Origin of the sequence: Pseudomonas sp. MWU12-2345 (assembly GCF_023242385.1) — a bacterium.
GTDB lineage: Bacteria > Pseudomonadota > Gammaproteobacteria > Pseudomonadales > Pseudomonadaceae > Aquipseudomonas > Aquipseudomonas gingeri_D.
Map to the genome: position 1 here is coordinate 1 of NZ_JALLJA010000027.1, position 52,009 is coordinate 52,009.

At 61.7% G+C, this 52,009-nt stretch carries 51 protein-coding genes and 1 pseudogene; 28 read left to right on the forward strand and 24 right to left on the reverse strand.

From position 1 onward, the window contains the following. The 3 genes and pseudogenes from M5C71_RS31575 to M5C71_RS31585 form a co-directional block, all read left to right on the forward strand. Nucleotides 1-136, forward strand: a pseudogene (locus M5C71_RS31575) (ribonucleotide-diphosphate reductase subunit beta); the annotation flags it as partial. Nucleotides 137-452: 316 nt separating this feature from the next. Further along, nucleotides 453-752 carry a DUF1778 domain-containing protein gene (locus M5C71_RS31580; RefSeq protein ID WP_247263498.1) on the forward strand — a complete coding sequence of 100 codons (300 nt, stop codon included), beginning with the start codon at nucleotides 453-455 and terminating at the stop codon, nucleotides 750-752. Beyond that, nucleotides 710-1,231 carry a GNAT family N-acetyltransferase gene (locus M5C71_RS31585; protein ID WP_247263497.1) on the forward strand — a complete coding sequence of 174 codons (522 nt, stop codon included), beginning with the start codon at nucleotides 710-712 and terminating at the stop codon, nucleotides 1,229-1,231. Before M5C71_RS31580 ends, M5C71_RS31585 begins: the two co-directional genes overlap by 43 nt. A gap of 193 nt (nucleotides 1,232-1,424) precedes the next feature. Here M5C71_RS31585 and M5C71_RS31590 read toward each other — a convergent pair whose 3' ends face one another. Further along, nucleotides 1,425-1,589 carry a metallothionein gene (locus M5C71_RS31590; protein WP_100943706.1) on the reverse strand — a complete coding sequence of 55 codons (165 nt, stop codon included), beginning with the start codon at nucleotides 1,587-1,589 and terminating at the stop codon, nucleotides 1,425-1,427. Between the two features lie 472 nt (nucleotides 1,590-2,061). Here M5C71_RS31590 and M5C71_RS31595 point away from each other — a divergent pair, with 472 nt between their 5' ends. Beyond that, a complete protein-coding gene (locus tag M5C71_RS31595; RefSeq protein WP_103499288.1) occupies nucleotides 2,062-3,462 on the forward strand; it encodes an alkaline phosphatase family protein in 1,401 nt (466 codons plus the stop codon). 44 nt (nucleotides 3,463-3,506) lie between these two features. Here M5C71_RS31595 and M5C71_RS31600 read toward each other — a convergent pair whose 3' ends face one another. Beyond that, entirely contained in the window at nucleotides 3,507-4,391 is an 885-nt protein-coding gene (locus M5C71_RS31600; protein WP_103499286.1) for an SDR family NAD(P)-dependent oxidoreductase, read from the reverse strand. A gap of 2 nt (nucleotides 4,392-4,393) precedes the next feature. After that, nucleotides 4,394-5,092 carry a pirin family protein gene (locus tag M5C71_RS31605; protein WP_103499285.1) on the reverse strand — a complete coding sequence of 233 codons (699 nt, stop codon included), beginning with the start codon at nucleotides 5,090-5,092 and terminating at the stop codon, nucleotides 4,394-4,396. A 128-nt stretch (nucleotides 5,093-5,220) separates the two neighbouring features. Between M5C71_RS31605 and M5C71_RS31610 the strand changes: the two genes are divergently transcribed. Beyond that, nucleotides 5,221-6,117, forward strand: coding sequence for a LysR family transcriptional regulator (locus M5C71_RS31610; protein WP_248769549.1), 897 nt, complete (start codon nucleotides 5,221-5,223; stop codon nucleotides 6,115-6,117). A 3-nt stretch (nucleotides 6,118-6,120) separates the two neighbouring features. On the opposite strand, the gene M5C71_RS31615 is transcribed toward M5C71_RS31610, so the two are convergent. From M5C71_RS31615 to M5C71_RS31635, 5 genes are all read right to left on the reverse strand, one after another. Further along, the gene (locus M5C71_RS31615; protein WP_248747976.1) at nucleotides 6,121-6,906 is read right to left on the reverse strand and encodes a sulfite exporter TauE/SafE family protein; all 786 of its coding nucleotides are present in this window, start codon (nucleotides 6,904-6,906) and stop codon (nucleotides 6,121-6,123) included. Nucleotides 6,907-7,065: 159 nt separating this feature from the next. Next, complete coding sequence (locus M5C71_RS31620) at nucleotides 7,066-7,461, reverse strand: GFA family protein (RefSeq protein ID WP_248747975.1); 396 nt, start codon at nucleotides 7,459-7,461, stop codon at nucleotides 7,066-7,068. A 71-nt stretch (nucleotides 7,462-7,532) separates the two neighbouring features. Further along, the gene (locus tag M5C71_RS31625) at nucleotides 7,533-8,303 is read right to left on the reverse strand and encodes a class I SAM-dependent methyltransferase (protein WP_248769550.1); all 771 of its coding nucleotides are present in this window, start codon (nucleotides 8,301-8,303) and stop codon (nucleotides 7,533-7,535) included. A gap of 45 nt (nucleotides 8,304-8,348) precedes the next feature. Continuing rightward, complete coding sequence (locus tag M5C71_RS31630; RefSeq protein ID WP_248769551.1) at nucleotides 8,349-8,909, reverse strand: DUF4174 domain-containing protein; 561 nt, start codon at nucleotides 8,907-8,909, stop codon at nucleotides 8,349-8,351. Between the two features lie 69 nt (nucleotides 8,910-8,978). After that, nucleotides 8,979-9,881 (reverse strand): LysR family transcriptional regulator, encoded by a 903-nt coding sequence (locus M5C71_RS31635; protein ID WP_103499280.1) that lies wholly within the window; start codon nucleotides 9,879-9,881, stop codon nucleotides 8,979-8,981. Between the two features lie 141 nt (nucleotides 9,882-10,022). Between M5C71_RS31635 and M5C71_RS31640 the strand changes: the two genes are divergently transcribed. From M5C71_RS31640 to M5C71_RS31655, 4 genes are all read left to right on the forward strand, one after another. Further along, a complete protein-coding gene (locus M5C71_RS31640; RefSeq protein WP_103499279.1) occupies nucleotides 10,023-10,721 on the forward strand; it encodes a CoA transferase subunit A in 699 nt (232 codons plus the stop codon). Nucleotides 10,722-10,758: 37 nt separating this feature from the next. After that, a complete protein-coding gene (locus tag M5C71_RS31645) occupies nucleotides 10,759-11,418 on the forward strand; it encodes a CoA transferase subunit B (protein ID WP_100943506.1) in 660 nt (219 codons plus the stop codon). A gap of 14 nt (nucleotides 11,419-11,432) precedes the next feature. Beyond that, entirely contained in the window at nucleotides 11,433-12,611 is a 1,179-nt protein-coding gene (locus M5C71_RS31650; protein ID WP_103499278.1) for an acetyl-CoA C-acetyltransferase, read from the forward strand. A 222-nt stretch (nucleotides 12,612-12,833) separates the two neighbouring features. Then, nucleotides 12,834-13,592 (forward strand): DJ-1/PfpI family protein, encoded by a 759-nt coding sequence (locus M5C71_RS31655; RefSeq protein ID WP_248769552.1) that lies wholly within the window; start codon nucleotides 12,834-12,836, stop codon nucleotides 13,590-13,592. A gap of 118 nt (nucleotides 13,593-13,710) precedes the next feature. Here M5C71_RS31655 and M5C71_RS31660 read toward each other — a convergent pair whose 3' ends face one another. Beyond that, nucleotides 13,711-14,109: a carboxymuconolactone decarboxylase family protein gene (locus M5C71_RS31660; RefSeq protein WP_103498462.1), complete on the reverse strand. Its 399-nt coding sequence runs from the start codon at nucleotides 14,107-14,109 to the stop codon at nucleotides 13,711-13,713. Between the two features lie 58 nt (nucleotides 14,110-14,167). Further along, complete coding sequence (locus tag M5C71_RS31665) at nucleotides 14,168-15,190, reverse strand: AraC family transcriptional regulator (protein WP_103498461.1); 1,023 nt, start codon at nucleotides 15,188-15,190, stop codon at nucleotides 14,168-14,170. A gap of 159 nt (nucleotides 15,191-15,349) precedes the next feature. Between M5C71_RS31665 and M5C71_RS31670 the strand changes: the two genes are divergently transcribed. Genes M5C71_RS31670 through M5C71_RS31680 form a run of 3 tightly spaced genes read left to right on the forward strand, consistent with a single transcriptional unit; the run spans nucleotide 15,350 to nucleotide 18,030 of the window. Then, nucleotides 15,350-16,531: an acetyl-CoA C-acyltransferase family protein gene (locus M5C71_RS31670; RefSeq protein WP_177103336.1), complete on the forward strand. Its 1,182-nt coding sequence runs from the start codon at nucleotides 15,350-15,352 to the stop codon at nucleotides 16,529-16,531. Between the two features lie 12 nt (nucleotides 16,532-16,543). Beyond that, entirely contained in the window at nucleotides 16,544-17,398 is an 855-nt protein-coding gene (locus tag M5C71_RS31675; RefSeq protein WP_103498459.1) for a 3-hydroxybutyryl-CoA dehydrogenase, read from the forward strand. Between the two features lie 5 nt (nucleotides 17,399-17,403). Further along, nucleotides 17,404-18,030 (forward strand): TetR/AcrR family transcriptional regulator, encoded by a 627-nt coding sequence (locus M5C71_RS31680; protein ID WP_103498465.1) that lies wholly within the window; start codon nucleotides 17,404-17,406, stop codon nucleotides 18,028-18,030. A gap of 10 nt (nucleotides 18,031-18,040) precedes the next feature. Here M5C71_RS31680 and M5C71_RS31685 read toward each other — a convergent pair whose 3' ends face one another. Continuing rightward, entirely contained in the window at nucleotides 18,041-18,391 is a 351-nt protein-coding gene (locus M5C71_RS31685) for a hypothetical protein (protein WP_178129766.1), read from the reverse strand. A gap of 194 nt (nucleotides 18,392-18,585) precedes the next feature. Here M5C71_RS31685 and M5C71_RS31690 point away from each other — a divergent pair, with 194 nt between their 5' ends. After that, nucleotides 18,586-19,926, forward strand: a complete 1,341-nt coding sequence (locus M5C71_RS31690) for a serine hydrolase (RefSeq protein WP_248769553.1) — start codon at nucleotides 18,586-18,588, stop codon at nucleotides 19,924-19,926. 187 nt (nucleotides 19,927-20,113) lie between these two features. Here the strand turns inward: M5C71_RS31690 and M5C71_RS31695 are convergent, their stop codons facing one another. The 5 genes from M5C71_RS31695 to M5C71_RS31715 all read right to left on the reverse strand — a co-directional run bounded on the left by M5C71_RS31695 (nucleotide 20,114) and on the right by M5C71_RS31715 (nucleotide 26,982). Then, nucleotides 20,114-21,724 carry a GMC family oxidoreductase N-terminal domain-containing protein gene (locus tag M5C71_RS31695; protein WP_100943524.1) on the reverse strand — a complete coding sequence of 537 codons (1,611 nt, stop codon included), beginning with the start codon at nucleotides 21,722-21,724 and terminating at the stop codon, nucleotides 20,114-20,116. A gap of 56 nt (nucleotides 21,725-21,780) precedes the next feature. After that, entirely contained in the window at nucleotides 21,781-22,998 is a 1,218-nt protein-coding gene (locus M5C71_RS31700) for a mandelate racemase/muconate lactonizing enzyme family protein (RefSeq protein WP_103498457.1), read from the reverse strand. Nucleotide 22,999: 1 nt separating this feature from the next. Continuing rightward, the gene (locus M5C71_RS31705; RefSeq protein WP_248769554.1) at nucleotides 23,000-24,298 is read right to left on the reverse strand and encodes an MFS transporter; all 1,299 of its coding nucleotides are present in this window, start codon (nucleotides 24,296-24,298) and stop codon (nucleotides 23,000-23,002) included. 89 nt (nucleotides 24,299-24,387) lie between these two features. Then, entirely contained in the window at nucleotides 24,388-25,812 is a 1,425-nt protein-coding gene (aldA, locus tag M5C71_RS31710; protein WP_248769555.1) for an aldehyde dehydrogenase, read from the reverse strand. A 222-nt stretch (nucleotides 25,813-26,034) separates the two neighbouring features. Continuing rightward, nucleotides 26,035-26,982: a LysR substrate-binding domain-containing protein gene (locus M5C71_RS31715; RefSeq protein WP_177103353.1), complete on the reverse strand. Its 948-nt coding sequence runs from the start codon at nucleotides 26,980-26,982 to the stop codon at nucleotides 26,035-26,037. A gap of 496 nt (nucleotides 26,983-27,478) precedes the next feature. On the opposite strand from M5C71_RS31715, the gene M5C71_RS31720 reads away from it, so the two are divergent. Both M5C71_RS31720 and M5C71_RS31725 read left to right on the forward strand, forming a co-directional pair. Continuing rightward, the gene (locus tag M5C71_RS31720) at nucleotides 27,479-28,414 is read left to right on the forward strand and encodes an MFS transporter (RefSeq protein ID WP_248769556.1); all 936 of its coding nucleotides are present in this window, start codon (nucleotides 27,479-27,481) and stop codon (nucleotides 28,412-28,414) included. Next, the gene (locus M5C71_RS31725; RefSeq protein WP_248769557.1) at nucleotides 28,405-28,713 is read left to right on the forward strand and encodes a hypothetical protein; all 309 of its coding nucleotides are present in this window, start codon (nucleotides 28,405-28,407) and stop codon (nucleotides 28,711-28,713) included. Before M5C71_RS31720 ends, M5C71_RS31725 begins: the two co-directional genes overlap by 10 nt. Here M5C71_RS31725 and M5C71_RS31730 read toward each other — a convergent pair. Then, nucleotides 28,654-29,565 carry a LysR substrate-binding domain-containing protein gene (locus M5C71_RS31730; protein WP_248769558.1) on the reverse strand — a complete coding sequence of 304 codons (912 nt, stop codon included), beginning with the start codon at nucleotides 29,563-29,565 and terminating at the stop codon, nucleotides 28,654-28,656. The two genes, M5C71_RS31725 and M5C71_RS31730, sit on opposite strands and share 60 nt — an antisense overlap. A gap of 139 nt (nucleotides 29,566-29,704) precedes the next feature. Between M5C71_RS31730 and M5C71_RS31735 the strand changes: the two genes are divergently transcribed. The 8 genes from M5C71_RS31735 to M5C71_RS31770 all read left to right on the forward strand — a co-directional run bounded on the left by M5C71_RS31735 (nucleotide 29,705) and on the right by M5C71_RS31770 (nucleotide 40,052). Further along, entirely contained in the window at nucleotides 29,705-30,586 is an 882-nt protein-coding gene (locus M5C71_RS31735; protein ID WP_152737542.1) for a hypothetical protein, read from the forward strand. Between the two features lie 171 nt (nucleotides 30,587-30,757). After that, nucleotides 30,758-31,984, forward strand: a complete 1,227-nt coding sequence (locus M5C71_RS31740; protein WP_103499364.1) for a Xaa-Pro peptidase family protein — start codon at nucleotides 30,758-30,760, stop codon at nucleotides 31,982-31,984. A 357-nt stretch (nucleotides 31,985-32,341) separates the two neighbouring features. After that, the gene (locus M5C71_RS31745) at nucleotides 32,342-33,976 is read left to right on the forward strand and encodes an ABC transporter substrate-binding protein (RefSeq protein WP_248769559.1); all 1,635 of its coding nucleotides are present in this window, start codon (nucleotides 32,342-32,344) and stop codon (nucleotides 33,974-33,976) included. A 74-nt stretch (nucleotides 33,977-34,050) separates the two neighbouring features. After that, nucleotides 34,051-35,004: an ABC transporter permease gene (locus M5C71_RS31750; protein WP_152737539.1), complete on the forward strand. Its 954-nt coding sequence runs from the start codon at nucleotides 34,051-34,053 to the stop codon at nucleotides 35,002-35,004. After that, a complete protein-coding gene (locus M5C71_RS31755; RefSeq protein ID WP_103499366.1) occupies nucleotides 35,001-35,837 on the forward strand; it encodes an ABC transporter permease in 837 nt (278 codons plus the stop codon). Before M5C71_RS31750 ends, M5C71_RS31755 begins: the two co-directional genes overlap by 4 nt. Nucleotides 35,838-35,839: 2 nt before the next feature. After that, nucleotides 35,840-37,480, forward strand: a complete 1,641-nt coding sequence (locus tag M5C71_RS31760) for an ABC transporter ATP-binding protein (protein ID WP_248769560.1) — start codon at nucleotides 35,840-35,842, stop codon at nucleotides 37,478-37,480. Between the two features lie 139 nt (nucleotides 37,481-37,619). Next, complete coding sequence (locus M5C71_RS31765; protein WP_152737536.1) at nucleotides 37,620-38,801, forward strand: hypothetical protein; 1,182 nt, start codon at nucleotides 37,620-37,622, stop codon at nucleotides 38,799-38,801. Between the two features lie 375 nt (nucleotides 38,802-39,176). Then, nucleotides 39,177-40,052 carry a LysR substrate-binding domain-containing protein gene (locus tag M5C71_RS31770; protein ID WP_248769561.1) on the forward strand — a complete coding sequence of 292 codons (876 nt, stop codon included), beginning with the start codon at nucleotides 39,177-39,179 and terminating at the stop codon, nucleotides 40,050-40,052. 213 nt (nucleotides 40,053-40,265) lie between these two features. Here the strand turns inward: M5C71_RS31770 and M5C71_RS31775 are convergent, their stop codons facing one another. The 4 genes from M5C71_RS31775 to M5C71_RS31790 form a co-directional block, all read right to left on the reverse strand. Next, complete coding sequence (locus M5C71_RS31775; protein ID WP_248769562.1) at nucleotides 40,266-41,699, reverse strand: NAD-dependent succinate-semialdehyde dehydrogenase; 1,434 nt, start codon at nucleotides 41,697-41,699, stop codon at nucleotides 40,266-40,268. Beyond that, on the reverse strand, nucleotides 41,696-42,730 hold the full coding sequence (locus M5C71_RS31780; RefSeq protein WP_100943542.1) for an aldo/keto reductase: 1,035 nt from the start codon (nucleotides 42,728-42,730) through the stop codon (nucleotides 41,696-41,698). The genes M5C71_RS31775 and M5C71_RS31780 overlap by 4 nt, the downstream gene beginning before the upstream one ends. A 10-nt stretch (nucleotides 42,731-42,740) precedes the next feature. Further along, nucleotides 42,741-43,253: a formaldehyde-activating enzyme gene (gene fae / locus M5C71_RS31785; RefSeq protein ID WP_100943543.1), complete on the reverse strand. Its 513-nt coding sequence runs from the start codon at nucleotides 43,251-43,253 to the stop codon at nucleotides 42,741-42,743. A 335-nt stretch (nucleotides 43,254-43,588) separates the two neighbouring features. After that, nucleotides 43,589-44,044: a hypothetical protein gene (locus M5C71_RS31790; protein ID WP_248747960.1), complete on the reverse strand. Its 456-nt coding sequence runs from the start codon at nucleotides 44,042-44,044 to the stop codon at nucleotides 43,589-43,591. Nucleotides 44,045-44,502: 458 nt separating this feature from the next. Between M5C71_RS31790 and M5C71_RS31795 the strand changes: the two genes are divergently transcribed. The 5 genes from M5C71_RS31795 (at nucleotide 44,503) to M5C71_RS31815 (ending at nucleotide 48,950) form a co-directional block, all read left to right on the forward strand. Beyond that, nucleotides 44,503-44,850 carry a hypothetical protein gene (locus tag M5C71_RS31795; RefSeq protein ID WP_040069550.1) on the forward strand — a complete coding sequence of 116 codons (348 nt, stop codon included), beginning with the start codon at nucleotides 44,503-44,505 and terminating at the stop codon, nucleotides 44,848-44,850. A 255-nt stretch (nucleotides 44,851-45,105) separates the two neighbouring features. After that, nucleotides 45,106-45,387, forward strand: a complete 282-nt coding sequence (locus M5C71_RS31800) for a DUF2790 domain-containing protein (protein WP_248769563.1) — start codon at nucleotides 45,106-45,108, stop codon at nucleotides 45,385-45,387. A gap of 284 nt (nucleotides 45,388-45,671) precedes the next feature. Beyond that, complete coding sequence (locus M5C71_RS31805; RefSeq protein WP_248769564.1) at nucleotides 45,672-46,205, forward strand: helix-turn-helix domain-containing protein; 534 nt, start codon at nucleotides 45,672-45,674, stop codon at nucleotides 46,203-46,205. A gap of 7 nt (nucleotides 46,206-46,212) precedes the next feature. Next, the gene (locus tag M5C71_RS31810; RefSeq protein WP_177103392.1) at nucleotides 46,213-47,361 is read left to right on the forward strand and encodes an HlyD family secretion protein; all 1,149 of its coding nucleotides are present in this window, start codon (nucleotides 46,213-46,215) and stop codon (nucleotides 47,359-47,361) included. Then, entirely contained in the window at nucleotides 47,358-48,950 is a 1,593-nt protein-coding gene (locus M5C71_RS31815) for a DHA2 family efflux MFS transporter permease subunit (protein ID WP_103499376.1), read from the forward strand. Before M5C71_RS31810 ends, M5C71_RS31815 begins: the two co-directional genes overlap by 4 nt. A gap of 72 nt (nucleotides 48,951-49,022) precedes the next feature. Here the strand turns inward: M5C71_RS31815 and M5C71_RS31820 are convergent, their stop codons facing one another. Genes M5C71_RS31820 through M5C71_RS31830 form a run of 3 tightly spaced genes read right to left on the reverse strand, consistent with a single transcriptional unit; the run spans nucleotide 49,023 to nucleotide 51,918 of the window. Continuing rightward, a complete protein-coding gene (locus M5C71_RS31820) occupies nucleotides 49,023-50,861 on the reverse strand; it encodes an amidohydrolase (protein WP_248769565.1) in 1,839 nt (612 codons plus the stop codon). A gap of 50 nt (nucleotides 50,862-50,911) precedes the next feature. Next, nucleotides 50,912-51,487: an antibiotic biosynthesis monooxygenase gene (locus M5C71_RS31825; protein ID WP_103498327.1), complete on the reverse strand. Its 576-nt coding sequence runs from the start codon at nucleotides 51,485-51,487 to the stop codon at nucleotides 50,912-50,914. Then, the gene (locus M5C71_RS31830) at nucleotides 51,484-51,918 is read right to left on the reverse strand and encodes a DoxX family protein (RefSeq protein ID WP_103498326.1); all 435 of its coding nucleotides are present in this window, start codon (nucleotides 51,916-51,918) and stop codon (nucleotides 51,484-51,486) included. Before M5C71_RS31830 ends, M5C71_RS31825 begins: the two co-directional genes overlap by 4 nt. Between the last annotated feature and the right edge of the window lie 91 nt (nucleotides 51,919-52,009).

Here is a 52,009-nt window from a genome sequence, read left to right on the forward strand (position 1 = left end):
TTTGAAGGAAGAGTACCCGGGGACCACCAACCCGTTCCCATGGATGAGCGAGATCATGGACTTGAAGAAAGAGAAGAACTTCTTCGAGACACGGGTGATCGAGTATCAGACTGGTGGGGCGTTGAGCTGGGATTGATGCGGCTGTTCACCTTGGGTGAATAGACTGAAACACCGGAAAGCCCTGAACCTGTTCAGGGCTTTTTTGTTTGTGTCTGATCACTGCGCAAAGCCTTTGTTTCAGCAGGTTTCGATGTGTGGACGCCCTCAAGCTCCGAGTGCAATCTAAGCACGCATCAACGCTTGGCTGGCATCAACGATCGAACACAATTCACCGCAGAGACCGTATATCAATGAGATACACAGCACTTACATCTGATACACAGGAATGCTACGATTGTGCCGCAGGTCTGCTCCACCTGCCGACGACAGAGAGCGCCCCCATAGAGGGTTTCATGATGCTGAAGACCAGCCAGCCAGAACCGACGAAAGAAAAGCCCGTACCTATCAATATGCGGGCAGACATCAAGAAACGAAATTTGATTGATATCGCTGCTGCCTTGTCAGGCCGTGACCGTACCAGCTTCATTCTGGAAGCAGCCTGCCAGAAAGCTGAAGAGGTCATCTTGGACAAGCGGTTGTTCGTACTCGATGAGGACGCGTTTGACTCATTCGAGAAAGCTTTGGAAGACAACCCGGTGCGAGGGAACCAGTGCCTGCAAAAACTCCTGGCAAGGCCAAAACGCTGGAGCTGAGCGCTCCCGCAAAGCTAAACGAGCAGCACGATCTGAACGATTTCGATTGTGGTGAAAGCTCGATCAATGAGTACCTCGTCAAAAAAGCACATAAAGCCCAGGCCGCTAAACACGCGGTGGTCTATGTGATTTGTCTCAAAGGTACCCAGAAGGTCATCGGCTACTACACCCTATCCAACGGGTCGGCCATGCGCGCGTCCGTGGTACCGAAGAGTCGGCAACGTAATTCGCCGGGACAGCATCCCGTTACCATCATCGGTCGGATCGGCATCAGTCTCGTCGCTCAGGGCAACGGTTATGCTATCGATCTACTACAGGATGCAATCGAACGCTGTATCAGCGCCTCCGAAACGGTGGGCTCAACAGCCGTTCTGGTCCATCCCCTGAATGACCGGCTCGCAGACTTTTATGCCCGGCACGCAGGCTTCATCCCCTGCCCCGGCGTCTCACCGATCACAATGATGCTGCCATTGCAGTAAATACCGAAAAGCCCTTTAAGTTGACCTTGGCCGAATACCGATCCCCTGCTCCTTGGCTATCCGCGCAGCTTCAGGGTGTGCCTGGCTATACCACCAAAAAAGCCGTGTCAGCGACGCAGTGAACAGGAGAATCTGGTCGCCGTACGTAGCAAAGAACTTGAGGCGTATTGCGCAACCAAGAAAGATGTAACTTTTACTTAGGTTTGTCTGCACAGTGGCATTTTGAAGCCGTGCAAGGTTCACCATTCGGGTGATGGTCGGCGCACGCCTGGCAGCAGTAGTGCTTACCATGACGCACGACTGCATGCTCACCAACCTTGCAGGTACAGTGCGGGCAGGCGCAGGTTTGTTCATTCATGATCGGACTCCGGTTGTCGGGTGGTCGCCAGGCATTGCGGTGCAACGCGTATGAACAGTTGAGTTATACGATCCATCATCGGCCTCCACTTACGTCTTGGCAATGCTCTTTTTTCATCGTGTCGGAGTCGAATAACAAGCCTAATCCATCAGCAGGGATGGTGCATTTTCGGCGTAGGATCATTTGCCAATAGGGGCTCAGGCAGCAACCAGACGATCCACGACCGGCTGCTCACGGTGCTCGGCTTGCCACAAGTCATAGTTCATAACGGTCAAAGGACCAAGATTGACCTTTTCAAAGCGTCGCACTCTAGATCATGGGGACGGGCCCTACTGCTTGCAGGAGTGCTATTGTTGGTCAATATCATAGGTGGCGCCCTGGCGGTGGCGTATGGAGCGGCCGCATACCGGGCCGTAGGAGGCGTGAGATAGCACTTCGCAAGACATACAATTGATCACTGACGGTGAAAGCCATGAATCAAATTGAACATGTCGTCGTTGTCATGCTGGAAAACCGCTCACTGGATACGATGCTTGGCTGGCTCTATCCAAATGACAGCCCACCGTCGCAGGTCTTGCCGGCGACCAGCGCCCCTCGATTTGACGGCCTGCAACCTGGCATGTCCAACCCCTGCTCGAACTCCACCCCTGCGCGTCATGTGGCAGTGACCCTGCAGGCCAGCGGTTTTCAGGTTCCAGACCCCGATCCGCAAGAAACCTTTGCCAACGTCACCTACCAGCTGTTCAGAGACGGTCCAGTCAGCCCCGACAATACGCCGCCCATGGGCTTTGTCGACAATTACACCACCACGAAAACCGCCAATCCCGATCAGATCATGCAATGCTACAGCCCGGCGCAGCTGCCGGTATTGGCCAAATTGGCCCGCGCCTATGCGGTTTCCGATGCCTGGTTCGCCTCCGTGCCCAGCCAGACCTGGCCTAACCGCGCCTTTGCTCACGCCGGGACGTCCAATGGCAATGTGGACAATGGCACGCCTCCCGATCCATTCGCCTGGGATGTCCCCACCATCTTCAACGTCCTGGGATCGATCGGATGCAGTTGGGGCGTCTACAGCAATACCATCCTCACCCCCTCGCTGACCCGGACGATGTTCCCGAAATTATGGGACCCCATGTTGAGTCCCCACTTCAGAGGTTTTTCCGCGTTTCTGGATGCATGCCAGACCAACTCGCTGCCACGCTATTCGTTTATCGAGCCCAGCTTTCTGGTCGACCCTAACGACCAGCATCCCCCTCATGATGTTCAAGCGGGCGAAGCCTTTCTGTATTCAATCTGGAACGCCGTCAGTACATCGAAGGGCTGGAACCAGACCTTGCTTGTCATCACCTACGACGAGCACGGTGGTTGTTTCGACCATGTCACCCCGCCATTCAATGCAACTCCACCTGACCAGGCCCGTCCGCTTGATGGTAACGGCTTCGACTTCACGCGTTTTGGCGTACGCGTGCCAACAGTGGTGGTCTCACCCTACATCCAGGCCGGTACGGTGTTCAGATCGGACACCCCGAATGCACCGTACGATCACACCAGTATTCTGGCCACCTTGCGCGACTGGATCGGCATCCCGGCGCAGGACATGCTCACCAGCAAGCGGATTGCGAATGCGCCGACGCTCAATCAGTTGCTCACCCTGAATACACCTCGTGTTGATTTACCCCCTATATCAGCGCCGGCTGCGACTACCTTCGCGCAGCCATCGCCGACTGCGGCGCTCAACGATCTTCAAAAAAGCCTGGTCACAGGTTCCGCAAAACGCTTCGGACTCGACCCGGCAGCGACACTGCAGGCGGTAGGTACTCGGCAACATGCCGTTGATTTCTTCACCAGACGGATCACTCACGCACACTCTTAGAACAACTAATGGCTGCAAACATCAAGCGGTTACGTTCGCAAATTTCACATGACAAGTGCAGGCGCCGGGCTGTCCATCCCCACCAACACTGCACTGTCATTCCACAGTTGCTGCGCCACATCATCACGACGAGCCAATTCGGACGGCTGCGGCCAAGTCAGCTCACCTCTCACCAGGGACGCATACAACCGCCCTCTCGGCGGGACAATCCGCCCCAACGCCAGATCGGCCAGGAACTCCCCGGCTTGTATGCGCATGACATCGGCAAAATAGGGACTCAATGCCATGGCCGGCGCAGGCAACGCCCCAACAGGCAAGTTACGCCCCAGCCCTGTGCCGGGGATATAACCCGGGTTGTAAGCGATAACCCGCAAACGGCGTGCCTTGACCTCGGCTGAAGCCGCGAAGGCACGGGCCGTCAGCAGATTGCACAACTTCGAGGTGGCGTAGGCGCGAAACCCGGGCTCGAACGCCACACCACCCTGCGCGCCTTTCCCAAGGTCCAACTGCGCCAGCTGTTGCGCATCGACAAAGGGAAACGGCGCAACCGGACTGAACATCGGGTCATGGGTGTTACTGGTGGTGATCACCACAATGGCCTCTCGCGCCAACGCCGGCGCCAGCAGACGCAGCAGCAGATAGTGGCCCAGATGATTGACCGCAAAGGTGGTCTCGTAGCCGTCCACCGTGCGCGCCGCCTTGGGAAAGCTGAGTCCGGCATTGAGCACCAGGGCGTTGATCTTCGTCTTGCCCAGCGTCTCAAGCACCTGCCTGGCGAATTGCCTGACACGGCTCAAGCTCGCCAGCTCCAGCGGCAAACGGGTTTCTCGCCCGCCAAGGATCAACTGGGTGCCGGGGGTGGCGCTCAGTTGCGTTGCTGTCGCCTCCCCCAGACCGAAAGTCCCGCCGGTCATGATGATCGTCTTCATGCTCAAAACACCTCGACCAATACGACTTCGGTATCCTCGATAGCCTCGACAACAAGCATCGACTCCTCGCTCATGGCAATCCCGTCCCCCGCTTCGACCCTTTCGCCATTGACCTTCACCGCGCCGAGCACCGGCACCAGATAACCCTGGCGAGTAGTCGAACAACATTGGCTCAGGCTCTGGCCGGCCTTAAGAGTCGCCCCCAGCACACGAGCGTTGGCGCGGATCGGCAGAGCGCTTTCATCGTCAGGCATTCCACTGGCCAACACGACCCATTGGCCGGCCCGATCAGACTTGGGAAAAGGCCGCATACCCCAGTTGGGCAGTCCACCGTTTTCCCGCGGCCGCAACCAGATCTGGAACAGTCTTAACGGAACGTCACCCTCATTGCGCTCTTGATGTCGAATGCCGGTCCCGGCACTCATCACCTGCACGTCACCGGCCTCGGTACGGCCTTGTCCGCCGACACTGTCTTGATGGCTCACCGCACCTTCCAGCACGTAGGAAACGATCTCCATGCTTTCGTGGCCATGCATCGGGAAACCGGTGCCTGGCGCAATCTCGTCGTCATTCCAGACCACCAGAGCCCCCAGCGGACGGTGCGCGGGATTGCCATCAGCCGTTACGTTGAAATGATGGCGGGCCTTGAGCCAGCCATAGTCGCCGCCGCCGAGGTCGGACTTGAATCGATGCTCTAACATTTCAGCTCCTGAAAAAGCGGCTGATTGCCGCGTTAAAGAGCATAAATTTGAAACCAACCAAGAAGAACTGCTGTAAAAGCAACGCTACCTTGTAGAAAATAGAACGATAAACCAGCACGAGACCGGCAATGGACCCTCTGACGGATTTGAACAATATGTACCTGTTCGCCAAGGTGGTGGATCACGGCGGGTTTACAGCGGCGGCGAAGGCGATGGGACTGCAAACCTCGAAGCTCAGCCGCCGTGTCAGTGCACTCGAAACGGAATTGGGCGTACGCCTGCTCAATCGCAATTCGCGACGGGTCTCCCTGACCGACGCCGGCCGCCTGTTTCACCAGCACTGCGTGGCCCTGGTGGAGGAAGCCCGGGCGGCAAAGACAGCCATCGATCAAACCCGCGCTTCGCCACGGGGCGTGGTCCGAATCAGTTGCCCATTGGGGGTCTTGCAGATGGGAGCCAGGGCCATTCTGGCGCAATACCTGGTGGACAATCCGGCGGTGCGGATCATGCTCGATGCAACCAACCGGCGTGTCGATGTCATCGAGGAGGGCCTGGATATCGCCCTGCGCGTACGCCTGCTGCCATTGGATGACTCCGAGTTGACGCTGCTGCCGCTGCTGACCTCCCAGCGCATTCTGGTCGCGAGTCCGGCCTTGTTGGCACAGCATGCACCGCTCACTCAACTGGACCACCTGGCGCGTATGCCAACCCTGGCCATGGCCAACACCAACGATAAATATCAATGGCATTTCCAGGCGCCACACCCCGTTGTGTTGACCCACCAGCCAAGGTTGGCCACCGATGACCTGGAGACACTGCTGCAAGCAACCTTGAGGGGAATCGGTATAGCGCAACTGCCGACAAGCCTGGTTAAGAACGATCTGATGCAGGGCCGTCTGGTGCAGATACTGCCCGACTGCCCATCGCCCAGCGGCAGCCTGCACGCGATCTACCCTTCCCGGCGGGGCATGGTGCCCGCCGTGCGCAGTCTGCTGGACGCCTTGCTGTCCGGATTCAACCGATAGCGATCAGAACACCAGCTTGTAACCGATGGAAAACAGCATGACCGCCAGGAACGGCCGCAAGAGGTTATCCGACACCCGTCCCGCCAGATGGCTGCCGATGTAGATCCCCGGCAGCGAGCCCATCAGCAGGAAGCCCAGCAGTTCCCAGTTCATATTGCCCATGCTCGCGTGCCCCAGGCCTGCAACCAGGGTCAACGGCACCGCGTGGGCGATTTCCGTGCCCACCAGACGCCGGGTCGGCAGGAACGGATAGAGGATAAACAAGGCCACCGTACCCAGGGCACCGGCACCGATGGAGGTCAAGGCGACCATGGTGCCGAGGATCAGGCCGGTCAATACCGTCAGCCCGTTCAACTTCGAGTCACTGATCTTCGAGTGATCGACACCACGCCGATGGGCAAACGCCAGCAACTTGTTCTTGAACAGCACCGCCAGTGCCGTCAGTAACAGCACAAAACCCAGCGACTGCTTGATGATGCTGTTCAAGGCTTCCGGCGCGGTGTGCAGGCTGCTCAGAAACCACAAGGTCAACAACACCGCCGGTACGCTGCCCAGGGTCAGCCAGCCGGTAATTTTCCAGTCGATATTGTCATTTTTCCGGTGAACCAGAACGCCACCGGACTTGGTGATCGCGGCGTAGAGCAGGTCCGTGCCCACCGCGGTGGCCGGGTTGATGCCGAACCACAGCAGGATCGGCGTCATCAATGAGCCGCCACCGACGCCGGTCATCCCGACAATGAAACCGACCACCAAGCCTGCAACGACAAAACCGAAATTACCGACATCCATTAGCAAGCCCTGGAGAATCTAGCGAGACGACATAAAAATCTGACGGGCAGCATAGCGGCTAACGTTATGACTCTTTATATAAATATAATCTAACGTTATAACCATCGTGCCATGCGGACGGTGTGGATCACGCATGCAGATTAGCGCGCAGGCCTTCAGTCAGCGTCCCGGCTGCCACTCCGAATGCTCGACCACGCCTTCATAACGCAGCCATGGCACATCATGGGATACCCAGATGTGATGCTCGGCCAGCAGGCCCGGATCGTCATCCAGGGTCGCGACACGCACAATCACTACGGGCAGATGCGGCCTTTCGGCCATCAGATGCGAACCGCACCGCGAGCAGAAATAGCGTAGCTTGCCCGGCGAGGATTCATAGGCGGTCAGGGTTTCCTGACCCTTGAGCCAGCGAAAATGCTCACGTTTGACCCCGGCAGTGCTCACAAACGCCGCCGCGTGGGTCTTGCGACAGGTGTGGCAATGACAATGCCCGATCGGCATATCGATAGCGTCGATTTCATATTCGACGGCCCCGCAAGCACAGCTGCCCTTCATACCCGCTCCTTGACCATGAACCACGACAAGGCACGATCCTAACCAGCGGGCGTCAAGCTGACCAGCCGGTATCAGTCCAGGCGAATGCAGCGATACGCCTCGGTCCGATAAGGAAAGGCGATGGTCTCTTGGCCGCGCAAGGCCGGATGGGTTTGAATCAGGGTCTGAAGCTGCTCGGTGACCTGTGCCTTTTCCGCCGCGGGCAATGCCGCAATAAAACTGACCGACAGAAAGCGGTCGATGATGACTTCCTCGGGCGTCCCCACATGACTGTACCCAAAACAGCTCAGTTCCGGCGCCGAGAAGTAGCGGCCGTTGAACGGTTTACGCCAGGCCCCCGTGTGAAAACGCGGAGTATCGCCCTCGTAAGGCGTAATGATCCGGGTAATGGCCGCCACCCAGTCAACCGACTCGTCACGCACATTCCACACCAGTCCGAGTCGCCCGCCCGGCTTGAGTACCCGGTGAATCTCGGCAAGCGCCGTCTCATGGGCAAACCAGTGAAACGCCTGGGCACACAGCAGTGCGTCACCCAACGCGGATTCCAACGGTATCGCCTCGGCAGTCCCCGACAGCGCCCGGACCGCCGGCAGGCGCGCGACCAACTCGGCACGCATCGCCTCGACCGGCTCGATGGCCGTTATCGTGGCTCCGGTCGCCTCAAGCAAGCGAGTGAACTTGCCGGTGCCGGAACCGAGGTCGATCACCTGCCCGCCCGGCGCAATACCCAGGGTATCGCGCAGCCACGACAACATCTCGGCCGGATAGTCAGGGCGCCCGTGGGCATAGGTTTTGGCTTCAGCGCTGAAACCGAGTTGTGCTGCTTTGTGAACGCCCGACATGGCCATCGCCTCTTATGGACTAATCCCGATCAATGCTGCCCGACATCAGTCTTCCAGATCTTTGGGCGGTGTTGCCGCCTTACCGGCCTTCTCGGCCTTGGTACCTTTCGCCCCCTTGGCCGGCTTGGCTTCCGGCGGCGCCGCTGGCGCAGGCGCGACAGTGGCTTTCTCCGAGGCCGGCAACGCATCGACCGCACTGAGCACATCCTTGAATGCAATCGGCCCATCGTGTTCGAGGACCTTCTGCTCGCCGTCCTTGCCCACCAGGATCACCGTGGACTTGTCCTCCGGCGTGACCCCCAGCTTGAGCCCGCGAATCAGCGCCATGGTGGCCGGCTGCTCCATCCATTTGCCCGCACGCTTGCCGACGGTCTGGGCCACTTCGTAGAGCACCAGTTGACGATCGTCGATGTCCTTCTTGTTGGCCGGATCCTCGATCGCCTTCTTCAGACTGACCAATGTGGGATCCACCGTACTCGGCGCAATCACGATCAACGGACGGTTTTTTCCCAGATCCTGGGCCAGCGGAGACGGCTCATCGGCCGCCCAGACGGGACTTGTAGCAACGATGGACAGTACAGCGAGGGTCAAAGACCGGATGAACATACACACCTCCTTCGGATATTCATGGGGTAATGATTGCGCATCGCCGGAAAAGGTCCACACGCAAAGCAGTTATTTTTCGAAATTCAAGTAACTTAATTTTTCCTCCTGTAACACATCAAACAATGCCTGGGCCGCCGCCGACAGCTCATGACCAGGTTTGGTCAGCACGCCAATGGCCCGCTCGACCACCGGATCGCACAAGGTGATGCAACGCGCGCCCAGCTCGCGCATCTGCCCGACACACAACGCCGGCACCGCACTCACCCCCAGCCCACTGGCGACCATGCGCCCCACTGTCGCCAGTTGATGGCTCTCGAACTCCACCGGCAAGCTCATATCCCGCGCCCGCAGATGCTCCTCCAGCATCACCCGCACCGTGGACGGGCGCTGCAAGGTAATGAAGGGCTGCGTCAACAAGGTGGGCCAATCGATCTCAGCCTGGTCGACCCAGGGCGAATCCGCCGGCACCACCGCGACGAAACGGTCGATATACAGCGGCGTGAACGCCAGCGACGAGCCCTGCTGCGGTTCGAAGGCCACCCCCAGTTCCACCTGGCCATCACGGACCATTTCAAGGACCTGCTCGTTGATCACGTCGTTGACCGTGACATTGACCTGGGGATAGCGTGCACGGAAGGTCTTGAGGATCGGTGGTAGCAGGTTACCGGCGAATGACGGCATGGCGGCCAGGGTCACGCGACCGCGCTGCAAGGTGAAACGCTGGCGCAGTTCGTCCTCGGCATTGTCCCAGTCGGCGATCAGGCGCCGGGCCAGGGGCACCAGGACCTCGCCTTCCGGGGTCAGGGCGACATTGCGGGTATTGCGGCTGAACAGTCGCCCGCCCAGGCCTTCTTCGAGGGCCTTGATGGTCAGGCTCAGGGCCGATTGCGACAAATAGAGACGCTCGCCCGCCACGGCGAAACTCAGGCTCTGGGCAACGGCCAGAAAGGCCCTAAGCTGTTTAACGGTCATGAACGAGGTCTCTACTGGAGAAAAGGGCATTCTTGATCTTTATCAATCAATCGACCCTAAAAATCAACTTAACAAATATATCTTCCGGAGCAACACTCACCTCCAACGGCGAGTCCGACAAACAACAAGAGGATGGTGCATATGGCAGGTTTCGATAAACGCGTGTCTTCCTATGAAGAAGCCCTGGCCGGGCTCGAGGATGGCATGACGGTCCTGAGTGGCGGCTTCGGCCTGTGTGGCATTCCCGAGAACCTGATCGCCGAGATCAAGCGCAAGGGCACCCGCGACCTGACTGTGGTCTCCAACAACTGCGGCGTCGACGGCTTCGGCCTCGGCGTGCTGCTGGAAGACCGGCAGATCCGCAAGGTGGTCGCCTCCTATGTCGGCGAAAACGCCCTCTTCGAAAAACAGCTGCTCAGCGGTGAAATCGAAGTGGTGCTGACCCCCCAAGGCACCCTGGCCGAAAAAATGCGCGCCGGCGGTGCCGGTATCCCGGCTTTCTTCACCGCCACCGGTGTCGGCACCCCGGTCGCCGACGGCAAGGAAACCCGTGAGTTCAACGGCCGTCCGTACCTGATGGAAGAGTCCATCACCGGTGATTTCGCCATTGTCAAAGGCTGGAAAGCCGACCACTTCGGTAATGTCATCTACCGCCATACCGCCCAGAACTTCAACCCGCTGGCCGCGACCGCCGGCAAGATCACCGTGGTCGAAGTCGAGGAAATCGTCGAACCCGGCGAGCTGGAACCATCGCAGATCCACACCCCGGGCATCTATGTCGACCGGGTCATCTGCGGCACGTTCGAAAAGCGCATCGAACAACGCACCGTGCGCAAGTGAACCCCGGCCCTTCCCTCGACTAACGGAGAACAAGAACATGGCACTTTCCCGCGAACAAATGGCCCAGCGCGTCGCCCGTGAAATGCAGGACGGCTACTACGTGAACCTGGGCATCGGCATTCCGACCCTGGTCGCCAACTACATCCCCGCCGGCATGGAAGTCATGCTGCAATCGGAAAACGGCCTGCTCGGCATGGGCGCCTTTCCGACCGACGACGAAGTCGATGCCGACATGATCAACGCCGGCAAACAAACCGTCACCGCCCGTATCGGCGCGTCGATCTTTTCCTCCGCCGAGTCCTTCGCGATGATTCGCGGCGGCCATATCGACCTGACGGTGCTCGGCGCCTTTGAAGTCGACGTCGAGGGCAACATCGCCTCCTGGATGATCCCCGGCAAACTGGTCAAGGGCATGGGCGGTGCCATGGACCTGGTGGCCGGCGCGGACAACATCATCGTCACCATGACCCATGCGTCCAAGGACGGTGAGTCGAAACTGCTGTCGCGTTGCAGCCTGCCGCTGACTGGCGCGCGCTGCATCAAGCGCGTCTTGACCGACCTGGCCTACCTGGAAATCGAAAACGGCGCGTTCATTCTCAAGGAGCGCGCGCCTGGCGTCAGCGTCGAAGAGATTGTCAGCAAGACCGCGGGTAAACTGATCGTTCCCGACCACGTGCCTGAAATGCAGTTTTCCTGATGAGGAATGAAGCGATGCAAGATGTAGTGATTGTGGCCGCCACCCGCACCGCAGTGGGCAGTTTCCAGGGCTCGCTGGCGAATATCTCCGCCGTGGACCTGGGTGCCGCGGTGATCCGCCAGTTGCTGGCACAGACCGGACTGGACGGTGCACTGGTCGATGAAGTGATCATGGGCCAGGTGCTCACCGCCGGTGCCGGGCAGAACCCCGCGCGCCAGGCCGCGATCAAGGCCGGCCTGCCCCACGCGGTGCCGGCCATGACCCTGAACAAGGTCTGCGGCTCGGGCCTCAAGGCCCTGCACCTGGCGACCCAGGCGATTCGCTGCGGCGATGCCGAGGTGATCATCGCCGGTGGCCAGGAGAACATGAGCCTGTCCAACTACGTGATGCCCGGTGCCCGCACCGGCCTGCGCATGGGACACGCGCAGATCGTCGACACCATGATCAGCGACGGACTGTGGGATGCGTTCAACGATTACCACATGGGCATCACCGCCGAGAACCTGGTGGCCAAGTACGATATCAGTCGTGAAGCCCAGGATGAGTTTGCCGCCGCGTCCCAGCAGAAAGCCGTTGCCGCCATTGAAGCCGGGCGTTTCGTCGACGAAATCACCCCGATCCTGATTCCCCAGCGCAAGGGCGATCCGGTGGCCTTCGCCACCGACGAGCAACCGCGTGCAGGTACCACCGCCGAGTCGCTGGGCAAGCTCAAGCCGGCGTTCAAGAAAGACGGCACGGTCACCGCCGGTAACGCCTCGTCGCTGAACGACGGCGCCGCCGCCGTGATCCTGATGAGCGCCGCCAAGGCCAAGGCCCTGGGCCTGCCGGTGCTGGCGAAGATCGCGGCTTATGCCAACGCGGGCGTCGACCCGGCGATCATGGGCATCGGCCCGGTCAGTGCTACCCGTCGTTGCCTGGACAAGGCCGGCTGGTCCCTCGACCAGTTGGATCTGATCGAGGCTAACGAAGCGTTCGCCGCCCAGGCGTTGTCGGTGGGCAAGGAACTGGGTTGGGACGCGGCCAAGGTCAACGTCAATGGCGGTGCGATTGCCCTGGGTCACCCGATCGGCGCATCGGGCTGCCGGGTACTGGTGACGCTGTTGCATGAAATGCTCAAGCGCGATGCGAAAAAAGGTCTGGCGACCTTGTGTATCGGCGGCGGGCAAGGCGTGGCACTGGCGATCGAGCGCTAGTTCCCGACAATACCGATGATGGTGGTGAGTTTTACATCGCCATCGTCGGCAAGCCGGCCACAATCTCTGTGCCGAATCGAAGCGCTGCATACGACCGAACACCTGTGGAAGCACACCGTTATTGCGCCATCTCCTACAGGTTTCATAGCATTATCCGGCACGGCCAGGTAACGATCCTGCTGCTATCCTCGATCTCTACCCTGTAGAAATCGAGCCACCTGCATGATTCTTATCCTGCTCCCCCACTCCGACTACGACCCCACCGAAAGCAGCGTCCCCTGGCAGGCCATGCGCCGGGCCGGGATCGAGGTGCGCTTCGCTACCCCGCTGGGTGCCCCGGCCTACGCCGACCCGCGTCTGGTGGAGCACGGCTTCGGCCTGCTGAACCCCATGCTGATGACCCGCGACAGCGACCTGCAAAGCTACAACACGATGATCACCGACGAGCATTTTCGCCAACCGCTGGCCTACGCCGATGTCGACCCCACGCAGTTCGAAGGGCTGTTCGTGCCAGGCGGACATGCCGAGGGCATGCGCAGCCTGCTGGAGTCGGACGAAGCCAAGCGCATCGTCCTGCACTTCTTCAAAACCGGTAAACCGGTCGCCTCGGTGTGCCACGGCCCGTTGCTGCTGGCCCGCACTCTCGACCCCGACAGCGGGCGCTCGGTGCTCCATGGGCGCAAGGTCACCGCATTGCTGTCCACCACCATGGAACTGGCCGCCTGGCTGATCACCGCGCCGTGGCTCGGCCGCTACTACCGGACCTACCCACAAACCGTCGAGTCCGAGATCAAGGCCGCGCTGGCCACGCCAAAAGACTTTTCCCAGGGCCCGCCAGCGCTACTGCGCGATTCCGCGGCCAAACCGGGCCGTGGCTTCGTGGTCCGCGACGGCAACCTGCTGACCGCGCGCTGGCCAGGGGATTGCCATCGCCTGGCGGCCGAATGGATCAAAATGCTAAGACCCGCACAAGCCGCCTAGGAGCCGGGCTTGCCGGGATGCCGTTCAGTTGAGGAAGTGAGATATTGAAAACGCCGTAGCGCACTCGGAGTGATGAGCGGACCTATCGGTTTCTCGAGCGCGGCGTTGAAATATCGCTTCAGTCCAGCTTGAACGCCTCATCCAGCGGCACGCGATAACCGTTGGCCAGGCGATTGGTTTCGTTGGCCATGCCGACCACCGCCTGCAACTCGCCGAACATCTCGTCGCTCATCCCGGCCTTGCGCGCGGCGGCAGTGTGAGAAGCGATGCAATACGGACAGTTATTGGTGACGCTGACCGCGACGTAGATCAGTTCCTTGGTCAGCGGGTCCAGCGCGCCGGGGGCCATGATCTCCTTGAGGCTCTCCCAGGTCCGGCGCAAGGTCGGCGGGTGCGCGGCCAGGCACTTCCAGAAGTTATTGACCTGGTCGACCTTGCGGGTATGCATGATGTCGTCGTAGACGGCGCGAACTTCCGGATTGGCGTCTTCGTATTCGGTCAGATGCTGGGACGGCATGAACGGTTCCTCGGTGAGTGGACAGCGATGGATGAAACGAAGGTTATAGCTGAATCCGTCAGGGCTGTGCTGATCCTTGCGATCCGCGTAAACGAAAACTCCCGGGGCTCTCCCCCGTCCACTGCTTGAACGCGCGGTGGAAGGCACTGGGCTCGCGAAAACCCACTTCCTGGGCGATATCGGCAATGCTCATGGTGCTGCTGCGCAGCCGCTCGAAGGCGATGGCCCGGCGCACCTCGTCCTTGATTTCCTGATAGGAAAACCCTTCGCGCTGCAACGCCCGGCGCAGACTGGCCAGGTGGATATCGAACTCCACCGCCAGTTGCTCCAGAGTCGGCCAATGGTCATAACCACAGGCGCGCAAGCGCTGGTGGACCCGGGCGCTGAAACCCTCGCGATTGCGGAAACGGATAAACACCGACTGCGGCGCATCGCGCAAAAAAGTGTAGAGCGACTTGCGATCCTGCAGCACCGGCAAGCGCAGGTATTCGCGCTCGAATTCGATCTCGGTCACCGCCGCGTCAAACTCCACGTAGGCGCCCCACAGCAGATGTTCATCACCATGGGGCGGACGGGCATGGGCGAAGCGGGCACGGCTGATGGGAATGCGCCGTCCGGCCAGCCAGCACATCAGGCCGACGATCAGGATCAGGAAGGTTTCGGTGATCACCGCTTGCAGGTAAGGGTCCTGGGTCTCGGTGCGCATCACCACGACCACCCGCTTGCCACGGACCTGCACCTGGGCATCGATATCCCGCAGGAACAGGGCGAAATACTCCAGCGACAGACCCAGGGCCTTGCCCACGGTCGGCGCCTGGATCAGCCCCCGGCAGATCAGGGCAAAGCTGCCGATGGGCATGCCGTGGGAATCGAAGCCGAAGAACTCGTCGCCCAGTTCGCCGATCACCGTCAGCCAGAGTTGTGCCAGCAGCTTCGGTGCAACCCGCTCCCCCAGTTCGTCCAGGGAACGCTCGGCAAAGCCCGCGGCCTGCAGCAGCTCGGCAATGCGCTGCGGGCGGTCGAGAAAACGCACCAGCAGGGCTTTAATGAAGTAGGACGACACCGAATGTTTTTCTTTCATGAATCCCAAGCTGCGTATGGCAAAAAGTCACAGGTTTACTGAGCAGTTTCGGCATAGGCCGAGTGGACCGACGGTCCTAGACTGGCCGCACTGGATGAACTGCCTCCACTCCAACCAGGATCATGCAAGCTGATCCCCACAATAATCAGGACTGCCCCCATGTCAAAGCCCGAAGTGTATATCGTCAGCGCCGCCCGTACCGCCATAGGTACCTTCGGCGGCTCGCTGAAAGACGTTCCCTTGAGCGAACTGGCCACCACCGCCGTCAAGGCCGCCCTGCAACGCAGCGACGTCGATCCGGCGCGGGTCGGCCATGTGGTGATGGGCAACGTGATCCCCACCGACACCCTGGACGCCTACCTGTCCCGGGTCGCCGCGATCAACGCCGGCATTCCCAAGGAAACCCCGGCCTACAACGTCAACCGCCTCTGCGGCTCGGGCTTGCAGGCGATTGTCTCGGCGGCACAGACCCTGTTGCTCGGCGACGCCGATATCGCCATCGGTGCCGGCGCCGAATCCATGAGCCGCGGCCCTTACCTGCTGCCCTCGGCCCGTTGGGGCGCGCGCATGGGCAACGTCCAGGCCATCGACTACATGCTGGGCATTCTCCATGACCCGTTCCACGGCATCCATATGGGCATCACCGCCGAAAACATTGCCGAACGCAATGGCATTACCCGACAGATGCAGGACGACCTGGCCCTGGAAGAACAGCTGCGCGCCAGCCGTGCCATCGAAGAGGGTCGTTTCGCCTCGCAGATCGTCCCGGTGGAAGTGCGCAGCCGCAAGGGCACTCAATTGTTCAGTGTCGACGAGCACCCGCGAGCGACTTCGCTGGAACAGTTGGCACAGATGAAAACCGCCTTCAAGAAAGACGGCACCGTCACCGCCGGCAACGCCTCGGGCCTGAATGACGGCGCCGCCGCCCTGTTGCTGGCCACCGGCGCCGCGCTGCAGAGCGACGGCCTGAAACCCCTGGCCCGCCTGGTGGCCTACGCCCATGCCGGGCTCGAACCGGAGCTGATGGGCCTGGGCCCGATCCCGGCAACCCGCCTGGCCCTCAAGCGCGCCGGCCTGACGGTGGCCGACCTGGATGTGATCGAAGCCAACGTCGCTTTCGCCGCCCAGGCCTGCGCCGTCAGCCAGGAGCTGGACTTCGACCCGGCCAAGGTCAATCCCAACGGTTCCGGGATCGCCCTGGGCCATCCGGTGGGCGCCACCGGCGCGATCATCGCCACCAAACTGATTCATGAACTGCATCGCACCGGCGGCCGCTACGGCCTGGCCACCATGTGCATCGGCGGCGGCCAAGGTATCGCCGTTATCTTCGAACGGGTTTAAGGACAACAGAACATGAGTATTCAACGTATCGCCGTGATCGGCGCCGGCATCATGGGCAACGGGATTGCCCAGGTCTGCGCGGTGGCGGGTCTTGAAGTGTCGCTGATCGACGTCTCGCAGCAGGCCCTGGATAAAGGCCTGGCGACCCTGACCGGCAACCTCGACCGGCAAGTGCGCAAGGCCGTGATCACCCCCGAGGACAAGCAAGCCGCCCTCGGCCGCATCAGCCTGAGCAGCGACTACGCGGTGCTGGCCCGGGCCGAACTGGTGATCGAGGCGGCCACGGAAAACCTCGACCTGAAAAAACGCATTCTGCGGCAGGTGGCCGAAGTGGCCAGCGCCGAATGCATTATCGCCACCAACACCTCGTCGCTGTCGATCACCGAACTGGCGGCGGCCATCGACCAGCCCGGGCGTTTTATCGGCCTGCACTTCTTCAATCCGGTGCCGATGATGGGCCTGCTGGAAGTCATCCGTGGCCTGCAGACCAGCGATGCCACCCATGCCCAGGCCATGGCCCTGGCCAGCCAGATCGGCAAGACCGCGGTCACCGCCCGCAACCGCCCGGGCTTCGTGGTCAATCGCATCCTCTGTCCGATGATCAACGAAGCCATTTTCGTGCTCCAGGAAGACCTGGCCAGCGCCGAGGATATCGACGCCGGCATGCAGTTGGGCTGCAATCAACCGATCGGCCCGCTGGCCCTGGCGGACCTGATCGGCCTGGACACCCTGCTGGCGATCATGGAAAGCCTGCACTCGGGCTTCGACGAACCCAAGTACCGTCCGGCGCAGTTGCTCAAGGAAATGGTGGCCGCCGGTTATCTGGGCCGTAAAAGCGGTCGCGGCTTCTATAGCTACGAGTGCTGATCGTCATGCCCCGTGCAGCCCTCGCCGCCGTGCCTGAAGCCGAGCTTCAGGCACGGGCCTCGCGCCATCTGCAAACCCGCGAAAAAGCCGTGGCGCTGTTTGCCCGGCGCGGGTTCGCCCAAGTGGGCTTGCGTGAACTGGCCGGGCACCTGGGCATCCAGGCGGGCTCGATCTACAACCATATCGAGAGCAAGCAGGCCTTGCTCTTCGAACTGATCGAGAGTCTGCACCTGGAGCTGTTGGGGATTGTCACGCAACCGGTGCGCAGCGCGCGCTCGGCGGAAAAGCGTCTGAACGAGCTGATTGCCGCGCACCTGGACCTGCATCGCGCCAAGGGTGATTTCTTCCGGGTCGCCGAGCATGAGTTCCATTGCCTGGAAGCCGCGCACCAGGCAGCGATCCTGGTCTTGCGCAGGCGCTATGAGACTCATTTGATCAAGTTGCTGGGGCCGTTGGGCTTGTCGACCGACGCCACCCTGGCCCTGACCACCGTGCGGACCTTTCTCTGCCTGCTGAACAACCTGCCGGCCTGGACCGAGGAAGCCGGACTGGATGCGGCGACCTATCGGGCGTTGATGCACAATATCGCGCTGGGGGCGGTCAAGGGCGCGCTGAGCAAACCGCCCTTGTAGGAACCAGGTGTTACAGGCAGGTTGCTAGCGCGGCCAGCCTTCTCACACCAATCGGCTTGCTGACGGTCGCGTAGTAGTCGACCCGCGTGTCCGCGCCTTCGTGGCGTACGTCGGCAAAAAACTCCGAGCCCCGGGTATAAACGGTCGAGCCGCTCTTGTAGCCGGGTTGCAGATAAGCCGCCGCATCGACACCGAACACCGCCTCTTCCTGCCAGGCAAACTGAATGCACTGGGCCACGACATCCTCGGCCTTGCTCGACGTGAAGCTCTTGGTCGGCCCGGTGGTACGGGTCTGGTTCATCGCAGGCCCCATGCAGCCCGCCAACGCCACTGCCGCCAACGCCCCGATTAACATCCGCATGACCATTCCCTGCCGAAAAAAAGAAGCGACTTTAGCATTGTGGCGACTCAATACGAATCACTACCGCGCAAAAGGCCTCACGCTGTCAAAAGCCGCTCTCCCCGCCCCCGGTCCGCTCGCCTGCGACGTCGCAGCGGGTTGCACAAACGCGCCCGGTTGTCCAAGCTCTGCCCACTGATTCAAGGATGGCTCATATGTTCAAGACGTATTTCAACAGGGTACGACCGGGCCTGTGCCTGCTGTTCAGCGCACTGGCTTGCTCCACGGCCCTCGCCGAAACAGCGCCAGCCCCCTTCCCGGATGCCACCGCCAGCGACCCGACGAAACTCGGCTGGATGATCGGCGCCCCGCCGCCGGCCGATCGCATCCTGCGCTTCGAGGACGGCAGCTATTTCCGTTTCCCGGCCCTGCGCTGGAGCGTCTCGCACTTTCGCCAGTTGATGCCCACCACCAATGTGTCCCGGGGCCTTGAAGGGCCGGTTGCGTTGCCATCAGTCTTGCGCAATGACATTGATCGCCTGAGCTTCACCACCCTCGACACGAAAACGCCGATGACCTGGGAACAATCCCTGGCAGCGACCTACACCGACGGCATCGTGGTATTGCACCGTGGCAAGGTGGTGTACGAGCGCTACTTCGGCTCGCTCACTCCCCAGGGCCAGCACGCCGCGATGTCGGTGACCAAGTCGGTGATCGGTACCCTGGGCGCGACGCTGGTGGCCGAAGGGCTGATCGATGTGAACAAGGAGGTCAAGGACTATGTGCCGGAGCTGGCGAAGTCGGCCTTCGGCAGTGCCAGCGTGCGCCAGGTACTGGACATGACCACGGCGCTGGACTACAGCGAAGACTACAGCGACCCGAATGCCGGTGTCTGGGCCCACGCCCAGGCCGGCAACCCCTTGCCCAAGCCCGCCGACTACCAGGGTCCGCGCACCTACTACGAATTTCTCCAGACCGTGCAACCGCAAGGTGAGAACGGCAATGCCTTCTCCTACAAGACCGTCAACACTGACGTGCTCGGCTGGGTGATCGCCCGGGCCACCGGGCATAACGTGGCGCAGGTGCTGTCGGAACGGATCTGGAACCGCATGGGCGCCGAGCAGGATGCTTATTTCACCGTTGACTCGATTGGCACGCCGTTCGCCGGCGGTGGTCTGAATACAGGTCTGCGAGACCTGGCACGCTTCGGCGAAATGCTCCGTAGCGACGGCCGCGCCAACGGCCAGCAGATCGTACCGGCGACGGTGGTCGAGGATATTCGACGTGGGGCTGACAAGGCCGCATTCGCCAAAGCCGGATACTCGCTGCTCAAGGGCTGGAGCTATCGCGACATGTGGTGGGTGACCCATAACAACCACGGGGCCTATATGGCCCGGGGCGTCCATGGCCAGCGGATCTATATCGATCCCAAGGCCGAGATGGTGATCGTGCGTTATGCCTCCCACCCGGTGGCAAGCAATTCGGCGAACGACCCGGTGACCTTGCCGGCGTTCGAGGCATTGGGGAATTTCCTGCTGGAGCATCCGCAGAAGTAACCCGTTCCGGCGCCTGAATCCTTGAGCCTTTCGTCGCCTGAATCGACGCCTTCGCGGGCAAGCCCTGCTCCTACAGTGTCGTGTCGCTCGCCCATATTGTGTACGACACATCACTGTAGGAGCAGGGTTTGCCCGCGAAGAGGCCCCAGGGCCTTACGCCCTCCCCAAGAACGCCTCACTCGCCCGTTCAGGCATCCTCGAGAATCAGGTCCGCGCCCTTCTCCGCCACCATCAGCACCGCCGCATGGGTATTGCCCGACGTCACGTTGGGGAAAATCGACGCATCGACAATCCGCAGCCCCTTCATCCCATGCACCTTCAGGCGCTTGTCGACCACCGACACCTGCGGATCCGAACCCATCGCACACGAACCGCACAGGTGATAGATCGACCCACTGTTCTCGCGGAAATACTCCAACATCGCCGCGTCGTCATTCACCGCCTTGCCCGGCAACACCTCATCGACGGTAATCGCCCGCAACGCCGGCGCCTGCATGATCTTGCGAATCAGCCGGCTGCCCTGCAACACCTCGTCGATATCCTTCTCGGTGCTCAGGTAGTTCGGGTCGATCAGCGCCGCATCCGCCGGGTTCTTCGAGGCGATCCGCACGCTGCCGCGACTGGTCGGCCGGCACGGGTTGAAGCACAGCAGGAAGCCCGAATACGGCTCCGGCTTGAGGCTGGCCTTGTTGTTCTTCGGAATCTGGTACGACAAGGGGTTGAAGTACATCTGCAGGTTCGGATGCGCCTGCTCTTCATTGCCGCGGAAGAACCCGCCGGCCTGGTTGACGCTCATGGCCAGCGCGCCCTTGCGGGTCAGCAGGTATTGCAGGCCCAGCTTGAGCTGGCCGAACAGCGAGCTCAGCTCATCGTTCAAGGTCGGGATATTGGCCTTGTAGTAGTAGCTCACGCACAGGTGATCCTGCAGGTTCTGCCCCACCGCCGGCAGATGCTTGACCACCGGCACCCGGTGTTCGCTCAACAGTGTCTGGTCGCCGACCCCGGACAGTTGCAGGATCTTCGGCGTATCCACCGCCCCGGCACACAGGATCACTTCCTTGTTGGCCTTGAACGAGCGCGCCACGCCGTGCTGGCTGATGGAAATGCCGATGGCCCGCAGGTCGTTGTCGAACAACACCCGGTCCACCAATGCATGGTGTTCGACCGTGAGGTTCGGCCGGCTCAGGGCCGGGTGCAGGTGGGCGAAGCTGCTGGAGCTGCGCTGGCCATTGCGGGTGTTGACGTCATAGACCCCCGCCCCTTCGAACTTCGGTCCATTGAAGTCGTCGCTGCGCTGATAACCCAACTGCTGGCAGCCTTCGAGAAATACATCGCAGATCGGGTGCGTATGCCCCTGCATCGGCGTGATGCTGATCGGCCCGCTGCCGCCGTGATATTCGGTATCGCCCAACGGGTGATTTTCCAGTTTGCGGAAGTACGGCAGCACGTCCTTGAACGCCCAGCCGTCATTGCCGTTGGCCGCCCAATCATCGAAGTCATGGGCCTGGCCACGCACGTAGACCATGGCGTTGATCGAACCCGAACCGCCCTGGACCTTGCCCCGGGGCGCGTAGATTTCCCGGTTGTGCAGTTGCTTCTGCGGCTGGCTGTAGTACATCCAGTTGAAGGTCGGGTTGTAATACATCTTGGCGAAACCGACCGGGATCTTGAACCAGAACGAAGCGTCCTTGCCGCCCGCTTCCAGCAACAGGACCGAGTATTTCCCCGAAGCCGACAAGCGGTTGGCGAGGATGCAACCGGCGGCGCCCGCGCCGGCGATGATGTAGTCGTATGTCATGCAGGTTACCGCTGATTCGTTGAAAACGCCGCCCTGTCCCAGGGCGGCAGGATGGCTCAGCCCCTGGCCGGCGAGGTGTCTTTCACATCGGCGGGCGTCGGCGCCATTTGCAGGTGCAGCCGCTGGCCGGTGTAGGGCGTGTGCTTGCGCACCACGTCCATGTTCAACTCGACGCCAAGGCCCGGTTCGGTCGACGGGATGATGTAGCCGTCTTCCCATTGCAGCGGCTTGGTCAGCACTTCGGCGTGGAAACCGCCCCAGGTCATGATGCTTTCCTGGATCAGGAAGTTTGGCGTGCAGGTCGCCAGCTGGAAGCTGGCCGCGGCACCGATCGGACCGTTGTAGAGGTGCGGGGCGATCTGCGCGTAATAGGCCTCGGCCATGCTGGCGATCTTCTTGGCTTCCAGCAGGCCGCCGCAGCGCGCCACGTTCATCTGCAGGATCGACGCGCCGCCGGCCTGCAGCAGCTTGAAGAACTCATACTTGGTGGTCAGCCGCTCGCCGGTGGCAATCGGGATGGTGGTCTTGGCCGCCACTTGCGCCATGGCGTCTTCCTGGCCGGGCGGTACCGGTTCCTCGAACCACAGCGGGTCGTACTTCTCCAGGCGCTTGGCCAGGCGAATCGCCGACGACGGCACCATCTGCCCGTGGGTGCCGAACAGCAGGTCGCACTTGTCGCCCACCGCTTCGCGGATCTTGCGGCAGAAGGTTTCGCAGCGCTCCAGCACCTCCAGGGAAATCTGGTGACCGGAATAGGCGGTGTAAGGCCCGGCCGGGTCGAATTTCACGGCGGTGAAGCCCAGCTTCATATTCTCTATCGCGCATTCGGCGGCCAGGTCCGGGTCGTCGTAGTCGTACTCGCCACGGCTGTTGACCGGGTACAGGTAGGTGTAGGAGCGCAGGCGCTCGTTGACCTTGCCGCCCAGCAGTTCATAGACCGGCTTGTTCGCCGCCTTGCCGATGATGTCCCAGCAGGCCATCTCCAGGCCGCTGACCACACCCATCATGGTCAGGTCCGGACGCTGGGTGAAACCGCTGGAGTAGGCCTGGCGGAAGAAGCGCTCGATATGGTGCGGGTCCTGGTCCTGCAGGTAACGCTCGAACACGTCCTCGATGATCGGCACCATCGCCTTGGGACCGAAGGTGGCGGCGTAGATCTCGCCGACGCCTTCAATACCGCAGTCGGTCTTGAGCTTGACGAACAGCCAGTACATGCCACCGATGTGCGGCGGCGGTACGGCGACGATATGGGTTTCCAGGGAGACGATTTTCATATCAGGCACCTGCCTTTTTATTGACCAGCGCACGCAGCGCCAGGGCCGCCAGGGTTCCAAGCCCGCCGATAAAGGCGATGTAGCCGAAATAGAGCTTGTAACCGAGGGCGCCAGGGAAGTTTTCCGTGAGATAACCGTTGATCAACGGGATAAAGGTGTCCGGCAGGTAGCCGACCACCGAGACAATGCCGATGGCCAGGCCGGTGATCCGCAGCGGGATCTTGCAGGTGTCGAGGATCGCCCAGTACAGCCCGCGAATGGCGTAGGTCATCAGGCCGATAAAGATCACCGTGACCACCAGCACACCGATGCTGCCCAGTGCAGGGAAGACGATCAGCCCGAGGATGCCGAGGGTCGCCAGCAGCAGTGCAACGATCAGCACCGAGATATTCGAGAACTTGTCCCCCAGGTAGCCGCCGCCGAGACCGCCGATGGGGCGCATCCACAACTTGATGGTGGTGATGGTGCCGGCCATGACCGCGGTCATGCCGCTGCCTTGCAGGTAGTCGGAGAAGCTGTAGGTGGCCCAGAAGATGTGATAACCGCAGAACACGATGGCGGTCACCAGCCACAACTCGGGGATCTTCACCAGGAAGGCCAGGTCGCTGAGCAGAGTGTGCGAGGCCTTTTCTTCCTGGGTTTCAACGGCCGCCACGGACTTGGGGTCCTTGAGCGAGACCAGCACGCAACCGATGGCGATACAGGTAAAGGAGTACAGGTAGACCACATGTTTGAAGCCTTCGGCCGCCGACTCGCTGCGGGTCTCGGTGGCGTAGGCGAACAGCCCCAGGGCCACGGTCGCGAGCATGGCTTCCACCAGGCCACGACCGCCGTCGAGGATGCCGAAGAAGCGCCCCTGCTCGGAGGCCTCGGCGATCATCTTGACCCGCTTGAGCACCGAGGCCCAGAAGGTCAGGCCGGTGGTCAAACCCCAGCAACCGAAGATGATCATCAGGCCGGTCATCGACGGTGCGGTGGAATACCAGATCCCCAGCAGGCCGGTGGCGACCAGCGAGAAGAAGATCAGGAAGCGCGGTGCCAGGCGATCCGCCAGCCAGCCGCTGGGCAGGTAGCTGAGCAGGAAGAGGGTGCCGAGCATCGAGTACAGGTAACCCAGCTCGCTGTGATTGATATGGAACACTTCGAGCATGGTGGTCTGGTAGACCTGGCGCAGGTAGAGGATTGGGTAGATCGCCCCGGCGGCCAGCACCAGCAACATCAGTTGGAAATAACGGCTGCCCTTGTCGCTTTTGGCGGACGTGGCGGCGGCGTGAACCTGAACAGCAGCAGGCTTGGACATGTACTGGGACCTCGGGCGATCCGGCAGTGCACGGTCGCCCTTCTCTATCGATTGTTGTTATTGGAATAGCGTGTCGCGTAAAGCCTGTCTCAGTACTTCATGACCACCAGTCGGGTCTGGGTGAATTCGAGCATGCCGTGCTTGCCGTCATCGCCGCCCAGGCCGGAACGTTTCCAACCGGCGTGGAACCCTTGGTAAGGGTCAGCCGGGGTGCGGTTGACGTAGAGCTCGCCGGACTCGATGGCATTGGCCACTTTCATCGCCGTGCGGTAGTTCTCGGTATAGAGCACCGACGACAGGCCGAACTGGTGATCATTGGCCATGGCCAGCGCCTCGTCGATATCACGGTACTTGAGCACCGGCAGGACCGGGCCGAAGATTTCTTCCTGGACGATTTCCATATCCTGGCGGCAACCGCTGAGCAGGGTCGGCGGATAGAAATGCCCCGGGCCTTCGGGGATCCCACCACCGGTTTCCAACACCGCGCCGTCGGCCACGGCCCGCTCGACCATGGCGTGGATATTGCGCCGTGAGCTGGCATTGACCAGCGGGCCCATCAGGCTGGCATCCACGGCGCGGTCACCAAACTGCACCGCGCTGATTTTCTCTTTCAGCAGCGCGAGGAAACGGTCGTGCACGCTTTCGTGGACATAGACCCGCTCCACCGCCGTGCACAACTGGCCGCAATGGGTGGTCTTGGAGGCGACGATGGCGCTGGCGGCCTGTTCCAGGTCGGCATCGGCCTCGATGATCGCCGGGGTCTTGCCGCCCAGCTCCAGGGACGGCTTGGCGATATTGGCCTTGCAGTAGTCGAGCACGATGCGCCCGGCGTTGACGCTGCCGGTCAGGGTGATCAGGCCGACGGCCTTGTGGGTGCAGACACTGGCGGCGGTGTCATGGTCCATGGTGAGGATATTCACCACCCCGGCAGGCAGGCTGGATTGCTGCACGGCCCGGGCGATTTCAAAGGCCGAGATCGGCGTGTTGTTGCTCGGGCGCACTACCACGGTATTGCCGGCGATCAGCGCGGGGGCGATCTTGCGCAGCAGGGTGTAGACCGGGTAGTTGAACGGAATCAGGCAGGCGACGACGCCGATGGGCTCGCGCTGCAGGAACAGGTTTTCGTCCGGGGTATCGCTGGGAATGATCTCGCCTTCGATGCGCCGCGCCCATTCGGCGTGGTAGCGGGTGATCTGCGCGGCATAACGGGCTTCGTTGCTGGCGTCGGCGACGCTCTTGCCGGACTCCGCCGCCAGGGCCTGGCCGATGTCTTCGGCGCAGGCTTCAAGGGCGCCGGCAAAGCTGCGCAGATGCTCGGCGCGTTCGATGCTGGTGAGCTTGCCCCAGAGCTTCTGGGCGGCGGCGGCGGCCTCGACGGCTTCGACCGCCTCGACGGAGGTAGCAGCCGGTACGTGGTCGATCAAGGCTTCGGTGGCAGGGTTGTAGACCGCGATCCGGGCAGTACCGGCGGGCTCGACGAACTGACCGTTAACAAAGTTGCGCTGGGTGGACATGTACTGGTTCTCGTACTTTTCTTATCTGAGAAGCCAGCAGTCTTGTCATCCGACGCGGGATGAACAAACGATTAATTCAGGCGGTAAACATTCAAAAAATGCAGGTTACCGCCAGACTGTAGGAGCCGGCTTGCTGGCGATGAACGATAACGCGGTGAAACTGATACACCGCGGTGTCTGCATCGCCAGCAAGCCGGCTCCTACAAGGTCCGTATACCCCCTTCAGATAACGGGCATGATCACCGGGGTAGAAGGCTCGAGATGCCGCCGTGCCAGCTCCAGTTCTTCCTGCAACCACTGGCTGAAAATCTGCAACTGGGGGATCTGCGTCTGTTCCTGGCGGGTCACCAGCCAGTAGGACTGGTGACCGTCGACATGCACGTTGAGCACCTGGGTCAACTGTCCGCAGGCCAGTTCGCCGGCCACCATATGCCAGTCGGCGATGGTGATGCCCAAGCCGTCGATGGCCGCGCGAATCGCCAGGTCCAGCAGGTCGAACTCATAACCGCTCAAGGTATCGACGCCACTGATCCGCGCCGCGTCCAGCCAGTGTTTCCAGGTCAGGTAGCGCTGATCTTCCTTGGCCAGTACATGCAGCAGGGTCAGGCGGTTCAGGTCGATCTCTTCCTGCCCGCTCAACTCGCGGGCATAGAGGCTTGGCGAGCAGACAGCGATATGCCGCTCATGCATCAGCAACGAGCTGTCCAGGCCATCCCATTCGCCATCGCCGAAACGGATCGCGCAGTCCAGGGTACTGGTCTCGGCCAGGCTGTCCTGCAGGCGTGTAGTGATGCTCAGTTCCAGCCCCGGATGCTGCTGGCGCAGGCGCCCCAGGCGCGGCAACAGCCAGCGGCTGGTAAAGGTCGGCGGCGCATTGATGCGCAGGCGGTTGGCGTGGTTCTTCTCCTGGATGCCACGCACGGTCATCTCGATCTTGTCGAAGGATTGATGCAGCGCGCGCAGTAACACCCGCCCGGCACTGGTCAATTCGAGATGATGATGACGGCGCTCCAGCAGGCTTTCGCCCAGTTGCTCCTCAAGCTGACGGACCTGGCGGCTGACGGCGCTCTGGGTCACGTTCAGCAGCTCGGCGGCGCGGGTAAAGCTGCCGGTGCTGCCAGCCACTTCGAAAGCTTTGAGCGCATTGAGCGCGGGCATTTTGCGTTTCAAGAAAAGACACTCACCAAGGGGCGGACGGCCACAAGCATCGCATGGGGCCGGGGGTGGGTAACATTCCTTTTTGTCTATCGTCCTACAAAAAATCAGAATCCTGTCCGCCGCCTCAAAATGTGAGGCCGACTCAGATCTTGAGAACACAACGGAACCTGTAGGAGCAGGGCTTGCCCGCGAAGAGGTCCTCAAGATCGCTAAAAGCTTCGCGGGCAAGCCCTGCTCCTACAGGATGTGTGTCGTGTTCCAGATCAACGATAAAGGAGGTTGCGATCAAAGGTCGCTTTTGCAAGAAAACCGTCGCCCCGAGATAAATAGCACGAGTATTTCGCACAGCCCTCATGAGTATTCAGCACTGGTTCTTTTCAACTTATAAACGCTACCCTGCCCTATAACTTTAAACGGAAAGTTTCCACGCACTTACATTGGGCGCCACCCCCACTCTCGCCCCATTGTGTTGCACCTCCCCCAACAACTTATCTTCTCGGGCCGCACAATGGCAATCAACAAAAACACCCCAACCAGAACTATCGGCCTGCTCGCTTTTATATTCACCTGCTGCAATGCCAGCACCCATGGCTTCAGTATTTTTCTTTATTCCGCCCTGTTACCCGAGATCCGCCAGCACTTCTCCCTGAGTTATAGCCAGGCCGCCTCCATTGCCGCTTTGCTGCAACTCTTCTATATGGGGGCTTCGATTGCCAGCGGGATCGCCGCCACCTGGATCAGCCCCCTGAACATGGTGCGCCTGACCATGCTGCTCAGTCCGGTGCTGCTGGCGCTGGCGGTCGCCACGCCCTGGGTCCTGCCCTTTGCCTTGTGCCTGGCGCTGGTCTCGGCCTGTGCGGTGTCCAACTGGAACGCGATTGCCGCCCTGGCCGGCGAAGTGATTCCCGCGTCCCACCGCAGCCGGGTGCTGGGCCTGGCGTCTTCCGGGGCGGCCTTTGCCATCTGCCTGAACGGCATCCTGATCGCCCTGCTCCAGGGTATTTCCCTCAGCGCTTTCTGGCTGATCTGCGCCGGGCTCACATTGATCGTCACCCTGCTGACCCTCTGGGCCCTGGCGCCCCTCGGCCGCCAGCCGGACACTCGCCCGACGACGGCCGCCTCCCTGGGCCAGGTACTCCGGCGCTGGCTGCGCCTGTGCCTGGAACAGCCCATCGCCGTGCATATCCTGCTGCTCAGCGGCTTTATCGGCAGTATCAGCGGGCCGTTCCTCAACTTCCTCTCGGCCTTCGTCACCGAACGCCTGGGCGCCGGCCTGCAGGTCACCGGCTCGCTCTGGACCTTGATCGGCGCCTGTGGCGCGCTGGGTGGAATGTCACTGGGGTCACTGGCTGACCGCTGGGGGGCGCTGCGGGTGATGGCCATCAGCATCGGCGCCTTCGGCCTGGCCATGCTCGCCTGCTGCTGCACCCCGGATTGCTGCTGACCTGGCTGGCCGCCGGGTTGTTCGCGCTGTTCTACTTTCCGGTCTGGGGCCTGATGGCCGCCTACCTCAGCGCTCGCCTGACACCCGTGCAAAGCCTGCAAGTGGTGAGCCTGAGCATGGTCGGCTACGGCCTGGGCAGCGCCAGCGCGAACTGGGTCAACGGTCTGTTGCTGCAAGCCGGCGGATCGTTCGCCATCATCCATGCCTGGATCGCCGGCTGGGTGCTCGCCAGCCTGCTGTTATTGCAGGTCATGGCCCGCCATCAGCGCCGTCGACCGCTGCTCCAGGAGCCGGTCTGAACGCAGTAGCTGGCGCCCGAGCATCTCCACCATCGCCTCGAGCCCCGGTTCCTGGCAGGCCGACGAACGCCAGAGCATCAGGCGAGCCGGCTCGATAGCCGGGAAACCGTCTCGCTCATCGAGAATCCGCCAGCCCTCCGGCACCAGCCGGCGGGCAGTCACCCCCACCGTGTCGCCGCCCTCGATGGCCACGCCGATCCCCCGCGGGCTCTGGCTGGTGTAAACCACGTGCCAGGCCCGACCGGCCTCGGCAAGGGCGTCGATGGCATTGGCGCGAAAGGCACAACCCTCGGCATAGACCGCCAGCGGCACCGACTGGTCATCCGCCCAGGCACGCTCGTCGGCGGTCACCCAGACCAACGGCTCGTCGCAGAGAAACTCGCCCTGCTGCAGGTTGGCATGCTGCACGCCGAGCACCAGGTCCAGCTCGCCACGCTGCAGGCGCCCGACCAGGGCCACCGAGGCTTCACAGCAGACGTCCGGGCGGACCTTGGGAAAGTGTTCGCGAAAATCCCGCAGGACTTCGGCCAGGCAGTATTGCGCATAGTCCTCGGGCATCCCGACATGGATGCAGGCGAGGTCATTGGGCAGATGGGCAGCGTTGATCGCCTCGTTATGCAGCTTGAGGATGCGCCGCGCATAGATCAGAAAGGTCTCGCCGCTGGGGGTCAGGCTGATGCTGCGGCTGGTGCGATGGATCAGCGGCGTGCCAACCACCTCCTCCAGCCGTTGCAGACTCTGGCTGACGGTCGACTGGGTTTTATGCAGGCGCTCGGCGGCCGCCGAAAAACCCTGGCATTCAATAATCGCCACAAACACCTTGAGCAATGTTCCGTCCAGATGACCTGACATAACTATCGCTCCTGCCGATGGATTCGATCGTAACTCATCATTTCTATTATTCCTGTTTTTAAGCAACTATCGATTCAACGCCGAGACAACTTCGAACCTTGCACTGGCGACTAATGATCGTTAACTTCAGGAGCCCGAAATGAGCCTTCAACTTGCCGATGCCGAAGTGGGTGATATCAGCGATATCGTCAACACCGAACGTTATCCCATTCATGATTCGGGCCATGTTCAATTACAGGCGCTGATCGATCACGCCCGTGCCGAACTGGCCGTCGACGGTTGCTGCCTGCTGAAGAACTTCCTGCGCCCCGAAGTGCTGGAACAGGCCCGTCTCGAAGGCCAGGCGCTTTCGGACAAGACGTTTTATTCGGTGCGCAAGGTCAATGCCTACTTCACCGAAGACGATCCCTCCCTGCCGGCCGAAGACCCGCGCCGCACCTTCATGGAGCGCACCAGCGGCTTTGTGACCCGCGACATGATCGCCCCGGACGCGATCATTCACCGACTCTACGTCTCGCCGATGATGAAACGTTTCATCAGTGCCTGCCTGGGGGAACCTGAGATTTTCGAATATGCCGACCCCTTTGCCGGCCTGGTAATCAACGTGATGCCAGAGGGCACCCAGCAGCCTTGGCACTTCGACACCAACGAATTCATCGTCAGCATGATGACCCAGAAGCCCGAGGCCGGCGGCCTGTTCGAATACGCGCCGATGATCCGCTCGCGCACGGCGGAAAACCTCGGCGCGGTGGGCCAGGTGGTGCGGGGTGAGGATCGCAGCCGGGTGAAATACCTGGAGCTCAATCCCGGCGACCTTCAGATCTTCAAGGGGCGTTTTTCGGTGCATCGGGTGACCCGTGTCGAAGGCGCGGTCGAGCGCAATACCGCGATCTTCGCCTACTCGGAAAAGCCCGGAATCATTGGCCGCGCCGAGCGCACCAAGCAGCTCTACGGGCGCCTCTCCGAAGCCCATCTGCAAGCCGAGCGCAGCCGGGTGCGCAGCGACCAACTGCTCGACTGACCTCTCCTGTAGGAGCGAGCTTGCTCGCGATGGTGGTGAACGATAACGCGGTGCGCCTGATAGCCAGCGGCGCCCTTGCGGCCATCGCGAGCAAGCTCGCTCCTACAACGGGAGCTCGGACTTTATAAGAACGTATTTCCATCACCGACCGGTATTAGCGAGGAACACCCCATGAGTCTTTCCGGCCCCAACCGCAACCCCGCCGACTGCGAACCCACCCACGCCGAGATCCAGCAGATCCAGCTGGACCGCCTGCAACGGGTGCGCAACGAACTGAAAAAGCGCGACTACGCCGCCTGCGTACTGTTCGACCCGACCCATATGCGCTACGCCACCGGCTCGCGCAATATGCAGGTGTACTCGGCCCGAAACCCGGCGCGTTATGCCTTTATCCCCGCCGAAGGCCCGGTGGTGGTCTTCGAATTCGGCGGCTGCCTGCATCTGGCCGAATCCCTGAACACCGTCGACGAAGTTCGCCCGGCCAAGGCGATCTCCTATTACTTCTGCGATAGCTTCCTGAGCAATGTCACCGCCGACTGGGCCGCCGAAATCGACGACCTGGTACGCAAGTGCGGTGGCGGAAAACGCATCGCCATCGAGAGCGCCACCTCGGCGGCGGCCTTCGAATTGCAGAAGCTCGGCTACCAGGTCTTCGATGCCCAGGAACCACTGGAACGCGCGCGCTGCATCAAGGTGCCGAACGAGCTGAAGATGATCCGCGCCAGCCTGCGCGCCACCGAGGCCGGCGTGAAGCTGATGGAAAGCAAGCTCAAGCCCGGCATCAGCGAAAACGAACTCTGGTCGCACCTGCACCAGCACGTGATCGCCACCGACGGCGACTATGTGGAAACCCGCCTGCTGTCCTCCGGACCGCGCACCAACCCCTGGTTCCAGGAGTGCAGCACCCGGCCCATAGAAGCCGGCGACCTGGTGGCGCTGGACACCGATGTGGTCGGTCGTTTCGGCTACTACGCGGACTTCTCGCGGACCTTTCTCTGCGGCGAACAGGCCGCCACCCGCAAGCAGCAGGAGCTGTACAAGCTGGCCTATGAACAGGTGCAGACCAATATGGAAATGCTCAAGGCCGGGCGCAGCTTCAAGGAGTATGCGGAGCTGGCCTGGAAGATCCCCGACCACTACAAGGCCAACCGTTATTTCGCCCTGGCCCACGGGGTTGGCATGACCGGTGAATACCCCTACGTGGTGCACCGCGAGGACATTGATGCACTGGGCTATGACGGGGTGTTCGAGGCGGGCATGACCATCTGCGTGGAAAGCTACATCGGCCACGACGAAGGCGGCGAAGGGGTCAAGCTCGAAGAGCAGATCTACATCCACGAAAATGGTATCGAGCTGCTCTCGGACTATCCGTTCGACCCGCGCCTGCTGCCCGTTTAAGTCTTGCCGCCCTACCCCGCGCCGGCACTCAGCCCGCGAGGTAGGGCCATCAGGAGCGTGTCTGGCGCGGGAGGACAATCAGTAATGTGCGTTTTAGGAATTTTCCTACGCTGAATTTATCGTTTGTTCATCCGGAGCCAGATGACAAAACTGCGAGCATCTCAAATAAAAACAACACGAGAGCCGCACCATGTCCTATCCCACGTCCCGCCTCCTGAATGCTCCGCGCTTTGATCTGCCGTTGACGTTTTTCCTGACCGATCACGGGTCCGCCCTGGATCGCCAGCGCTAGCTGCCAACCCTCTGTTCGCAGTGGCACCCAAAAGACGCATTTACGCCCCAGTATCGGAGAGGCTCATGAAAGACCTGACTACCCTGGACGGCTCCGCGCCGCATCCAGCCGTGGATGACCTGTGCACCCAAGCCAAGCGCGGCCAGATCAGCCGCCGACAATTCCTCCACACCGCCACCCTGCTCGGTATCACCGCCGCCAGCGCCGGGAGTTTCCTCGGCCCGGCGCTGTTCAGCGATTCGGTCCAGGCGGCTGAAACCGGCACCCCACGCAATGGCGGCAGCCTGCGCTTTGCCTGCGCCATCCAGGAAATCCAGGACCCGATGCTCATCACCTGGATCGAAGCCTCGAACCTGATGCGCAACAGCCTGGAATACCTGACCTGGGTCGATGCCCAGAACATCACCCACCCGTACCTCGCCGAAAGCTGGAAGCCCTCGGACGACCTCAAGGAGTGGGTCTTCAACCTGCGCCAGGATGTCAAGTGGAGCAACGGCGACGTTTTCAACACCGACGACGTCGAGCACAACTTCCAACGCTGGACCGGCGCCGAGTCCAAGTCGGTCAACCGCACCGCGTTCCAGGACATTGCCTCCTTCGAAAAACTCGGGCCTTACCAGTTCAAGCTGGTGCTCAAGCGGCCGATCCTGGCGATTCCGGAAATGCTCAACGCCTTCACCTGCGCCATCGTCCATCGCAGCTTCAAAGCCGGTGATGACTGGTCGAAAACCCCGCTCGGCACCGGTCCTTTCAAGCTCACCTCGTTCGCCGTGAACAAGGAAGCCACCTTCGCCAAGCGCGCCGATTACTGGGGCAAGCCGGCCTACCTGGACGAGCTACGGTATGTCGACATGGGCACCGATGTGTCCACCCAACTGGCCGCCCTGCAAGCCGGGCAGGTCGACGTCCTGTATCGCGTCACCGTGGCCGAACTGGACCTGGCCAAGCGCCTGCCCAACGCCAAGCTGCTGACCTGCAAATCGGCGCAGACCGTGGTGATGCGCATGGCCGTGGACCAGAAGCCGTTCGACGACCTGCGCATCCGCAAGGCCGTGGCGCTCTGCGCCGACAACGCGCAGATGCTCAAGATCGCCTATCGCGGCATGGGCACCCTGGGCGAGGACCACCATGTGGCGCCATCGCACCCGGAATACTTCCCGCTGCCCAAGCGCGCTCGCGACGTGGCCCAGGCCAAGGCGCTGCTGGCCGAAGCCGGACACCCCAAGGGCATCGACATCGACCTGATCGTCGGCAACACCCAGGGTCGCTACGAACAGGACACCGCGCAGATCCTCCAGCAGAACTGCCTGGAAGCCGGTATCCGCATCAACCTCAAGGTGATTCCCGCCACCCAGTACTGGCCGATCTGGGACAAGGCCGCCTTCAGCCTCACCTACTGGGCCCATCGCCCGCTCGGGGTGATGTCCCTGGAACTGGCCTATCGCGGCGGCGGTGCCTGGAACGAAAGCCACTACAAGGACCCGGCCTTCGACGCCGCCCTGGACAAGGCCATGGGCATCGTCGATCCGAAACAGCGCTCCCTGGCGATGCAAAGCGTGGAGCAGATCCTCCAGGACGCCTGCGTCATCATCCAACCGTTCTGGGCCGACAAGTTCACCGCCACGTCGCAGAAGGTCCAGGGCTTCCAGGTCCACCCATCGGACTTCTACCCGATGAACGAAACCTGGCTCAGCGCCTGATCCGACCTTTGAAACAATGAGCTCGCCCACCCCGGTGCGGCGAGCCGGCAACTGTATAGCCGGAGCATGCAAACATGGCTGATTTTCTGTGGCGCAAGCTACTGGCCCTGGCAGCGACGTTATTGTCGGTGTCACTGATCGTTTTTTTCGCCCTGGAGCTGAATATCGAGGACGTCGCGATCAACGTCCTGGGTCCCTACTCCGCCGCCGACCAACGCGCCGCCTGGCTCACCGAGCACGGCTACGACCAACCCTTCCTGTGGCGTTACCTGATCTGGCTGAAGGACTTCGTCAGCGGTCACTGGGGCACCTCGGTGCACTTTCGCGAACCGGTGATGGACCTGCTGCTGCCCAACCTGGGACAGACCCTGATGCTGGCGGGTCTGGCGCTGTTGATCATGGTCCCCGTGGCCCTGACCCTCGGCGTACTGGCCGGGATTCGCCAGGGGTCGCTGCTGGACCGCCTGGTGTCATTCCTGTCCATCGTCACCACCTCTATCCCGGATTTCGCCAGCGCGGTGTTCGTCTCGGCAATCTTCGTCTTCTGGCTCAACTGGCTGCCGGGCGTCAGCAGCATGAGCGACGGTTTCAGTGCGCTGCAACTGGCGATGCCGCTGATGGTGCTGTGCCTGTTCGGCGTCGGCTACCTGGCGCGGATCACCCGGGCTTCGATGGTCGAAGTGATGCAGGCGCCGTATATCCGTACCGCCCGCCTCAAGGGTGCCTCGACCTCACGCATCGTGCTGCGCCATGCGCTGCGCAATGTGCTGATCGCACCGATCACGGTGATCATGCTGTACATCCCGTGGCTGCTGTCCAACGTCATCGTGGTCGAGGTGTTCTTCGCCTACAAGGGCTTCGGCTCGTTGCTCTACACCGCCTCGCTGAACCATGACGTCTACCTGATCGAGGCCTGCGCCATGATCAGTGCGCTGGTGGTGGGCGCGACCAAGATCTTCTCCGACCTGGCCTATACCTGGCTCAATCCGCGCATCACCTTGCGCAGCCTTGGCGGGAGCGCCCGATGAATCTTCTGCATGCATTCAAGAACCCGTTGGCGGCCCTGGGCCTGTGCCTGGTGGGCGGTTGGGTGATCCTCGGGGTCTTCGCCCCCTGGCTCGCCCCCCATGACCCGCTGGAAAGCTTCACCCCGCTGCTGACGCCGTTCAGCGACGACGGCAGCGGCCAGACCTTCCTGCTGGGCACCGATGTGCTGGGCCGCGATATTCTCTCGCGACTGATCTGGGGCACCCGCACGGTGCTGCTCTGGTCGACCCTGGCGACCCTCACCGCGTTTGCCTTCGGCATTGCCATGGGCCTGTGCGCCGGCTACTTCAATGGCTGGGTCGACTCGGTATTGTCCTATATCGCCGATACCGTGCTGTCGTTCCCGGTGCTGGTGCTGTACATCGTGATCATCATCGCCCTCGGCGCCTCGGCGTTGAACATCCTGATCGCGGTGACCTTCACCAGCGCCCCGGCGATCTTCCGGATCATGCGCGCCCTGACCATGGACCTGCGTTCGCGGGACTATGTGCTCAGCGCCATCACCCAGGGCGAAGGCGCCCTGCGGATCATGACCGTGGAAATCCTGCCCAACTGCGGTGGCCCGCTGATCGTCGATTTCTGCCTGCGCATCGGCTACACCGCGATCATGATCGGTGCCCTCGGCTTCCTCGGCCTCGGCCTGCCACCGCCGACCCCGGACTGGGGCGGCATGATCAACGAAGGCCGCAGCATGGCCATCGCGTTTCCCCACCTGGTGATCTTCCCGTGCATTGCCATTTCCACCCTGATGCTTGGCCTCAGCCTGCTGGCGGACGGCCTGGACGAACACGCCCAGAAAGGCACAAGGAGTTGAGTATGAGCAGCCAACAAGTATTGCGCGTCGAGGGGTTGTCCATCGAACTGCCGCCGGGCGCGGACCGCAGCCATGCGGTACAGAAGATCGACCTGGATGTGCGCAAGGGCGAAATCCTCTGTGTGATCGGCGAGTCCGGCTCGGGCAAATCGGTGCTCTCCGGGGCCATTATGGGCGACTACGCCAAGGGCCTGCGTCACAGCGAAGGGCGTATCGATTTCCTCGGCGAGGACATCTGCAGCATGCCCGAAGCGCAGTTGCGCGGCCTGCGTGGCAACCGCATCGCGATGATCTTCCAGGAGCCCATGGCGGCCCTCAACCCGGCGATCCGCATCGGTCGACAAGTGGAGGAAATCTTCGAGATCCACGCCCCGCAGATGGATGCGGCCGAGCGGCGCGAACGCATGCTCGCGTTGCTGGAGTCGACCCAGTTGCCGGAGCCGCCACGGATCGCCAACAGCTTTCCCCATCAGCTTTCCGGCGGCCAATGCCAGCGGGTGGTGATCGCCATGGCCCTGGCGATGAACCCGGACCTGCTGATCGCCGACGAACCGACCACCGCCCTGGATGTCACCACCCAGGCCCAGGTCCTCAAGCTGATCCGCGAACTGCGTGGGCGCGGCCAGCACGGCATCCTGTTCATCACCCATGACTTCGGCGTGGTGGCGGAAATCGCCGACCGCATCGCGGTGATGGAAGGTGGTCGGGTGGTGGAAATCGGCGAGCGCGATCAGGTCTTGCAGGCGCCACGCCACGCCTACACACGCAAGCTGATCGCCGCGGTCCCGGCGTTGAATCCGGAGCTGCACGCGCCCTGCGCCGACGGTGAGATCGCCCTGCGGATCGAACACCTGAACAAGACCTACCACGTCGAAGGGCGTCAAGTCTGTGCGCTCAAGGATGTCTCGCTGCAACTGCCGAGGGGCAAGACCCTGGCGATTGTCGGCGAGTCCGGCTCGGGCAAGAGCACCCTGGTCAAGGCGGCGATCCGCCTGGTGGACAGCGACAGCGGGCATGTCTGGCTCGGCGACAGCGACTTCCTCGCCCTCAAGGGTGAGGCACTGACCCGGGGCCGGCGGCAGATCCAGATGATTTTCCAGGACCCCTACGGCTCGCTCAATCCGCGCCATCGGGTCGGCGACATCATCGCCCGCGCCGCGCAACTGCGGGGCCTGTCGGCCAAGGATGCCTGGATCGAAGCCGGTGATCTGCTGGAACAGGTCGGCCTCAAGCGCGACGCCCTGAAACGCAAGCCCCGGCAGTTCTCCGGCGGCCAGCGCCAGCGCATCGGCATTGCCCGCGCCCTGGCCATGCGCCCGCAGGTCCTGATTGCCGATGAAAGCGTCTCGGCCCTGGATGTCTCGGTGCAGAAACAGGTGCTGGAATTGCTGGCCGAGCTCCAGCAACGACTGAACCTGAGCATCCTCTTCATCACCCACGACCTGCGCGTGGCGGCGCAGATCAGCGATCACATCGCGGTGATGCGCCAGGGCGAAGTGGTCGAGTACGGCACCGCCGAGCAGGTACTGCTGCACCCTCGACATGGCTATACCCAGACCCTGCTGGCCGCCGCGCCCGGGGCGTCGGTGCGACCGCCAACCCAGGCGGGACCGGCACCGGGCCTGAGTGCCGCCGGCGGCTGATCCTCCCGGCCCGCTACCATCTGGACGTTGCTCGCAGCCTCCGTCGTAGCGGGCCCTACCCCTTTCATCCAGACCACGCTTTTGCCGTGGCCGGGATGGCTGTTGCCAACAATAAACCTAGAGAAGAGACGGAGCGACCATGAACTTGAACACCACCCGGGCCTTGCGCTCATTAACCCCGCTGGCGCTGTTGGGCGCCCTTTCCACGCCCGCAATGGCGATCCAGGTCACCGACAACCTGGATATCGGCGGTGCTGTCCGCTATCGCTGGGACTACGCCCCGGATCGCGATATCCAGAAGTTCGACTTCGACACCGCGTTCCTCACCGCCAAGTACAACTCCGACACCTGGATCGCCGCCGCCAAGTACCGCTTCTACGGGCGCTCCTATCCGTACCAGTACACCGATCGTATCGGCGCGGTGCAGTTCGCCGAGACCGCCTGGGTCGGCTACAAATTCAACCCGGACCAGCAGGTGCAGGTCGGCCTGAACCAGATTCCGTTCGGCCTGCAACCCTACTTCGGCAGCACCTTCTATGAAACCCTGGGCAACGTGGTCGGCCTGGAAGACGTGGAAGAAGTCGGCGCCAAATACATCCAGCAGAGCGGCGACTGGAACCTGCAAGCCGGTTTCTACCTGCGCCCGGCCCTGCAAGGGCGCGGCACCAGCAACGGCGACACCTACTCCACCGTGGTCTCCCGGGCCGACAGCTATGTGACCGATGGCAGCAACAACCAGGAACACAACACCGCCGTGGTGCGCCTGGCCAAGGCCATGCAACTGGGTAACTGGAAATCCGAGGTGGGGATCTCGGGCCTGACCTCGACCCTGGAAAACCGCGACACCCGCGAAGACGGTCGACGCAATGCCGTGGCCATCCATTACCTGGGCAAGGACGGTCCGTGGGGCCTGCAATTGCAGGCGGCGCGCCAGCAGATGTCGCCACGCAATCCCGGCAGCAACGAGGTGGTGACCTTCGGCGGCTATGACGGCACCTTCAACGTCGCCAGCCGCGGCAACCTCTATGTCGCCGACCTGAGCTACGACGTCGACGGCAAGTACCTGCTTGACCAGATCAGCGGGATCAAGCTGTATGCCAACTACAGTGCTTTCGACAAATCGGCGGATGACTTCAAGACTTCCCAGCGCCTGATCCTCGGCACCTCGTTCTCGGTGAGCAAATTCTGGGTCGCCACCGAATGGCTGATCGGCAAGAACGATCCTTACATCGGCGGCAGCAGCTATACCCAGAGTCTTGCGGCCGGCGGGACCGATCTCTGGAAAAACCAGCTGTATGTGAACATCGGTTATTACTTCTGAGGGTGCTGCTTGCGGGTGACAAGAACGTGAGTCTTGCAGCGCACTCACGGGCGTTATCGCCGGCAAGCCGGCTCCTACAGGTGGGTGCTCGTCCACGAGATTGCATCGTGTTCGAGCACCCACCTTTTACCTCCTCATTTCGTTGCGCATCTTTGTGGGGGAGCACCTGGGCTCTCCCACCTTTTTCCATCCCCACCGTTTTTTTAACTCACTCCCGCCAAGCAACGCTTGCATCGGCCCGCCGCTGATAGTCAGATACGTCCTACATAGAAAACACTTCAAAGAACAACAATAAACCGACTCCACGCTGGCCGATCCCGTGCTTCAACACGGTGTTTCGCAGGTGTGCGCCAGCCGGTCCGGAGTATCCATTTCATGCGTCAACTGCCCTCGCTGAACATGCTCCGCGTGTTCGAGGAAGTCGCCCGGCATCGCAGCTTCAGCCAGGCCGCCGCGTCTCTGAACGTGACCCAGGGCGCGGTCAGCCGACAGATCAAGCAGCTTGAAGATTACCTTGGCGTCGCGCTGTTCGTGCGCACGCCGCGGGGCTTGTCACTGACCGAATCAGGAACGGCATTGTCACCGCAGTTGGGCGATGCCTTCGACCATATCGAACGTGCCCTGCAAGCCGTGCGGGTGCCTAACCTGCGTCAGCGCCTGCGCATCCTCGCGCCACCGACCTGGGCCACCCGCTGGTTGTCGGCGCATCTGCGAGCGTTCTGCCAGCGCTACCCGGATATCAGCCTCAGCGTGACCAACCAGGCCAGTCATGACAGCCTGGCCGAGGTCGACTGCCAGATCCGTTTCGGCCTCGAGGCGGACCCGCATTGCAGCAGCCAATTGCTGGTGATGGAGCGGCATATCGCCGTGGCGAGCCCGGAGCTGTTCGAACAGGGCGAGGCGCCGGATCTGCGCCACTCGCCCCTGCTGCATATCCTGCACGACGGCAAGCGCCTCAAGGTCTGGGAGAACTGGCTGGCGGCCATGGGCCGTGAAGACGTGGATGCCCGGCAAGGGCTGGAATTCAGCACCCTGGACCAGGTGATCAACACCGCATTGGCCGGTGGTGGGCTGGCGGTGATCGACCGGCAGATGATCGTCAAGGAACTGGCCAACGGCAGCCTGTTGCCCATCACCCCGGTGGAGGTGGTCGGGCCGTATGGCTATTGGCTGGATGTGGAGAACGACAAGCAGGGGTTGTCGAAAGTGCGGCTGTTTACCGAGTGGTTGAGCCTGGTGAGCAATCCCTGACTCAAGGCCCGATGCAATCCCCGGCCGTTTTCCGAGGCAACACAAAAAAGAAGAACTGAAACCCGCTACCGCGCCCTTCCCACGCCCCCCTGTAGGAGCGAGCTTGCTCGCGATGGTCGTGAACGATAACTCGGGGCGCCTGATACCCAGCGGCGCCCTTGCGTCCATCGCGAGCAAGCTCGCTCCTACAGGGTGTGAGGGGGCGACGGTGCCTTAGAGGCCGCCCATCAACAGGTATTTGATTTCCAGGTAGTCGTCCAGACCGTAATGCGAACCTTCACGTCCCAGGCCCGATTCCTTGATGCCGCCAAAGGGCGCCACTTCGGTGGAGATGATCCCTTCGTTGATCCCCACCATCCCGGCTTCCAGGCCTTCGGCCATGCGCCAGACGCGGCCGATATCGCGGCTGTAGAAATACGCCGAGAGACCGAATGGCGTGTCATTGGCCCGACGCAACACCTCGGCCTCGTCCTTGAAGCGAAAGCACGCCGCCACCGGACCGAAGGTCTCTTCCTGGGCGATCAGCATGCCGTCGCCGACTTCGGTAAGGATGGTCGGTTCGAAAAAAGTCCCGCCGAGGGAATGGCGACGACCGCCGCACATCAGCTTGGCACCCTTCTCCAATGCATCGCCGACATGTTGCTCGACCTTGCTCAAAGCCGCGCTGTTGATCAACGGCCCCTGCTCGGTTTCGCCGTCCAGCGCATTGCCGACCCGCAGCGCCTTGACCGCCTCCGCCAGCTTGGTGGTAAAGGCCTCGTACACGCCATCCTGGATGAAGAAGCGGTTCACGCAGACACAGGTCTGCCCGGTGTTGCGGAACTTCGAAGCCATCGCGCCCTTCACGGCCGCGTCCAGGTCGGCGTCATCGAACACGATAAACGGAGCGTTACCACCCAACTCCAGCGAGACCTTTTTCAAGGTGTCGGCAGCCTGGCGCATCAGCAGCTTGCCGGTGCGGGTCGAACCGGTGAAGGACAGCTTGCGCACCACCGATGACGCTTGCAGCGCGCCGCCGATAGCCACCGCATCGCCGGACACAATATTGAACACACCGGACGGAATCCCCGCCTGCTCCGCCAGTACCGCCAGGGCAAAAGCCGACAATGGTGTTTCTTCCGAAGGCTTGAGGATCATCGTGCAACCGGCGGCCAGGGCCGGGCCGACCTTGCGGGTGACCATCGCCAGCGGGAAGTTCCACGGAGTGATCGCCGCGACCACACCGATGGCTTCCTTGGTGACGATGATCCGCGCATCGGCCTTGTGGCTCGGGATTACATCGCCATAGGCACGCTTGGCCTCTTCACCGAACCACTCGAGGAAACTGGCGGCATAGACCACCTCGCCCATGGCTTCGGCCAACGGTTTGCCCTGCTCGCGGCTGAGCAAGGTGGCGAGCTCACGCTGGTTGCTCAGCATCAGTTCGCTCCAACGTTTGAGGCGCACGCTGCGATCCTTGGCGGTCAGCTTGCGCCAGGCCGGCAAGGCGCGCTCGGCGGCGGCAATGGCCAGGACGGTTTCTTCAGCGCCGGCGCGTTGGACATCAACGATCAACTCACCATTGGCCGGGTTCAGCACCGGGTAAGTCGGCCCGCCGCTGGACCATTGGCCATCGATGTAGTTACCGGTACGGATCAACTCGCTCATGCCACGGCCTCGGTCAAGGTGAAAGCTGCCTCGGCCGGACGGGCCGAGCGCAGGATACGTTTGCCGGCGGTGTAATCGTTGATCACATCGCACGGGGTGTAGTTGCGTTCCAGCTCGTACAGCTCGTCGGCGTCCAGGCGGGTCTCCAGGGCCGCCAGGGCACTGTCGAACTGCTCGGTGGTGTCGGCGCCCACCAGCATGCAATCCACGCCCGGGTGATTGACCACCCAGGACTGGGCGATCTGCGCATTGGATACACCACGACGGCGGGCAACGCGCTGCACCGAATGGGCGATTTCGAAAGACGCTTCGTCGCTGTACATCTGCTGAGTGAAAAAGTCCGTCTGGTTGCGGGTCGACTGCACGTCGCCGGTCAGCAGGCCGCGCGCCAGCGGGCTGAACACCGAGACCCCGAGGCCCTGATCACGGCAGAACGGCAGCATCTCGCGCTCTTCTTCGCGGTAGGCGCAGTTCAGTTGCAGCTGCATATTGATCGGCTTGACCCAGCCATTGCGCTCGCAGGCCATGAGGATCTTCGCCAACTGCCCGGTGAGCATGGTCGAGACGCCGATATAACGAGCCTTGCCGGAACGCACGATGTCGTTCATGGCGCTCATGGTTTCCTCGACCGGCGTGTTCACGTCGAAGTAATGCAGCATGAAGACATCGACGTAGTCCATATCCAGGCGTTTCAGGGACGCGTCGATGCTGTCCATGATGTGCTTGCGCGAATGGCCGCTGGCGTTGATCCCGCTGCGGGTGCCGTAGCCGACCTTGGTGGTCACTACAATGTCTTCGCGACGGGTCAGGCGCTTGAGAATGCGCCCCACCACTTCCTCGCCGACGCCGGCGGAATAGAAGTCCGCCAGGTCGATGAAGTTCACCCCGTTGTCCAGCGCGTGCTTGACGATCGGTTCGCTTTTCTTCTCATCGAAGATCCACGGTTTCCAATCCGGCGTACCCATGTTCATGGTACCGAGGCACAGCTTGGAAACCTGCAGGCCGGAATTGCCCAAACGAATGTATTGCATGGCGCGGACCTCAGGCTTTCGGGGTGTAGAAAGGGTTGGCGATGTGGTTGACCACATCGGCGAGCTGGGCACGTACCGGCAAGCCGGTCAGGGCGGCGCGGATTGCGGTGCGGCAGGCGTTGTAGTTGTTCAGGTAGACCGCATCGAGGTCATCGCAGGAAGGGTTGACCCAGTTGGCGGTGACGATGGCCCACTCGTCCTCGGCCTCGGCCGGCAGGGTGCCGTCGAGCAAGGCTTCGAGCACGGCCTTGGCGATCCCGGCCTGGGACGCGCCCCAGGTGGCATTGCCGTGGAAGTCGCTGCCGATGGCGGCCTTGTTGACGTAGAGGGTCATCGGCTTGACCGGGATATTCGGCTGGGCGATCACCATAAATGGGCAATGACCCTGGCTTGGCGACGCCAGGCTGTTGGCAAAGGCCTGGCCGGCAGGGCCGTTGCGCGGACCGATCAGAATATTGATATGGGCGGCGTTCACGCCGGGGCCTTCGAAGCCTTCGCCGATGTACAGGTCTTGTTCTTTCATGGGTTTTATCTCGCGGACGCAGGGAATTGAGGGTGATCAGAAACGCGCACGCGCCCTGGGGTACGAACGGTCAAAGTCGGGAAACGCATAGCGCAGCAGAAAGCTGGCGAGGACGCGGCAGTGGGGCTGGGTCATGGTGCAAACGCTCTTTGTTTTTATGAGTGAGCTGGTGTTTGCGCTTTTTTATCACTGGGGCTGGAGGGGGCTGTAACCATTAAAAGTCATGGGGGCATGAGGTTTAGTCATGGCCCCGATCATGGACGAACACACGCCATGGCCGGGGTCATCCCCAGCCACGGGCACAGGCCGACAAGAAGGCGCTGCCAGATCCACTGTCAGCGATAAGCAGAAAACTTGATCTGTATGGCTCCCGACGCGTCAAGGCCTCGCAGGCTCACCTGGCGGCTGTACATGCGCGTCGTAACAATCGCGAAATCGATCTGAAGATCATGATTGGACGCCCATTGCACTTTGGGCGATATCTCATGATCAGAAAACGTATCGCATTCGGAGGAGTAAACTTCGTAGTCAGGTTTTTTAACAACCTCGGCAACATCCAGCAAATTATCGAAAACAAAGAGACTGTCCCAACAAAATGGCGCCAGAGCCCCCCCTCCCGTATGCCAGACATGGGCAACGCTGTACCGCCCGTTAGGAGAAGGATAAACCTGGATGGACGTATCATCGCCAGAGTCGCCGCCAAAGGGTATCAAGGCCATGAAACCGTACTTCAAGACCGCAATGAATCCGATAGCCATCAATATGAATTTCAACCAGCCAATAACCCGCACCCTGCTCTCCTTGTCATGGATAAATCAAATTCTGCCGGGTTTGGTCATGCCGCGACCAAGCTGCGCCCATTCGGGCCAACCCCCTCCCTGAGCACTCACGCCCCCACAATTCACTGATATCCGCCGACACCGACAGACAAACTCCAGGCAAAAAAAAGCCCAAGCGGCTGATGGACGCTTGGGGCTTAAAAATGCATAAACCGTGGTAGGTGAACGCAGGGCAATATTAACCCACTGCGACAATCTGTAACAAGATGTTTTTCAGCTTCCTATTGACATAACCCCTTCAATAACCACATTTTTTTCATGGTTTGAGATGAACCATAATGGAGCACAAACAGTGGTTTTTTATTCCTGAAAGAAGCGGTTGGATGCTTTGATATCACCAACAACAGTATTTGCTTCGCCAACCGGAGGCGGTGACAATTGCCGTTCCATTTTCTTTCGAGGTTTGCAACATGCGTAAAGCACTTACCGTCCTGGCCCTCAGCGCCCTGTTTGCCCAAGGCGCCATGGCGGCGGGCGGCACACAGGCCGCGGTCGGCGGTGGTCTGGGCGGCGCCCTGGGCAACGTATTGGGCCAGAAGATGGGCGGCAGCACCGGCGCAGCAGTCGGCGCGGGCCTGGGCGGCGCGGCCGGCGGTGCCGTAGCAGCCAAGAAAGGCAAGAAAACCAAGGCAGCCATTGGCGGCGGCCTCGGTGCAGCCGGTGGTTCGCTGCTGGGCAACCAGTTGGGCGGCAAGACCGGAGCGGCCATCGGTGCCGGCCTCGGCGGCGCGGCCGGTGGCGCCCTGGGCGGCAAGTAACACACGGTCATTGTAGGAGCCGGCTTGCCGGCGATGGCGGTCGATTAGACGATGCCTGACCGGCCTCATCGCTGGCAAGCCGGCTCCTACAGGGATTCGCCGTGTTTTCCAGGTCCCATCAGCTTTACCCAGTATCGATCCCGCTGATATCCGCTATTGCCGAGGATCCGTTCTATTGGCGCCAGTGCCGTTTGTAAAATGGCCACCACTGCCTCACTACCGTCAGGTGAGGGGGATGTCTTTCCGGAGACCGCCATGAAATACCTTCTGTTTGTCCTGCTGTCGCTGTTCAGCCTGGTTGCCACCGCCCAAGGCGATGCGACCGCCGCCCCTCAAAGCCAGGGGGCAACCGCCAGCACCAACGCCGAACCCTATGACTATTCCGAAGACCTCGACATGGCCAAGGCCGTGCGCGCCGACAGTGCCGCCGCCTCCGATTGTGGTCCGGTGCAGGGGCACGTGATCTACGTTGATGGCCAGGGCGTACGCCACGAAATGAACTTTATCCGCCTGGGCAACGCTTGCCAGCACGGCTGATCACCATCCCCTTTTGGGAACCGGCTTGCTGGCGATGACGGCCGGATAGTCGACGCAGGGCTTACGGGCCTCATCGCCGGCAAGCCGGCTCCCACACGGTTCGATACCGCTCTCAAGATCCCATGCCCCCGTATGCCCCCATCCAGCCCGAACCTTCCCTCTGCCCACCTCCCCCCTCGCCTGAAAATACTTGCAAGTAGTGACTTGCAAATTGAAAGTCGCTCGCCTATATTTCGATCATAATATTACGCACATAATCATTGCCGCACTCCGAGGCCCCAACGATGAAAAGGACAAGCCTGGCCCACCTGCACTGCCCCGTGGCCCGCAGCCTTGAGCAGGTCGGTCAGTGGTGGAATATCCTGATCCTGCGGGACGCCTTCTACGGTCTCAGCCGTTTCGATCAGTTCCAGGAAAGCCTCGGGATTGCCCCCAGCATCCTGACCCGCCGTCTCAATGACCTGGTCGAAAACGGCTTGCTCGAACGTCGGTCCTACAACGATGCCCCGCCGCGCTTCGATTATCTGCTGACCGCTCGCGGTCGGGATTTCAGACCGGTGCTGCTGACCCTGATGGATTGGGGCAACCAGCACCTCTCACCCGAAGGCCCGGCCACCCAACTCGTCGATAGTGCCAGCGGCGAACTCGTCGAACTGGCCCTGATCGACCGTCGCTCCGGGCAGACCATCAGTCGGCGCCACAAGGTCGTCGCCGGCCCGGCTGCCGACGAGCCCATGCGTCGACGCTTTGAAAAACGCCGCCAACTGGCTGCGCAGCAATCCCCTGATATCGCTCACCCTTTCCCTGCCAACCGGTAACTCCGTCATGACCAACCTGTCCTCGGCCTCTGCCCCCGAACTGGCCGTTCAGAAAAAACCGGTGCTGTTCAAGCGCCTCCTGCTGCTGACGGTGGTCACTGGCGCAGTGGTCTTCGCCGCTTTCTACGGCCTGCACTGGTGGACGGCCGGACGCTTTATCGAAAGCACCGACGACGCCTATATCGGCGCCGATGTGACGGTGATCGGGCCCAAGGTGCCGGGCTATATCGCCGAGCTCAAAGTCACCGACAACCAGTTCGTCCACGCCGGTGACCTGCTGGTGAAGATCGATGATCGCGATTACGTCGCCGCCCTGCAAAAGGCCGAAGGCGCGGTCGCCGCCCAACAGGCGCTGCTGGCCAATCTCGACGCCACCGAGCAGTTGCAGCACGCGGTGATCAGCCAGGCCCGGGCCGGCATTGATGCGGCCAATGCGGAAACCGTGCGTTCGCGCAACGACCACGCCCGCTACGAAAGCCTGGTGGGCCGCTCGGCGGTGTCGGTGGAAAGTGCCCAACGGGTCGATGCCACCTTCAAGACCGCCCAGGCCAATGGCGCCAAGGCGCAAGCCACGCTGCTGGCCAATCAACGCCAGGTGGACGTGATCGAGACCCAGAAATTGCAGGCCAAGGCCGCGTTGATGCAAGCGGTCGCCGAACGCGACATGGCCCGCCTGAACCTCTCCTACACCGAATTGCGAGCGCCGGTGGACGGCGTGATCGGCAACCGACGGGCCCGGGTCGGCGCCTTTGCCGCGGCCGGTTCGCAGTTACTTTCCGTGGTGCCGCAACAGGGCCTCTGGGTCGACGCCAACTTCAAGGAAGACCAGTTGACCCATATGCTGCCCGGCCAGGCCGTGACCATCCGCGCCGACGTGCTGCCCGGCAAGGTCTTTCACGGCCACCTGGACAGCCTGGCCCCGGCCACCGGCGCCCAGTTCAGCGTGCTGCCACCGGAAAACGCCACCGGCAACTTCACCAAGATCGTCCAGCGGGTGCCGGTCCGGGTCATGCTTGACCAGGCCGATGGCGTGCTCGGGCAGCTGCGCCCGGGCCTCTCGGTCACCGCCGAAGTCGATACCCTGCACAACGCCAATGGCGTCGCCAGCCGCCCGGCTGACCAACGTGCCACCAGCCAACTGGTCAGCACGCCATGAGCACCCGCGCCCCGGCCAAGCCTTTCGACGCGGCGTCGATGAGCACCTCGGTCAAGGTGTTCGCCTTTGCCACCCTGTGCGTGGGTATGTTTATCGCCCTGCTGGACATCCAGATCGTCTCCGCCTCGTTGCGCGATATCGGCGGCGGACTGTCGGCCGGTACCGATGAAACCGCCTGGGTGCAGACCAGCTACCTGATCGCCGAAATCATCGTGATCCCGCTGTCGGGCTGGCTGTCGCGGGTGTTTTCCACGCGCTGGCTGTTCTGTGCCTCGGCGGTGGGGTTCACCCTGGCCAGCCTGCTTTGCGGAGCGGCCTGGAACATCCAGAGCATGATCGTGTTTCGCGCCTTGCAAGGGTTCCTGGGCGGCTCGATGATCCCCCTGGTGTTTACCTCGGCGTTCATGTTCTTCAGCGGCAAGCAGCGCGTTATCGCCGCCTCGACCATCGGTGCCATCGCCTCCCTGGCGCCGACCCTCGGCCCGGTGATCGGCGGCTGGATCACCGATATTTCCTCCTGGCACTGGCTGTTCTACATCAACCTGGTGCCCGGTGTGTTCGTCGCCGTGGTGGTGCCGATGCTGGTGCGGATCGACGAGCCGGACCTGCGCCTGATCAAGGGTGCCGACTACCTGAGCATGCTGCTGATGGCGGTGTTTCTCGGCTGCCTGGAATACACCCTGGAGGAAGGCCCGCGCTGGAACTGGTTCAGCGACAGCACTATCCTGGCCACCGCATGGATTTCCGGCCTCGCCGGGCTGGCCTTTGTCAGCCGCAGCCTGATGGTGGCCAATCCGGTGGTCGACCTGCGCGCGCTCAAGGAGCGCAATTTCGCCCTGGGTTGCTTCTTTTCCTTCGTCACCGGTATCGGGCTGTTCGCAACCATTTACCTGACGCCACTGTTTCTCGGCCGAGTGCGTGGCTATAGCGCCCTGGACATCGGCCTGGCGGTGTTCTCCACTGGTCTATTCCAACTGGCGGCAATTCCGCTGTACGCGTTTTTTGCCAACCGGGTCGACCTGCGCTGGCTGATGATGGTGGGGTTGGGGCTGTTTGCCGTGTCGATGTGGGACTTCTCACCGCTGACCCATGATTGGGGTGGCAAGGAGCTGATGTTGCCCCAGGCACTGCGGGGCATGGCCCAGCAATTCGCCGTGCCACCCACCGTGACCCTGACCCTCGGCGCCCTGGCACCGGCACGTCTGAAACAGGCTTCGGGCCTGTTCAACCTGATGCGTAACCTCGGCGGCGCCATTGGTATCGCGGCTTGCGCGACGATTCTCAATGATCGGACCAACCTGCATTTCAACCGGTTGGCCGAGCACCTGAACAGCACCAACGAAGCGTTGAACCAGTGGATGGCCACGGTCGGCAGCAACTTCGCGGCCCTCGGCCAGAGCGGCAGCGAAGGCACCACCGCCAGCCTGCAGCAACTCTGGCAACTGGCCTATCGTGAGGCGCAGACCCAGAGTTATGCCGATACCTTCCTGGTGATCATGGTCTGTTTCATCATCGCCACGGCCCTGGTTCCACTGATGCATAAAGTGAAACCACCGCCTGCGGCGGCAGCCTCACCGGACGCACATTAAGGGCACGACACGCTTCTGCGGGAGCCGCCAAGCCAACTCCCGCAGAAGCGTGCGCACATTGATACTCGTGACTCAGAAAGCAAAACACGAACAACCAAAGGCCCCCCAGAACCCCTGGAAGTCACTGACCGGCACACTCGACATCCGCGCCCGCTCATGACCGTGGGCATGCACCCCGCAAGGACCGCTGCACTGGTGCACCTGGGCCTGCAAGGGCGAGTTCGGCCGCCAGTGTCCCGGCACCTTGACCACCGGCGACCAGTCGGGGGTCACCGGCAGCGTCGGCGGCGCGAGTTTGTCGAAATCACCCGCCGCGTGCACCACCTTGCCGTCGACCACCGTCAACACTGATTCGATCCACTTGATGGCTTCGGCCTCGACGCTGAAATAGTCCGCCGACAAGGCCACCAGGTCCGCCAGCTGCCCGACCTTGATCTGGCCTTTCTTGCCCTGCTCCGAGGAAAACCAGGCACTGCCATGGGTGTACAGCTCCAGCGCGGTTTCCCGTGGCAGCCCCTCGGGATAGAGCACGAGCCCGCCGACGGTACGCCCACTGACCATCCAGTACAGCGAAGTCCAGGGGTTGTAGCTCGACACCCGCGTGGCATCGGTGCCCGCGCCCACCGGCACGCCTTCGGCCAGCATGCGCTTGATCGGCGGCGTGGCCTCGGCGGCCTTGGCGCCGTAACGCTCGACGAAGTATTCACCCTGGAAGGCCATGCGGTCCTGAATGGCGATGCCGCCGCCCAACGCCCGTACCCGTTCGATGTTTTTTGGCGTGATGGTTTCACAGTGATCGAAAAACCACGGCAGGCCATTGAACGGAATATCCCGATTGACCTTCTCGAAGACATCCAGCATCCGCGAAATGGATTCGTCATAGGTGGCGTGCAGGCGGAACGGCCAGCGCTGTTCCACCAGATGGCGAACCACCGGCTCCAACTCCTGTTCCATGGTTTGCGGCAAGTCAGGGCGCGGCTCGAGGAAGTCTTCGAAATCCGCCGCCGAGAACACCAGCATCTCCCCTGCGCCGTTGTGCCGCAGGAAGTCGTCGCCCTGGCCGTAGGTCACCTTGCCGGTCCAGTTCTTGAAATCCGCCAGCTCTTCCTTGGGCTTCTGGGTAAACAGGTTGTAGGCAATCCGTACGGTCAGTTGTTGTTTGGCCGCCAGTTCGTTGATGACTTCATAGTCGTCCGGATAGTTCTGGAAACCGCCGCCGGCATCGATGGCGCTGGTGACACCCAGGCGGTTGAGTTCACGCATGAACTGGCGGGTCGAGTTGACCTGATACTCCAGCGGCAGTTTCGGCCCCTTGGCCAGGGTCGAGTAGAGAATCATCGCGTTGGGCCGGGCAATCAGCATGCCGGTCGGCTCGCCCTTGGCATCGCGGACAATCTCGCCACCCGGCGGGTTCGGCGTGTCGCGGTTGTAGCCGACCACCCGCAGTGCCGCCCGGTTGAGCAAGGCGCGGTCATACAGGTGCAGGACAAACACCGGAGTGTCCGGCGCCGCCTTGTTCAGTTCTTCCAGGGTCGGCATGCGCTTTTCGGCGAACTGGAATTCGTTCCAGCCGCCTACCACCCGCACCCATTGCGGCGCGGGGGTACGCTCGGCCTGTTCCTTGAGCAGGCGCAACGCATCCACCAACGAGGGCACGCCTTCCCAGCGCAGTTCCAGGTTGTAGTTCAGGCCGCCACGGATCAGGTGCAGATGCGAGTCATTGAGGCCGGGGATGACGGTGCGGCCCTTGAGGTCGATTACCTGGGTGGTGCTACCGCGCAAGGCCATGGCCTCGCCGTCGTTGCCCACGGCGATAAAGCGACCGTCCTTGATGGCTACCGCCGTGGCCTTGGGTTGGGCGCGGTCGACGGTGTGCAAGCGGCCGTTGTGCAGAATCAGGTCAGCGATCACATTGCTCATATCAGTTCTCCTTGCTTGACGGAATGTAACGGTCAGCGAAATCAGTGGTTGGCCGGTTGCAGCCAGCGGCTGAACAGGCGGGTCACACGGGGCATGAACACATAGACCACCAGCAACACGATGCTCAAGGTGATCAGCACATTGGCTTGCACATAGCCGCCCAACCAGGGCAGCAGCGTGAACAGCGGGCGCCACAACATCGGTACGACAAAACTCAGCGGCAGGATCACCAGGAAGGTCACGCAGGCCTGCTTCCAACGCGGCACCGGACTGGGCGAACCGACTTCGGCCGGGGTGAACCAGAATTCGCGGTCGGCGTTGATTTCGGTCTGGTCGCCGTCGGCCAGCATGGGCTGGGCCTCTTCTACCAACTCACGACGGTCATTGGAGTCCAACCAGTGTTGCAGTTGTTCGGTAGAGGCAAAACGCAGCACGCTGGTAAACAACGTTTGCCCGTGGCTATGCCCACGCACCACATCGACACCGAGGTGCCCCGGATAACTGCGCGCCATGGTGACGATGCGCCGTAGCCAGGTTTCATAGGCCTGGTCCTGGCCTTTCTTGATCCGATGACGGACCAACAGGGTCACCACGCCATCCAGCAATTCGATATTCATGGATGAAGACTCCCCGGGCGGGTGAACGCGCTGAAACGCCGCTCCAGAGCGATGCTCCCGGAACCACCGATCAGCAAGGCGACGAAGACGATCAGCAGCAACCAGGCGAATTGCCCTTCGGCCAGGCTCCACTCCGGGTGTACCCACACCAGTGAAACCAGCAGCAGGAACAGCACCGGCAGCGTAGCCAGGCGGGTCAACAGGCCAAGGATAATCAGCAACGGGCACAGCACTTCGGCGAAAATCGCCAGGCTCAGGGTCAGGTGCGCCCCCAGGCCGAAAGGGTCTTCGATCAATGTCAGTTGATGTTGGAAATCCAGCAGCTTGGGCAAGCCATGGACCCGTAACAACAAGGCCGAACCGGCCAGGCGTAACCAGAGCAGCGCCCAGTCAGCCGAAGTGCGAGAGGACAACAAGGGGCGAGTGACCATGTCAGGTATCCCTGTGAAGGCTTGAGGCGATGAGGTGTCGGGCGCGACCCACGCGCCCGACTCACGTCACTACTTGGCTTGGCGTTGCGGC

What these genes read in the sequence shown, in the direction of transcription:
- M5C71_RS31690 (WP_248769553.1), top strand. Translation starts at nt 18,586, where the DNA reads ATGTTCAAGACGTATTTCAACAGGGTACGACCGGGCCTGTGCCTGCTG.
- M5C71_RS31695 (WP_100943524.1), bottom strand. Translation starts at nt 21,724, where the DNA reads ATGACATACGACTACATCATCGCCGGCGCGGGCGCCGCCGGTTGCATC.
- M5C71_RS31595 (WP_103499288.1), top strand. Translation starts at nt 2,062, where the DNA reads ATGAATCAAATTGAACATGTCGTCGTTGTCATGCTGGAAAACCGCTCA.
- M5C71_RS31610 (WP_248769549.1), top strand. Translation starts at nt 5,221, where the DNA reads ATGGACCCTCTGACGGATTTGAACAATATGTACCTGTTCGCCAAGGTG.
- M5C71_RS31770 (WP_248769561.1), top strand. Translation starts at nt 39,177, where the DNA reads ATGCGTCAACTGCCCTCGCTGAACATGCTCCGCGTGTTCGAGGAAGTC.
- M5C71_RS31755 (WP_103499366.1), top strand. Translation starts at nt 35,001, where the DNA reads ATGAATCTTCTGCATGCATTCAAGAACCCGTTGGCGGCCCTGGGCCTG.
- M5C71_RS31760 (WP_248769560.1), top strand. Translation starts at nt 35,840, where the DNA reads ATGAGCAGCCAACAAGTATTGCGCGTCGAGGGGTTGTCCATCGAACTG.
- M5C71_RS31640 (WP_103499279.1), top strand. Translation starts at nt 10,023, where the DNA reads ATGGCAGGTTTCGATAAACGCGTGTCTTCCTATGAAGAAGCCCTGGCC.
- M5C71_RS31720 (WP_248769556.1), top strand. Translation starts at nt 27,479, where the DNA reads ATGGCAATCAACAAAAACACCCCAACCAGAACTATCGGCCTGCTCGCT.
- fae (WP_100943543.1), bottom strand. Translation starts at nt 43,253, where the DNA reads ATGAAAGAACAAGACCTGTACATCGGCGAAGGCTTCGAAGGCCCCGGC.
- M5C71_RS31810 (WP_177103392.1), top strand. Translation starts at nt 46,213, where the DNA reads ATGACCAACCTGTCCTCGGCCTCTGCCCCCGAACTGGCCGTTCAGAAA.
- M5C71_RS31615 (WP_248747976.1), bottom strand. Translation starts at nt 6,906, where the DNA reads ATGGATGTCGGTAATTTCGGTTTTGTCGTTGCAGGCTTGGTGGTCGGT.
- M5C71_RS31800 (WP_248769563.1), top strand. Translation starts at nt 45,106, where the DNA reads ATGAAATACCTTCTGTTTGTCCTGCTGTCGCTGTTCAGCCTGGTTGCC.
- M5C71_RS31605 (WP_103499285.1), bottom strand. Translation starts at nt 5,092, where the DNA reads ATGTTAGAGCATCGATTCAAGTCCGACCTCGGCGGCGGCGACTATGGC.
- M5C71_RS31740 (WP_103499364.1), top strand. Translation starts at nt 30,758, where the DNA reads ATGAGTCTTTCCGGCCCCAACCGCAACCCCGCCGACTGCGAACCCACC.
- M5C71_RS31750 (WP_152737539.1), top strand. Translation starts at nt 34,051, where the DNA reads ATGGCTGATTTTCTGTGGCGCAAGCTACTGGCCCTGGCAGCGACGTTA.
- aldA (WP_248769555.1), bottom strand. Translation starts at nt 25,812, where the DNA reads ATGTCCACCCAGCGCAACTTTGTTAACGGTCAGTTCGTCGAGCCCGCC.
- M5C71_RS31660 (WP_103498462.1), bottom strand. Translation starts at nt 14,109, where the DNA reads ATGCCGTCCCAGCATCTGACCGAATACGAAGACGCCAATCCGGAAGTT.
- M5C71_RS31765 (WP_152737536.1), top strand. Translation starts at nt 37,620, where the DNA reads ATGAACTTGAACACCACCCGGGCCTTGCGCTCATTAACCCCGCTGGCG.
- M5C71_RS31655 (WP_248769552.1), top strand. Translation starts at nt 12,834, where the DNA reads ATGATTCTTATCCTGCTCCCCCACTCCGACTACGACCCCACCGAAAGC.
- M5C71_RS31830 (WP_103498326.1), bottom strand. Translation starts at nt 51,918, where the DNA reads ATGGTCACTCGCCCCTTGTTGTCCTCTCGCACTTCGGCTGACTGGGCG.
- M5C71_RS31630 (WP_248769551.1), bottom strand. Translation starts at nt 8,909, where the DNA reads ATGTTCATCCGGTCTTTGACCCTCGCTGTACTGTCCATCGTTGCTACA.
- M5C71_RS31685 (WP_178129766.1), bottom strand. Translation starts at nt 18,391, where the DNA reads ATGCGGATGTTAATCGGGGCGTTGGCGGCAGTGGCGTTGGCGGGCTGC.
- M5C71_RS31635 (WP_103499280.1), bottom strand. Translation starts at nt 9,881, where the DNA reads ATGACCGTTAAACAGCTTAGGGCCTTTCTGGCCGTTGCCCAGAGCCTG.
- M5C71_RS31795 (WP_040069550.1), top strand. Translation starts at nt 44,503, where the DNA reads ATGCGTAAAGCACTTACCGTCCTGGCCCTCAGCGCCCTGTTTGCCCAA.
- M5C71_RS31775 (WP_248769562.1), bottom strand. Translation starts at nt 41,699, where the DNA reads ATGAGCGAGTTGATCCGTACCGGTAACTACATCGATGGCCAATGGTCC.
- M5C71_RS31600 (WP_103499286.1), bottom strand. Translation starts at nt 4,391, where the DNA reads ATGAAGACGATCATCATGACCGGCGGGACTTTCGGTCTGGGGGAGGCG.
- M5C71_RS31730 (WP_248769558.1), bottom strand. Translation starts at nt 29,565, where the DNA reads ATGTCAGGTCATCTGGACGGAACATTGCTCAAGGTGTTTGTGGCGATT.
- M5C71_RS31650 (WP_103499278.1), top strand. Translation starts at nt 11,433, where the DNA reads ATGCAAGATGTAGTGATTGTGGCCGCCACCCGCACCGCAGTGGGCAGT.
- M5C71_RS31735 (WP_152737542.1), top strand. Translation starts at nt 29,705, where the DNA reads ATGAGCCTTCAACTTGCCGATGCCGAAGTGGGTGATATCAGCGATATC.
- M5C71_RS31590 (WP_100943706.1), bottom strand. Translation starts at nt 1,589, where the DNA reads ATGAATGAACAAACCTGCGCCTGCCCGCACTGTACCTGCAAGGTTGGT.
- M5C71_RS31625 (WP_248769550.1), bottom strand. Translation starts at nt 8,303, where the DNA reads ATGTCGGGCGTTCACAAAGCAGCACAACTCGGTTTCAGCGCTGAAGCC.
- M5C71_RS31665 (WP_103498461.1), bottom strand. Translation starts at nt 15,190, where the DNA reads ATGAAAGAAAAACATTCGGTGTCGTCCTACTTCATTAAAGCCCTGCTG.
- M5C71_RS31700 (WP_103498457.1), bottom strand. Translation starts at nt 22,998, where the DNA reads ATGAAAATCGTCTCCCTGGAAACCCATATCGTCGCCGTACCGCCGCCG.
- M5C71_RS31805 (WP_248769564.1), top strand. Translation starts at nt 45,672, where the DNA reads ATGAAAAGGACAAGCCTGGCCCACCTGCACTGCCCCGTGGCCCGCAGC.
- M5C71_RS31680 (WP_103498465.1), top strand. Translation starts at nt 17,404, where the DNA reads ATGCCCCGTGCAGCCCTCGCCGCCGTGCCTGAAGCCGAGCTTCAGGCA.
- M5C71_RS31580 (WP_247263498.1), top strand. Translation starts at nt 453, where the DNA reads ATGATGCTGAAGACCAGCCAGCCAGAACCGACGAAAGAAAAGCCCGTA.
- M5C71_RS31825 (WP_103498327.1), bottom strand. Translation starts at nt 51,487, where the DNA reads ATGAATATCGAATTGCTGGATGGCGTGGTGACCCTGTTGGTCCGTCAT.
- M5C71_RS31620 (WP_248747975.1), bottom strand. Translation starts at nt 7,461, where the DNA reads ATGAAGGGCAGCTGTGCTTGCGGGGCCGTCGAATATGAAATCGACGCT.
- M5C71_RS31815 (WP_103499376.1), top strand. Translation starts at nt 47,358, where the DNA reads ATGAGCACCCGCGCCCCGGCCAAGCCTTTCGACGCGGCGTCGATGAGC.
- M5C71_RS31670 (WP_177103336.1), top strand. Translation starts at nt 15,350, where the DNA reads ATGTCAAAGCCCGAAGTGTATATCGTCAGCGCCGCCCGTACCGCCATA.
- M5C71_RS31705 (WP_248769554.1), bottom strand. Translation starts at nt 24,298, where the DNA reads ATGTCCAAGCCTGCTGCTGTTCAGGTTCACGCCGCCGCCACGTCCGCC.
- M5C71_RS31645 (WP_100943506.1), top strand. Translation starts at nt 10,759, where the DNA reads ATGGCACTTTCCCGCGAACAAATGGCCCAGCGCGTCGCCCGTGAAATG.
- M5C71_RS31780 (WP_100943542.1), bottom strand. Translation starts at nt 42,730, where the DNA reads ATGCAATACATTCGTTTGGGCAATTCCGGCCTGCAGGTTTCCAAGCTG.
- M5C71_RS31745 (WP_248769559.1), top strand. Translation starts at nt 32,342, where the DNA reads ATGAAAGACCTGACTACCCTGGACGGCTCCGCGCCGCATCCAGCCGTG.
- M5C71_RS31675 (WP_103498459.1), top strand. Translation starts at nt 16,544, where the DNA reads ATGAGTATTCAACGTATCGCCGTGATCGGCGCCGGCATCATGGGCAAC.